Annotated in this window: 61 protein-coding genes and 4 pseudogenes (2 of these 65 cut by a window edge); 38 read left to right on the top strand and 27 right to left on the bottom strand. The window is 65.0% G+C overall.

Going from position 1 to position 54,134, the window contains the following annotated elements; translation table 11 throughout:
* The 6 genes from LGN19_RS24110 to LGN19_RS24085 form a co-directional block, all read left to right on the top strand.
* Window positions 1–144, top strand: partial view of a hypothetical protein gene (locus tag LGN19_RS24110; RefSeq protein WP_262390476.1) — the 3' portion only. It extends 54 nt beyond the left edge of the window; 144 of the gene's 198 nt are visible here — the last part of the coding sequence; its start codon lies beyond the left edge, outside the window; it ends in the stop codon at window positions 142–144.
* 1,057 nt (window positions 145–1,201) lie between these two features.
* The gene (locus LGN19_RS24105; protein WP_034175064.1) at window positions 1,202–1,387 is read left to right on the top strand and encodes a hypothetical protein; all 186 of its coding nucleotides are present in this window, start codon (window positions 1,202–1,204) and stop codon (window positions 1,385–1,387) included.
* Window positions 1,388–1,654, top strand: a complete 267-nt coding sequence (locus LGN19_RS24100; protein WP_009907020.1) for a DUF1488 domain-containing protein — start codon at window positions 1,388–1,390, stop codon at window positions 1,652–1,654.
* A gap of 91 nt (window positions 1,655–1,745) precedes the next feature.
* Window positions 1,746–3,344: a SagB/ThcOx family dehydrogenase gene (locus LGN19_RS24095; RefSeq protein ID WP_029227483.1), complete on the top strand. Its 1,599-nt coding sequence runs from the start codon at window positions 1,746–1,748 to the stop codon at window positions 3,342–3,344.
* A gap of 367 nt (window positions 3,345–3,711) precedes the next feature.
* Window positions 3,712–4,443: a Crp/Fnr family transcriptional regulator gene (locus tag LGN19_RS24090; RefSeq protein WP_006480091.1), complete on the top strand. Its 732-nt coding sequence runs from the start codon at window positions 3,712–3,714 to the stop codon at window positions 4,441–4,443.
* A 230-nt stretch (window positions 4,444–4,673) separates the two neighbouring features.
* Window positions 4,674–4,883, top strand: a complete 210-nt coding sequence (locus LGN19_RS24085; protein ID WP_226217510.1) for a hypothetical protein — start codon at window positions 4,674–4,676, stop codon at window positions 4,881–4,883.
* A gap of 195 nt (window positions 4,884–5,078) precedes the next feature.
* Here LGN19_RS24085 and LGN19_RS24080 read toward each other — a convergent pair whose 3' ends face one another.
* Complete coding sequence (locus LGN19_RS24080) at window positions 5,079–5,501, bottom strand: type II toxin-antitoxin system HicB family antitoxin (protein ID WP_029227484.1); 423 nt, start codon at window positions 5,499–5,501, stop codon at window positions 5,079–5,081.
* Here LGN19_RS24080 and LGN19_RS24075 point away from each other — a divergent pair.
* Entirely contained in the window at window positions 5,479–6,447 is a 969-nt protein-coding gene (locus LGN19_RS24075; protein ID WP_306427275.1) for a fatty acid desaturase, read from the top strand. The two genes, LGN19_RS24080 and LGN19_RS24075, sit on opposite strands and share 23 nt — an antisense overlap.
* A 96-nt stretch (window positions 6,448–6,543) precedes the next feature.
* Here the strand turns inward: LGN19_RS24075 and LGN19_RS24070 are convergent, their stop codons facing one another.
* The 7 genes and pseudogenes from LGN19_RS24070 to LGN19_RS24045 all read right to left on the bottom strand — a co-directional run.
* Entirely contained in the window at window positions 6,544–6,723 is a 180-nt protein-coding gene (locus tag LGN19_RS24070; RefSeq protein WP_029227485.1) for a hypothetical protein, read from the bottom strand.
* Between the two features lie 222 nt (window positions 6,724–6,945).
* A pseudogene (locus LGN19_RS24065) lies at window positions 6,946–7,168 on the bottom strand (IS5/IS1182 family transposase); the annotation flags it as partial.
* A 179-nt stretch (window positions 7,169–7,347) separates the two neighbouring features.
* The gene (locus LGN19_RS39825; RefSeq protein WP_009907029.1) at window positions 7,348–7,632 is read right to left on the bottom strand and encodes a hypothetical protein; all 285 of its coding nucleotides are present in this window, start codon (window positions 7,630–7,632) and stop codon (window positions 7,348–7,350) included.
* Between the two features lie 77 nt (window positions 7,633–7,709).
* Window positions 7,710–7,997 carry a hypothetical protein gene (locus tag LGN19_RS24060; RefSeq protein WP_009907030.1) on the bottom strand — a complete coding sequence of 96 codons (288 nt, stop codon included), beginning with the start codon at window positions 7,995–7,997 and terminating at the stop codon, window positions 7,710–7,712.
* 48 nt (window positions 7,998–8,045) lie between these two features.
* Complete coding sequence (locus LGN19_RS24055; RefSeq protein ID WP_122948222.1) at window positions 8,046–8,318, bottom strand: hypothetical protein; 273 nt, start codon at window positions 8,316–8,318, stop codon at window positions 8,046–8,048.
* 63 nt (window positions 8,319–8,381) lie between these two features.
* Window positions 8,382–8,579, bottom strand: coding sequence for a hypothetical protein (locus tag LGN19_RS24050; RefSeq protein ID WP_012339007.1), 198 nt, complete (start codon window positions 8,577–8,579; stop codon window positions 8,382–8,384).
* Window positions 8,580–8,631: 52 nt separating this feature from the next.
* Window positions 8,632–8,694, bottom strand: a pseudogene (locus LGN19_RS24045) (DUF159 family protein); the annotation flags it as partial.
* A gap of 421 nt (window positions 8,695–9,115) precedes the next feature.
* Here LGN19_RS24045 and LGN19_RS24040 point away from each other — a divergent pair.
* A complete protein-coding gene (locus tag LGN19_RS24040) occupies window positions 9,116–9,433 on the top strand; it encodes a hypothetical protein (protein WP_009907033.1) in 318 nt (105 codons plus the stop codon).
* Between the two features lie 162 nt (window positions 9,434–9,595).
* Window positions 9,596–9,856 carry a hypothetical protein gene (locus tag LGN19_RS24035; RefSeq protein WP_009907034.1) on the top strand — a complete coding sequence of 87 codons (261 nt, stop codon included), beginning with the start codon at window positions 9,596–9,598 and terminating at the stop codon, window positions 9,854–9,856.
* A gap of 271 nt (window positions 9,857–10,127) precedes the next feature.
* On the opposite strand, the gene LGN19_RS24030 is transcribed toward LGN19_RS24035, so the two are convergent.
* Both LGN19_RS24030 and LGN19_RS24025 read right to left on the bottom strand, forming a co-directional pair.
* A complete protein-coding gene (locus LGN19_RS24030) occupies window positions 10,128–10,367 on the bottom strand; it encodes a hypothetical protein (RefSeq protein ID WP_012339006.1) in 240 nt (79 codons plus the stop codon).
* Window positions 10,368–10,435: 68 nt separating this feature from the next.
* Window positions 10,436–10,675, bottom strand: a complete 240-nt coding sequence (locus tag LGN19_RS24025; protein ID WP_012339005.1) for a hypothetical protein — start codon at window positions 10,673–10,675, stop codon at window positions 10,436–10,438.
* 723 nt (window positions 10,676–11,398) lie between these two features.
* Here LGN19_RS24025 and LGN19_RS24020 point away from each other — a divergent pair.
* From LGN19_RS24020 to LGN19_RS24010, 3 genes are all read left to right on the top strand, one after another.
* Window positions 11,399–11,602, top strand: coding sequence for a cold-shock protein (locus LGN19_RS24020; protein WP_012339004.1), 204 nt, complete (start codon window positions 11,399–11,401; stop codon window positions 11,600–11,602).
* 540 nt (window positions 11,603–12,142) lie between these two features.
* Window positions 12,143–12,388: a translation initiation factor IF-1 gene (gene infA / locus LGN19_RS24015; protein WP_122948221.1), complete on the top strand. Its 246-nt coding sequence runs from the start codon at window positions 12,143–12,145 to the stop codon at window positions 12,386–12,388.
* A gap of 94 nt (window positions 12,389–12,482) precedes the next feature.
* Window positions 12,483–12,767, top strand: a complete 285-nt coding sequence (locus LGN19_RS24010; RefSeq protein ID WP_122949643.1) for a hypothetical protein — start codon at window positions 12,483–12,485, stop codon at window positions 12,765–12,767.
* A 254-nt stretch (window positions 12,768–13,021) separates the two neighbouring features.
* Here the strand turns inward: LGN19_RS24010 and LGN19_RS24005 are convergent, their stop codons facing one another.
* Together LGN19_RS24005 and LGN19_RS24000 are read right to left on the bottom strand one after the other, a co-directional pair.
* Window positions 13,022–13,270: a hypothetical protein gene (locus tag LGN19_RS24005; protein ID WP_226217508.1), complete on the bottom strand. Its 249-nt coding sequence runs from the start codon at window positions 13,268–13,270 to the stop codon at window positions 13,022–13,024.
* Between the two features lie 127 nt (window positions 13,271–13,397).
* Window positions 13,398–13,553 carry a hypothetical protein gene (locus tag LGN19_RS24000; protein ID WP_164462745.1) on the bottom strand — a complete coding sequence of 52 codons (156 nt, stop codon included), beginning with the start codon at window positions 13,551–13,553 and terminating at the stop codon, window positions 13,398–13,400.
* 235 nt (window positions 13,554–13,788) lie between these two features.
* Between LGN19_RS24000 and tnpA the strand changes: the two genes are divergently transcribed.
* The 4 genes and pseudogenes from tnpA (at window position 13,789) to LGN19_RS23980 (ending at window position 16,720) form a co-directional block, all read left to right on the top strand.
* Window positions 13,789–14,241 carry an IS66-like element accessory protein TnpA gene (gene tnpA / locus LGN19_RS23995; RefSeq protein WP_122948219.1) on the top strand — a complete coding sequence of 151 codons (453 nt, stop codon included), beginning with the start codon at window positions 13,789–13,791 and terminating at the stop codon, window positions 14,239–14,241.
* Window positions 14,193–14,540, top strand: coding sequence for an IS66 family insertion sequence element accessory protein TnpB (gene tnpB, locus LGN19_RS23990; protein ID WP_122948218.1), 348 nt, complete (start codon window positions 14,193–14,195; stop codon window positions 14,538–14,540). The genes tnpA and tnpB overlap by 49 nt, the downstream gene beginning before the upstream one ends.
* Before the next feature lie 29 nt (window positions 14,541–14,569).
* Window positions 14,570–15,577, top strand: a pseudogene (gene tnpC, locus LGN19_RS23985) (IS66 family transposase); the annotation flags it as partial.
* A pseudogene (locus LGN19_RS23980) lies at window positions 15,538–16,720 on the top strand (MFS transporter). The pseudogenes tnpC and LGN19_RS23980, both read left to right, overlap by 40 nt.
* Here the strand turns inward: LGN19_RS23980 and LGN19_RS23975 are convergent.
* Both LGN19_RS23975 and LGN19_RS23970 read right to left on the bottom strand, forming a co-directional pair.
* On the bottom strand, window positions 16,699–16,848 hold the full coding sequence (locus LGN19_RS23975; protein WP_226217506.1) for a hypothetical protein: 150 nt from the start codon (window positions 16,846–16,848) through the stop codon (window positions 16,699–16,701). The pseudogene LGN19_RS23980 and the gene LGN19_RS23975 overlap by 22 nt on opposite strands.
* A gap of 82 nt (window positions 16,849–16,930) precedes the next feature.
* Complete coding sequence (locus LGN19_RS23970) at window positions 16,931–18,298, bottom strand: tyrosine-type recombinase/integrase (protein ID WP_226217504.1); 1,368 nt, start codon at window positions 18,296–18,298, stop codon at window positions 16,931–16,933.
* Here LGN19_RS23970 and LGN19_RS23965 point away from each other — a divergent pair.
* From LGN19_RS23965 to LGN19_RS23955, 3 genes are all read left to right on the top strand, one after another.
* Window positions 18,297–19,883, top strand: a complete 1,587-nt coding sequence (locus LGN19_RS23965) for a flagellar hook-length control protein FliK (RefSeq protein WP_226217502.1) — start codon at window positions 18,297–18,299, stop codon at window positions 19,881–19,883. The genes LGN19_RS23970 and LGN19_RS23965 overlap by 2 nt on opposite strands.
* Window positions 19,884–20,058: 175 nt before the next feature.
* On the top strand, window positions 20,059–20,214 hold the full coding sequence (locus LGN19_RS23960) for a hypothetical protein (RefSeq protein WP_006481665.1): 156 nt from the start codon (window positions 20,059–20,061) through the stop codon (window positions 20,212–20,214).
* Window positions 20,215–20,397: 183 nt separating this feature from the next.
* Complete coding sequence (locus LGN19_RS23955; RefSeq protein WP_175222454.1) at window positions 20,398–20,877, top strand: GNAT family N-acetyltransferase; 480 nt, start codon at window positions 20,398–20,400, stop codon at window positions 20,875–20,877.
* Window positions 20,878–21,191: 314 nt separating this feature from the next.
* Here the strand turns inward: LGN19_RS23955 and LGN19_RS23950 are convergent, their stop codons facing one another.
* From LGN19_RS23950 to LGN19_RS23940, 3 genes are all read right to left on the bottom strand, one after another.
* Window positions 21,192–24,272: a heavy metal translocating P-type ATPase gene (locus LGN19_RS23950; protein ID WP_226217501.1), complete on the bottom strand. Its 3,081-nt coding sequence runs from the start codon at window positions 24,270–24,272 to the stop codon at window positions 21,192–21,194.
* A gap of 215 nt (window positions 24,273–24,487) precedes the next feature.
* A complete protein-coding gene (locus LGN19_RS23945; RefSeq protein ID WP_174963222.1) occupies window positions 24,488–24,811 on the bottom strand; it encodes a type II toxin-antitoxin system HicB family antitoxin in 324 nt (107 codons plus the stop codon).
* Window positions 24,808–25,059 carry a toxin HicA gene (locus LGN19_RS23940; RefSeq protein WP_226217499.1) on the bottom strand — a complete coding sequence of 84 codons (252 nt, stop codon included), beginning with the start codon at window positions 25,057–25,059 and terminating at the stop codon, window positions 24,808–24,810. The genes LGN19_RS23945 and LGN19_RS23940 overlap by 4 nt, the downstream gene beginning before the upstream one ends.
* A gap of 340 nt (window positions 25,060–25,399) precedes the next feature.
* On the opposite strand from LGN19_RS23940, the gene LGN19_RS23935 reads away from it, so the two are divergent.
* Both LGN19_RS23935 and LGN19_RS23930 read left to right on the top strand, forming a co-directional pair.
* Window positions 25,400–26,836 carry a DUF1254 domain-containing protein gene (locus tag LGN19_RS23935; protein WP_226217497.1) on the top strand — a complete coding sequence of 479 codons (1,437 nt, stop codon included), beginning with the start codon at window positions 25,400–25,402 and terminating at the stop codon, window positions 26,834–26,836.
* 148 nt (window positions 26,837–26,984) lie between these two features.
* Window positions 26,985–30,785, top strand: coding sequence for a DUF748 domain-containing protein (locus LGN19_RS23930; protein ID WP_226217495.1), 3,801 nt, complete (start codon window positions 26,985–26,987; stop codon window positions 30,783–30,785).
* Window positions 30,786–30,844: 59 nt separating this feature from the next.
* Here LGN19_RS23930 and LGN19_RS23925 read toward each other — a convergent pair whose 3' ends face one another.
* The gene (locus LGN19_RS23925) at window positions 30,845–31,069 is read right to left on the bottom strand and encodes a hypothetical protein (protein WP_164462743.1); all 225 of its coding nucleotides are present in this window, start codon (window positions 31,067–31,069) and stop codon (window positions 30,845–30,847) included.
* A gap of 314 nt (window positions 31,070–31,383) precedes the next feature.
* Between LGN19_RS23925 and LGN19_RS23920 the strand changes: the two genes are divergently transcribed.
* Window positions 31,384–33,060 carry an alkaline phosphatase family protein gene (locus LGN19_RS23920; protein ID WP_226217493.1) on the top strand — a complete coding sequence of 559 codons (1,677 nt, stop codon included), beginning with the start codon at window positions 31,384–31,386 and terminating at the stop codon, window positions 33,058–33,060.
* 88 nt (window positions 33,061–33,148) lie between these two features.
* On the opposite strand, the gene LGN19_RS23915 is transcribed toward LGN19_RS23920, so the two are convergent.
* Complete coding sequence (locus tag LGN19_RS23915; protein WP_174963213.1) at window positions 33,149–34,045, bottom strand: LysR substrate-binding domain-containing protein; 897 nt, start codon at window positions 34,043–34,045, stop codon at window positions 33,149–33,151.
* 268 nt (window positions 34,046–34,313) lie between these two features.
* Here LGN19_RS23915 and LGN19_RS23910 point away from each other — a divergent pair, with 268 nt between their 5' ends.
* From LGN19_RS23910 to LGN19_RS23875, 8 genes are all read left to right on the top strand, one after another.
* Entirely contained in the window at window positions 34,314–35,060 is a 747-nt protein-coding gene (locus LGN19_RS23910) for an ABC transporter permease (protein WP_374102117.1), read from the top strand.
* 7 nt (window positions 35,061–35,067) lie between these two features.
* Window positions 35,068–36,111, top strand: coding sequence for an ABC transporter ATP-binding protein (locus LGN19_RS23905; protein WP_175222461.1), 1,044 nt, complete (start codon window positions 35,068–35,070; stop codon window positions 36,109–36,111).
* Window positions 36,112–36,137: 26 nt separating this feature from the next.
* Window positions 36,138–37,226 carry an extracellular solute-binding protein gene (locus LGN19_RS23900; protein WP_122948207.1) on the top strand — a complete coding sequence of 363 codons (1,089 nt, stop codon included), beginning with the start codon at window positions 36,138–36,140 and terminating at the stop codon, window positions 37,224–37,226.
* 10 nt (window positions 37,227–37,236) lie between these two features.
* Window positions 37,237–38,067, top strand: a complete 831-nt coding sequence (locus tag LGN19_RS23895) for an ABC transporter permease (protein WP_226217492.1) — start codon at window positions 37,237–37,239, stop codon at window positions 38,065–38,067.
* 70 nt (window positions 38,068–38,137) lie between these two features.
* Window positions 38,138–38,593, top strand: coding sequence for a TIGR00725 family protein (locus LGN19_RS23890; RefSeq protein ID WP_122949640.1), 456 nt, complete (start codon window positions 38,138–38,140; stop codon window positions 38,591–38,593).
* Window positions 38,594–38,648: 55 nt separating this feature from the next.
* Entirely contained in the window at window positions 38,649–39,848 is a 1,200-nt protein-coding gene (locus LGN19_RS23885) for a porin (RefSeq protein ID WP_175222463.1), read from the top strand.
* Window positions 39,849–40,033: 185 nt separating this feature from the next.
* Window positions 40,034–40,228, top strand: coding sequence for a YqaE/Pmp3 family membrane protein (locus LGN19_RS23880; RefSeq protein WP_128842595.1), 195 nt, complete (start codon window positions 40,034–40,036; stop codon window positions 40,226–40,228).
* Window positions 40,229–40,377: 149 nt separating this feature from the next.
* Window positions 40,378–40,608, top strand: a complete 231-nt coding sequence (locus tag LGN19_RS23875) for a transcriptional regulator (protein ID WP_226217490.1) — start codon at window positions 40,378–40,380, stop codon at window positions 40,606–40,608.
* Between the two features lie 64 nt (window positions 40,609–40,672).
* Here LGN19_RS23875 and LGN19_RS23870 read toward each other — a convergent pair whose 3' ends face one another.
* Complete coding sequence (locus tag LGN19_RS23870; protein ID WP_226217488.1) at window positions 40,673–41,578, bottom strand: LysR substrate-binding domain-containing protein; 906 nt, start codon at window positions 41,576–41,578, stop codon at window positions 40,673–40,675.
* 100 nt (window positions 41,579–41,678) lie between these two features.
* Here LGN19_RS23870 and LGN19_RS23865 point away from each other — a divergent pair, with 100 nt between their 5' ends.
* Entirely contained in the window at window positions 41,679–42,404 is a 726-nt protein-coding gene (locus LGN19_RS23865; RefSeq protein ID WP_226217486.1) for a hypothetical protein, read from the top strand.
* Between the two features lie 135 nt (window positions 42,405–42,539).
* Here the strand turns inward: LGN19_RS23865 and LGN19_RS23860 are convergent, their stop codons facing one another.
* Genes LGN19_RS23860 through LGN19_RS23850 form a run of 3 tightly spaced genes read right to left on the bottom strand, consistent with a single transcriptional unit; the run spans window position 42,540 to window position 45,141 of the window.
* The gene (locus LGN19_RS23860) at window positions 42,540–42,719 is read right to left on the bottom strand and encodes a hypothetical protein (protein ID WP_122948200.1); all 180 of its coding nucleotides are present in this window, start codon (window positions 42,717–42,719) and stop codon (window positions 42,540–42,542) included.
* Window positions 42,691–43,698 (bottom strand): cytochrome d ubiquinol oxidase subunit II, encoded by a 1,008-nt coding sequence (cydB, locus tag LGN19_RS23855; RefSeq protein ID WP_089451661.1) that lies wholly within the window; start codon window positions 43,696–43,698, stop codon window positions 42,691–42,693. Before cydB ends, LGN19_RS23860 begins: the two co-directional genes overlap by 29 nt.
* Before the next feature lie 30 nt (window positions 43,699–43,728).
* Window positions 43,729–45,141, bottom strand: coding sequence for a cytochrome ubiquinol oxidase subunit I (locus LGN19_RS23850; RefSeq protein ID WP_122948199.1), 1,413 nt, complete (start codon window positions 45,139–45,141; stop codon window positions 43,729–43,731).
* Between the two features lie 491 nt (window positions 45,142–45,632).
* Here LGN19_RS23850 and LGN19_RS23845 point away from each other — a divergent pair, with 491 nt between their 5' ends.
* The 3 genes from LGN19_RS23845 (at window position 45,633) to ltaE (ending at window position 47,703) form a co-directional block, all read left to right on the top strand.
* Entirely contained in the window at window positions 45,633–45,959 is a 327-nt protein-coding gene (locus tag LGN19_RS23845) for a hypothetical protein (protein WP_122948198.1), read from the top strand.
* 13 nt (window positions 45,960–45,972) lie between these two features.
* On the top strand, window positions 45,973–46,524 hold the full coding sequence (locus LGN19_RS23840) for a YMGG-like glycine zipper-containing protein (RefSeq protein WP_174963201.1): 552 nt from the start codon (window positions 45,973–45,975) through the stop codon (window positions 46,522–46,524).
* 165 nt (window positions 46,525–46,689) lie between these two features.
* Window positions 46,690–47,703, top strand: coding sequence for a low-specificity L-threonine aldolase (gene ltaE, locus LGN19_RS23835; RefSeq protein WP_122948196.1), 1,014 nt, complete (start codon window positions 46,690–46,692; stop codon window positions 47,701–47,703).
* Between the two features lie 114 nt (window positions 47,704–47,817).
* On the opposite strand, the gene LGN19_RS23830 is transcribed toward ltaE, so the two are convergent.
* The 3 genes from LGN19_RS23830 to LGN19_RS23820 form a co-directional block, all read right to left on the bottom strand.
* Window positions 47,818–48,030, bottom strand: coding sequence for a DUF1059 domain-containing protein (locus LGN19_RS23830; protein ID WP_122948195.1), 213 nt, complete (start codon window positions 48,028–48,030; stop codon window positions 47,818–47,820).
* Between the two features lie 198 nt (window positions 48,031–48,228).
* On the bottom strand, window positions 48,229–49,134 hold the full coding sequence (locus LGN19_RS23825; protein ID WP_122948193.1) for an HTH-type transcriptional regulator ArgP: 906 nt from the start codon (window positions 49,132–49,134) through the stop codon (window positions 48,229–48,231).
* A gap of 59 nt (window positions 49,135–49,193) precedes the next feature.
* The gene (locus LGN19_RS23820; RefSeq protein ID WP_319000660.1) at window positions 49,194–49,670 is read right to left on the bottom strand and encodes a transposase; all 477 of its coding nucleotides are present in this window, start codon (window positions 49,668–49,670) and stop codon (window positions 49,194–49,196) included.
* An 89-nt stretch (window positions 49,671–49,759) separates the two neighbouring features.
* On the opposite strand from LGN19_RS23820, the gene LGN19_RS23815 reads away from it, so the two are divergent.
* The 4 genes from LGN19_RS23815 (at window position 49,760) to LGN19_RS23800 (ending at window position 53,789) form a co-directional block, all read left to right on the top strand.
* Window positions 49,760–50,986, top strand: coding sequence for an RNA-guided endonuclease InsQ/TnpB family protein (locus LGN19_RS23815; protein ID WP_226217481.1), 1,227 nt, complete (start codon window positions 49,760–49,762; stop codon window positions 50,984–50,986).
* 154 nt (window positions 50,987–51,140) lie between these two features.
* Window positions 51,141–51,794 carry a peroxiredoxin gene (locus LGN19_RS23810; RefSeq protein ID WP_226217479.1) on the top strand — a complete coding sequence of 218 codons (654 nt, stop codon included), beginning with the start codon at window positions 51,141–51,143 and terminating at the stop codon, window positions 51,792–51,794.
* A gap of 140 nt (window positions 51,795–51,934) precedes the next feature.
* Window positions 51,935–53,005: a rhodanese-like domain-containing protein gene (locus LGN19_RS23805; protein WP_122948191.1), complete on the top strand. Its 1,071-nt coding sequence runs from the start codon at window positions 51,935–51,937 to the stop codon at window positions 53,003–53,005.
* Between the two features lie 124 nt (window positions 53,006–53,129).
* On the top strand, window positions 53,130–53,789 hold the full coding sequence (locus LGN19_RS23800; RefSeq protein WP_226217477.1) for a glutathione S-transferase family protein: 660 nt from the start codon (window positions 53,130–53,132) through the stop codon (window positions 53,787–53,789).
* 103 nt (window positions 53,790–53,892) lie between these two features.
* On the opposite strand, the gene LGN19_RS23795 is transcribed toward LGN19_RS23800, so the two are convergent.
* On the bottom strand, window positions 53,893–54,134 hold the end of the coding sequence (locus LGN19_RS23795) for a phosphatase PAP2 family protein (protein ID WP_226217475.1). Its footprint extends 451 nt past the window's final position; 242 of the gene's 693 nt are visible here — the last part of the coding sequence; the start codon falls outside the window, past its right edge; its stop codon occupies window positions 53,893–53,895.

Below are 54,134 nucleotides of genomic sequence, written 5' to 3'. Positions count from 1 at the left end.
AATCAGCAGAAAGACATGGTGACTCTGTTGCCGAGCTTCTATGCATTCGGGTGCGAGTATACCAGCCGGGGTTTTCTGATCGGCCGGGATGACGCATTCAAATTGATTGCCGCATTAGAGAAGGCGCTCAGTATCCAAGGATGAGCACACACCGACGCGTTCACAAACATTGAAAGCCAGAAGACCAACCATGCGCGTCGCGACCAGGTATGTTGATTTGCTCTGTTTTCTTGTTGGGCTGCAACTCGTCACCCAAAGGAAAACTCGTCAGTGGCTGTCACCCCCTCAGCTCGTTGAATCACTTCAGGCATGGCTAGTCGTCCATCGAGCGAAATGCGAGTGGCGCGATCGTGTCTGGATAGGTCACGCTGCTCTTCAAATAGCGAAGTCTGTCCACGGCGTAGATAGCACCGCGCCCTCCGAACAACGTCCCAGTGTGGCAGATGATGCGGCAACCCACTCGCGAGGTGCGCTCACGAATCGGTTGGGTCTACGACTGAAGTGCATCCAGTACCTTCGGGAGCGGGTCTGATAGTAACCGTCCTCTTATGGGGTGAGCACTCGGGCAACAGCAGCATGCTAACGAGAAGAAATCGTCAGCTGTTGACTCGATCTCTTGGCTATCTCAGCCCCATCGAGTACCGTGAAAGCTTCGGGTTAACGACCTAAATCAGTCCAAGAAAACGACCGCATCCCCGGTGGGTTAAGACTCGGTGGAAATTAACAGCCCGCCCCGCTGAACAGGCCGCCGCGCGCACTGCGCGTCGCCTGTTCGTGGGATGGAACTGAGAAAAAGCGCTGGCTGGCGGCCGTCACGCGCAAGTTGATGACGGTAGTGTTGCTTGGGGGCGATCATGGCCTCGACGCGAGATAGCGCTTGCGTGGCCGTGGTATAGGGCGCATTCTCGTGAGGTTCGATGTGCGTGACCGATGGTTTTGCTCCGACTCCTTACGCTTCCCCCTGTCCGCACAGCCAAGCAGAAAGCTCACCACGACGATCCTGCGCGCGAACGTCGAAGCTGCGAACTTCGCGCGTCAACCGAGCCTCCCTCTGAGGTTCGGTCCGGCAGTTCCGTGCGCGAGAGATGCCGTCGGCGGCAAGCCCGCGGGTCGTCGTCCGGTCCTCGTATAGGGCGGGCGACGACGAAATTCAGTCACCGCGACGGTCCTGAAATTTGAAATTCTCTTTTTGGGAACCGGCATGCCTAAGCAAACCGAACTGAAGCCAGCCACGCCCGCCAGGCACAGCGATTACGCTGACGTGAAAAAGGCGCGCGCGTCGGCACTGAAGCGCGCGGACAGCGAGCGTGCCGAGAAGCGGCGCGAAAATGACGCTCGCATCAATGTCAACGCGAGCAAGTGGCGTTATATCTGTCAGGAGGGTTAGATGGGGAATAGCGCCGTGACACTCAACTTTCCCAATCCCAGTCGCACCTACGACGCTTCCAGACACTGTGTATGCTTTTGGGGCTACGACAATTCTCGCGAGATTACCTTTCTGGTCGACGATGCGATGCTGGCGAAACTGAACTCCCACATGGGTTCTGGCGAGCTCGCCTTGCTTGCGGCCTTCGACCGTAATCGCGACCGGATTCTGGGACTTGCCAGAGACCTTTACAAGGGTGGTTCCCAGAACTGGTACACGATCTCGTGAGAGTGGCCCTCGTTTGCGCCCGCACTCCACGTGCGCCTTCATTCTGACCTGCGCTAGCCGCGTGTGCGGGTATTCTGGGGTGAGAGGGGGCATGGATCGGTCAAAGCATGCGCTGCTTGATTATCACGAACGCAGCAAGCACCGTCTCAACTTCTACGCTCCTGGCCCTGGGGGGCTCGACTGGACAACCCAGCCGGATCCGTTTCGGGTATTTCACGGCGCACCGCGCGTTGCTCTGCCGTTAGCCGCGGACACCCTGGCCACGCGCTACAACGCGTTACGCTGCGGCACCTTGCCGCCCGCACAGGGATTCGATCTGTCCCATCTGGCAATCCTGTTCGAACTCTCACTCGGCCTGTCGGCGTGGAAATCCTATGGCGCCCAGCGGTGGGCACTGCGCTGCAACCCTTCGAGTGGAAATCTGCATCCGACCGAGGGCTATCTTCTATGTCCGGCTCTGCCCGGCTTGTCCGCAGGCGTCTACCACTACCTGAGCCGGGATCATGCGCTTGAACATCGCGCTGCGGTGGACGAGCCACAATGGACCGAGGCGTTTTCGGAAAGTGGTGTCCTGGTCGGCATAAGCTCGATCCATTGGCGCGAGGTGTGGAAATACGGCATGCGCGCCTGGCGCTACTGCCAGCAGGATTGCGGTCATGTCATCGCTGCGATGAGTTACGCAGCCGCGGCGCTCGGCTGGCAGACGCGGTTGATGGAGTCGGCTGCGGATGATGCAGTGGCCGGCTTACTTGGAGTGGATCGCCGCGAAGATTTCAAGGATGCCGAAACGGAGGCGCCGGATCTTTTGCTCTGGATCGGCAACCCTGACACGCGGCCCGATCTCGAGCGCATGCTGATCGCTCTGGACAGGGCACAGTGGCACGGACGCGCCAATCAACTGAGTTCGGGACATGTGACGTGGCTGGACATCGATTCGATTCATCGCGCCACACACAAGACCCATACTCGCGAATCACCCTCGCCGAACCCGGAGCAGTGTGCAGCGCCGGCGACGCCAGCCCTCGATCTCAGCTTCGCCCGAATCGCCAGACAGCGTCGCAGCGCCGTGAATTTCGATGGCACGACGCGCATCAGCGACGCGGCTCTTTTCAGCATGCTGGCGTGCCTGCTGACACATCCCGACACGCCGCCGTGGAATGCGCTGATGTCTCCGGCCGCAGTGCATGCGGCGCTATTGGTGCACCGCGTCGACGGCCTGGAGCCGGGCCTCTATATGCTCGTGAGAACGCCGGGCGCACTGCCGGATCTCAAGCGGTCTCTGCGTCCGGAATGGCTGTGGCAAAAGATCGGGCCGGACCATCTGCCGCTCTATTTTCTGCTGCCTTACGATTTGCGCGCGGCGGCAAAGTTGATTTGCTGCCACCAGGATATCGGTGCTGATTCCTGCTTTGCGCTTGGGATGATCGCGAGATTCGAAATCGCGTTGAAGCAACCATGGCGTTATCGCCATCTGTTCTGGGAATGCGGCATGCTTGGCCAGGCGCTCTATCTCGAAGCAGAAGCCGCCGGAGTACGCGCGACGGGGATCGGCTGTTTTTTCGATGATGAAATGCACACATTGCTCGGCGCGAAGGATCATGCCTGGCAATCCCTGTATCACTTCACCGTCGGTGGCGCGGTGGACGATCCACGCCTGTCGGCATTTCCGCCGTACGAGAATCAGCCTTGACGCGAAAGCCCAGTCATCGATCCTGGCGGGGGAATATCCGCAAGGATCGCACGCTGCCCGAACATCGCGTGTAGTAATAATCGACGGGGCATATTGGTCCGATGTCGCCGGATCGTCCTTGCCAGCTTCCCGTCGACCTGTCCGGAGTCGACCGCATCCGTTCGATTTCACCCGGAGTGCTAGGATGATCGAATACACGCAGAAAGTCATTCTGGACGATATCACATCGAGAGCAGTACGGTCTCGCGCTCGAAGACGCCAGGATTCTCGCTCAAGGTCTGCTTCGCGAGTTCGAGTCTCAAGCCGATGACGCTTCGTGTCGTTGGGGCGTCTTGGGTAGAGGCTGCAGCCACTGGAGGAGTGACATATGTCGGGTCAGCCATCCATGATCGAAAATCATCTGCTGGCAGCATTACCGGTAGAAGATCTGGCGCATATTTCGCCGCAGCTCGTGCTGGTCGACATGCCGTTGGGAAAGGTGCTGTACGAGTCGGGTGGTGCGCTCAGTCACGTCTATTTTCCGACGACGTCCATCGTGTCGCTGTTGTACGTGATGGAAGACGGTTCCTCAGCCGAAATTGCCATCGTCGGCAACGATGGGTTGATCGGCATCGCGCTATTCATGGGGGGCGAAACAACCCCGAGCCGCGCGATCGTCCAAAGCGCGGGACACGCTTACCGACTCGATGCGCGCATCCTGAAAGACGAGTTCCGTCGAGGCGGTTCGATGCAGCGGCTGTTGCTACGCTACACCCAGGCGCTCATCACACAGATGGCGCAAACAGCCGTATGCAATCGACATCACTCGATCGATCAGCAGCTCTGTCGGTGGCTCCTGCTCAGCCTCGATCGCCTGCCATCGAGCGAACTGAAAATGACGCAGGAACTGATCGCCAACATGCTCGGTGTCCGCCGGTCGGGCGTGACGGAAGCTGCGCTGAAACTTCAGGATGCCGGGTTGATCCGGTACAACTATGGGCACATCGAGGTATTGGATCGCTCCGGGCTTGAGAAGCGCGTGTGCGAATGCTACGGCGTGGTCAGGCGAGAATTCGACCGCCTGCTCCCTGATTTGAAGCGCCTTGAGAAACGGCGCTGATGCCAGACCCGCATCCATGCCATCCCGCCCGTACGGCAGCGTACCGACTTCAGACGCTCGCACGAGCAGGCTGACACATGACGCACAGACTGCAGATCGGCCGCAGACTTCATCGAGATGTAAACGCCGTGATCGAAGTGGGCCGTCGCGATCCGTATCGCTTGCGCAGTTTTATCTCGACTCGGACGGCGCGAGCCAATCAATGACGAAACTGGGGTTGTGGAGGGAGCATGTTGATGAACGATTACCCGAAATGGGAAAAAAATGTGAAGGACGAGCAACAAGAACAGGCGGAGGCACGCGCGACCGACGATGGAATGCCCGTGGTTCACCCGGAGCGGCAGAGAAGCCATGCCCATTCGTGGAAAGCCGTTACACCCAAGCAACGTATTTCCGATGCAAGGAAACGTCTGGGCATGGGTTTTCTGCCGAACCTATAGCGCATGTGTAGCAAAACTCCTCGCTCTCAAACAGAACGTGGAGCCGCCCCAGCAAGGCGGAACTCGAAGCCGGCCAAGCGCCGGCTTTTTACTTTGGCGCGTCGCTTGTGACGACAAACGGCGCATGCATCACTTTCCCGCATCGGTGAAGCGACGCAACCCGGGCAGATGAATTCGCTGAGTCGCGTTCGGCAGCTACGCCAAGACAAGTTCGTGGCAGGAGGACCGCAACGCTGGGTGGCCAATTCCTTCCGTACACTCGGCCACCACCGCTTCGCGGCTCATATGGCGCGATTTCGCCACTGCATCGATCTTTTCGACGAGCTGCTTGGGGAGGCATAGCAAGACCAGCACCGAACACGACGTCGGCCGGGCGATATCAATGAACCTCCAGATTCCCTCGCCGTCGTCGATGCACGACGCATGCAATGCCGCCATGTCCGTTGTCGGGGACGGAATTAGGCGCGCACATTGGTCATACAGTTCATTGACCCGGTCGTTTGCGGTGTTTGCCAACTCGCTGTATGTGTGGCCCTCCACGTGCGCGCCGGGAAAATCCGGCAGCCATCCGCGATAGCCTGAGCCTTCCTGTCGGGTGATAAAGATGGGGTATTCCACGATCAACTCCGGATTCCTATGTGACGTCGATCATTGTCGTTCCCAGGGGTGGGTGTGTCGGTACGCTAGAGAACGATCTCCAGGGATCCGATCTCATGCAGGTAGGTTCGGATCCGGGTATGGGGTGGGCACGCCGGACGACTGGCTCGAACCCCACGTCTATGCTCGCTATCCGAGTCTCGGCGTCGGGCTGCTGGCCGTGATCGACGTCGGGCTGTCCGGGCTGCCCGGCGTGTCGGCGTGGGCGATCCAGATGATGTGGATTCCGTTCTGGGCCGGCGGCGTGGTCAATGGTGGCGGCCACTTCGGCGGTTATCGGAATATCGCCACGTCCGATGCGAGCACCAACCTCTTCCCGCTGGGCATCCTGATCGGCGGAGAAGAGTTGCATAACAATCACCACGCGTACGTGACGTCCGCCAGGCTGTCGAACCGATGGTTCGAGTTCGACATCGGCTGGCTGTACATTCGCCTGCTGGCAGCATTGAGATTGGCGACCATTCGGCGGGTAGCAACGAAGCCGCGCCTGCTCTCGAACAAGGCCGTGGTCGACGACGCGACGCTGCAAGCGATCATCCGCAACCGACATGAAGTCATGGCCGCCTATGCGCGCATGTTCGAGCGCGCCTGCCGGTGGGAGCTGCGCCGCATCAAGGACATGAGCCGCGACGACAAGCGCGCGTTCGTGCTTGGTATGAAACGGTGGCTGCGCCAGGCCTGGGGCTATCGGGACAAGCCCGACCAGCAGGCGCTGACGAGCCGCAATGCCAGCCGGCGAATACGCGTGTACGTGGAGAGGTATGAGGCTTTGCTTGAGCTATGGGCGTGGTCACATGCATCGCGCGAACAATTGCTGGTCCAGTTGCAAAATTGGTGCCGCTACGCGGAGCAAAGCGATGTCACCGCGATCGCCGATTTTTCGATACGCCTGCGGCGGTATACCTGATCCCGGAACGTCCGCGACGCGTCATGCGGGATCGGCGCGCAACAACGCGAGGGGCGAGCGCCATCCTCTGGCGGTATCGGGAGCAACGCTGCACCATTACTTCACCTGACGGTCGGAATCGGAATAGCGCCACTTGCTCGCATTGGAATCGATGCCGGCATAGTCGCGGGTACGCTTTTCGGCCCGTTCGATATCGGCTCGGGCCAGATCGTCGCGGTCCTTTTGTCGGGTCACCTGGTCGTGTCGATCGGGTAATGTGCTTGGATAATATTTCATAGATCCTCCGAAGTGAGGTGTGCTCGCGTAGCGAGGGGCCGCATCGAGTCGGATCGCTCGAACAGGATCGCGGTCAGATATCGCGGTCAGATGCACGGGTGTTGAGTACAGGATGGGCGAGTGGGAAGGGGAAGTCGGTACGTTGCCGTGCAGTGGTTGCTAGAGCCGTTTCGGTCAATCAAGTGGTGATGCGCCTAAAGGCTGCTTCCAAATGTCGAGCGGCCACCCAAAAGCCTGCTGCGCTACGACGCATGGACGACGCTCGGACCGGATCCCGAAGCAGTAGCCCACAACGCAACCTGCGGGTCATGAGATCCAGATCAGCCGATGGCCAACCCATCGGGCTGTAGAACGGCGCGAGATTGTGGCGCAGATCACGCAGATCCAGGAAGTGATCGATACTTCTCGACAGGTGTTCACGAGGGGCGTGACTATAGCGGTTGATTTACCGCTCGGCATGAGGCTGCCATAACCATGCCCACCCGGGTTGATCGATCGAAGATGTGCGTACCTCCAGTCACGCCGCCATCGACGATTTTTCGGACTGAATGCCTTCGCAAACAGACCTCGTTTCGAATAGGCCGCTGAGCTCGCCGTCCGCAAGGAATGCGCAGGGTGGTGCAGTCAGAGAGCAGCAAGTAACCGGAGTTGATGTTCGCTTTCGGCCCCGCGAACCAGTGCATAGGCCCGCATCTCCGTGCGCTCAAGGAGCGAAATGGATTCCGAGCCGGAAAAGTCGCTCCATGCGTCGTCCGCGATCGAGGTCGGCGCGCCGCGGGCTCTCGCGAACGCTCGCAGGAGAGGGCTTGCCTCGCGGCGCAGCACGTGGCGGTCAGCGTTCAGAACATACGGTGGACAGTCAGTCCGTAAGACAAGGTAGTACGGAATCGCATTGCGATCACTTTGCATGGTGGCGATACCGGTGAGGAAGAATGCGTGCGTTCAGCTTCTCGCGTCGTCGTGGCCGACCGCTGCGTTTGACCGAACTACATGTCGATGACCGAAGCTCCACTCACCTTTCCGTCGATGATGTCCTTTCCCTGCTGCCGGGCGGCACGCCTTGCTATACCAAAGTCGGAGTATGCATGCGATTGGTCCAGCCTGAAAATACGGCTCGCGGCGGAGGTTGCTATCGCGCCCGGGCGGCATATCCGTACCGCGATGTCATACCCTTCGGCGTAACGGGAATGTCCGTCAAAGCGACTGAATGTACGGGCGAAGACGAGGGGATGAAGTTCGTACCCCTTGTAGAGAAGAAGCAGGTGTGTCGACATGTTGGCCACTCCACAGGGGGCGACTCGCTATACGCTCGAACGCGCTTTTCATTTCCGCTGCCGCAGCCGGCTTAGCAGCTCAAGCGCCACCGTGTCAGCGTCGTTGTTGATCATTTCCGCTTGCAACAACAGGCCGCCAACACGGACGGCTGCATCCCAACCATCTTCTGTCATTGCCCGATGGTTGCGTGCAAGCTGCTCGGCAAGAGCCAGGAGCGCCGCCATCCTTGCTGACTCGCCGGAAGTCCGGCGCTCCTCCCTCCCGGCAATGAGCCGGAACAGGCCCAGGACCGACTCGGCGGTAACGGAGGGGATAATCATTCGGACTTTATACGCCCTTTCGGTCCGCCCCGCCCATATCTTCACGCTGGCCCCCGAGCCTGCCTAGTACCGCCTCGCATACCCCTCGCGATACAGCGAGGCGCCGATCGACGTCAGAACTGCGATCTCATCCTCATTCAATCGACTCCATGCCTCCGCTAACCAGCCAGCGAATCCGGCACAAGCATGGTCCAGATCGGCGGCCGCCTTTCCCTCTGCGTTCATCCGCTCGAAGATCATCATCACGTCATGTGGCGTCATAGTCGGCTCCTCGTGAGCTTCCAGCATAGGCGATCGGTGGCGTCCGCCCCTACTCCTTCGCACGCTCGATGTTCGCTCTCTGGCGTGCCCGCAGCCACAAGCCGAAGCCGGCCAGTAGCGGGTCGACCTGGTGTCCTGTTCCGTTGACGTCAACATACTACGCACATATGGATCGGTTAAGGCCTACGCGAGCCATGTCATTGCCCGCATCGCCGATGCATCCCGTGAACCGCGTCGGTCAGTTACAGCCATGGGCCGTCGCTGGTCAGCTTCGCTCCAATATCGTCTGAGTGTATGGTCATATCAATTCGTATTCCTACGTGATCGGTCGGTCATGAACGGACGGAATGTCCTTTGACTGACGGAATCGGCCGATCGAATGTCATGGTGACGTAGGCAGCCAACGACTGCTGATGGCCAGCTGTTGCCTGCCGCAGCGACGCACGGCATTTGATTCGACGAATGAGCGCTTCGATCACGACTCTCATGGTCGCAAGGGGACTACACTGAAGACGCTATAGCAGGAGGAGACAGCGATGACAAACTCTGACCCCCAAAGTACCTTCCAGGGGCTGCCGTTAACCGCGGAGCAGGACGCGGAAGTGAAACACTACATAAAGGTCCGAACCAGGCGTGGCCTGCCATGGGACACGCCGGAGCTGAGCGCGATGCTCAAGGACATGCTGCTACCCCCGGGTGACGGCAACAGCGATGTCGACTCCCCGGAGGACGAAACTAAAGCGGCCGCCGAGCGCGCAACGGCGTCGGTTGACGAAGCGATGGACCCTGTCGAGGCGAGCGAGGAGCGGAATGCAGCCATGGAGTCGGAAAGCATGAAAGGACCCAGACGATAAAACCGCAGGCGATGACGCTTGCTTCCCGGTGGCGCCGTATGTGGGGGATCGTAAGGTATTCCGCATGAGTTGGGTGTGTATGATTTCAACGCTCGAACGCGTGCCGTCGGCCCCGTGACATCGAGCCGCGCGACATCTCCGCTGAACACGAGGGGGCCGGATATGCGGCTGATCGAACCGGATGAACACAGAGACTTTCTGGCGACCTTGGAGTGCCGTGGCTTGGCAGAGGGCGATTTCGATCTTCAGGAAACGGATACGACCGACCCGAAGGGTGATGAGAACCTCGGTCTACAGGGCTATGTCACCATCACCAGGCTCTCGACGCAGATTACGAAGGAATACGTGATCGGCGACGAAAGCGACTGGCTACAGCATTTCAGGAAAGATCTCGAAGCGGGTGCCTTCGACCGACTGGAATGAGATCCCGACGCGACGCGCCGCACTTGGGAGGAAGTTCGGCTCACGAGAGTCGCGGACTTCGAGGATGCGGAACGCATGCGGCCCGATCTGGCGGTGATGAGCCCGTTGGAGGGCGTGCTTGCTGCCTTGGTCTGTGGCCCTCCAAGGATGGCCATTCTCTCGATCGTCCTTCGACACCGCGTCAGCCTGCTTTGGCAGCAGCATGTATTGCCGTCGGCCTCGATCCCGGCGACGCCCTGATTGCTCGGGCGGCTGGCGTGCCACCCGAATTTCAATTCATCGACGTGGGGAGATCGTCGACCAAATTCGCGTCGAGCCATTCGAGCGCCCAGTTTTTCGCAAAGGCAATCGCATCCTCGCGCACGTCGAAGCCAGCCAGATCTCCGCTCAGTTGAACGTCGCACTCACTGCCGTCTGCACGATCGATGCTGATCCGCGCGTGTGCCATGTATTCCCCGTCGGCCCTGCGCGGTGTCGGGTCGATATGGAATCGGGTTGAGTCGAGTTGCATTTTCCTTCCTCCTTCAGTTGCTGCGGGGCCCATGGCCACCGCGAAGCGTATCGTCGCGACCAGAACAGTCAAAGCTTGAGGAGTGCCATGATCTGGCCTGCTTCCTGGTCCGATTCGTAGCTCGCCATTCCGCCTTTGCGCAACAGCGCGCGGATCGAGAAAAACATCAGGAAGGCATCCTCATCGATTTCATGACGACGATCGAGAATGACGCCGTCCATCTCGGCACGAGCGTCATACGGCAGGAACTGTTCGATGACACCAGAACCATCGCGTCGAATCCATTTCAACAGGTCTTTCCTGTTCATATCCAGCCTCCCGACGTTGCCGGCGCGCCATGCGCCAGGCGTGTTTGAGTCCGTGGCGGCGCCGCGGACGCAGAAACAGGATGGACCGAGGAAGAGATCAGGACGCGTTATCCAACACGCTCGTGTCCTGTAGACATGCATCGATCAGGCGCTTCGCATACGCAGCCGATACGCGGCGCGCTCGTCCGCATTGCGCGGTTTCGATGAGAGGCCCGATCACGTTCGGAGGGGGGCGCCTTGAGTGGCGCGGGAATCGGTAGCGAGTCAGTCAACAAATCCATCCTACGCCCATTGGCGAACTTGTACAGCGAAAGTTCTGCGCGAACCGCCGCATGGCATGCCGCCCCGATTGGGCGCGGCACGGACCGGCTCAGCCGCGTGTGAACAATCGCCGATACGCGGGGAGATGGTGCCCTGACGGTATCGTCGAAATTTCAATTAGACATTCGAAGCAAATCAAAACCGAGGAGCCAAGGGTATACAACCGGGGCGAGCCTCGCCGATCGCGGCGTGTTCTTGCGATGCCACCCGAAATGCTCCGACCGAAACAGCTTGACAGGGTGTTTGGTCCCCCGTAGGGTGGGTGTCTGAAGCCTTCAAGAAGCGCGATTGCTGCTCATCACTGACCGCGGAACGCGGTATTCGTTGTCCTCTCCCTCCTTGATCCTTTTTCGTGCCCCCCTATCGGGGCGCATACATTTGTCCAATATCAGGAGAATTTCCGTGGATACCGGTACCGTCAAGTGGTTCAACGACAACAAGGGTTTTGGCTTCATCACGCCTGACAGCGGCGGCGACGATCTGTTCGCGCACTTCTCGGAGATTCGCGGCGATGGCTTCAAGACGCTGGCCGAAGGTCAAAAGGTCAGCTACGAGACGAAGCACGGGCCCAAGGGCCTGCAGGCGTCGAACATCGTTCCTCAGTAATCCACATCATTCGTCGGTCCTGCGTGCAGGATCGGCCACGCAGTCATCGTCGGGGATCTTTCGCATCTGCCGCAGGCGCCCACAGTCCTGCTGCGGCTACCGTTTCGCCTCAAGACGTACACCCCAAGGAAGAAAGTGGGGGATGCCGCGCATCCGGCGGCGAACAATCGGGCGCTCATTCATCGTGAGTTCGCGATCGACGCATATGGAGGTGACTTCGACCATGAGTCAGTTGCGCAACAAGAAATCACTCGCGAGACCACGGCGCTCCAAGGATTTGCCGGTGCTCGGCGCGGCGCTGAACTGGGTGCCACCGAAGGCACCCTCTGCGCCCGCCAAATCGAGCGGGAAGAAGCGCTCCACCGAGACGCGATAACGAGCACGTTAACGCCGGACGAGGTGCGGCCCGCATGTCGCGTTGGTACGCGCCCCCCACGCATGGGCGTTTTCGATATTTGCACTGAAACCGCTCCCTGTCGGGGACCGGATATCCGCACGCCGCTGTGATTGCGGCGCGTCACATTGATTGGAGAAATTGATTTGGCAAAGGAAGAATTGCCGGAATTGGACGGCGTCGTGGATGAGGTGCTCCCGGACAGCAGGTTTCGCGTTACCCTGGAAAACGGCGCGGTCGTTGCGGCGTACGCATCGGGCCGCATGCGCAAACACCGCATCCGTATTCTCGCCGGCGACCGGGTTAGGCTGGAATTGTCGGTCTATGACCTTACCAAAGGGCGTATCAATTTCCGGCACAAAGACGAACGGGCTTCGCCCGGTGTGCCTTGAAACCGATTTGTTCGACGCTAACCATGTAGCGCCGATACAGGATTGATTGCACTCGTCTACGCAATTCGTAGCCATCAATCACCAGGAGTTCATCATGAGTATGCGTACCTATCGCGGATTCGAAATATATCCGCTGATTTATCCTCACTTTCACACAGGCGCTGGCCGTACTCACAACCACGAAGCCGGTTTCGACGCGGCGGTCAAGGTTTGCCTGCGCGGTACTGACACCACGCTGACCCGGAGCCAGACCTTCAAGCTTGTAGGCGGTTCGCCGTTTGCCAGTGCCGGTGACGCACGCCGGGCTTCGCAACGTTACGCAGAAGAAATCATCGACCAGAATCGAGGCGAAAATTGGATGCACGACACAGTTTTTTGATACGGCTCTTTGTTGAACAGCAATGCATGGGCGCTCGCGTCAATCGGAGACTCGCGCCCCGATCTAAAATTGAGCGAGCCGATGCCATGCTGCCGGTCAACGGGAAGCTCGCGTCGTAACACGGACATTTTTTTTTCGTGCTCTCAAAGCAGATCAACGGACAAGCGGCCGCATTGTGCGACTGGCGCGCTACGCGCTGATGGACGTCGCGTTGCCGAGCGACGCTAAGTAGAGACTAATCCGCCGACGCAGATTCAATCGATTCCTTGCACTTTTTTGTGCGCCTCGATTTGCTCGTCGAGCAAACTGCGCGCGAGCGTTCGGGCGGCGTCACGCGCGTCTACGTCCGTTGCAAAATCCCCTTCGGTATCGTGTTCCTCAGAGGAGTTCGGATCCTCTCCAATGCGGTGCACGTGGACGATTCCGCGATAGCGCCCAGACACGGTCTTCATCACGCGAAGGCGTGCCACGTGCGTATGTGTTGTACACACTTCATCATCCATATGGCCTCCTTGCCAAGACCCTTGGTGAGATAACGACATAGTCGACTTCACGCGCCCGCCTGCATCGGTGCGTTTGGTCCCCGGTAAACTTCGGCAAGGCGGGGTTATTACCGCCAGCGCGGAAACGTCAATGTTTGCGATGCATCCAACTCAAGTGATGGGAATCCAACCACTGAACGACTTCCATACTTGGATGTTCGCTCTGGTAACGGCGCACCAACGCGACGGCAACCACCGCGACCACCGCAAGACCAACCACCCAACCAACCATCGACTGAGTCATGACAGCCTCCTTGTGGAATGCAGTCGTGACTGAATTCTAGGCGTCTTGTGGAAGGGATTCCAAAGTTCTGCGCTACACCGTGAGGACGAGCCGCCTCCACATACACGATCCTTGGGGAACGTACGCTCGACCTCTCCCTGACCGGTAGCGCCCCATAGGCATAAGGTGAGCGTGTCTCCCGCACCGTCTCGACGATGTGATAGGAAGTTGCCAGAGGAATCCACACCAAAAAGTAGTGGGGACCACAGTGGCAACGGGGGCATCGAAGAGAACTTCACGTAAAGGCATCCCAAATCACCCCATCGAATTTCGACGACATCTGGCCAAACTGGCCTGCGAGCCGGGCGTATCGGTGGCGCGTCTGGCGATGGAACACGGGGTGAATCCGAACCTGGTATTCAAATGGCGCCGAGCGCTGCGTACCGGCGAATACGATCCGGGAGATTTGCTGCCCGTGACGGTGGAAGCGCCGGTGCAAGAGATCGGGCAGCCGGCCCCGGCACCAGTTGCCAGCGCTGCTCCGGCCGGCGCCATCGAGATCAGCGTGGGCAACACCCGCGTTCGCATCGAAGGCTCACCTAACGAGGGCACGTTACTGCTGGTGCTCCGCATGTTGCGCGGCACGTCGAGATCCACAACATGTTCGGTCTACCCAGCCGCACAAAGATCTGGCTGGCCGCAGGTGTGACCGATATGCACTCGGGTTTCAACAGCCTGGCCGCCAAGGTCCAGACGATACTGGAGCAAGATCCGTTCAGCTGCAACGTGTTCGTGTTCCGCGGCAAGCGTGGCGATCTGGGCAAAGTGTTGTGGTGGAGCGGTGACGGCATGTGTCTGCTGATGAAACGCCTGGAACGCGGTCGGTTTGTGTGGCCACTTGCCGATGGTGGCGTGGTGTGCCTGCGCCAAGCGCAACTGTCGATGCTGCTCGAAGGCATCGATTGGCGGCAGCCAATACGTACGACGGGGCCGCCCTGGGCGTTGTAAACCTGCTGACCGACGAGTAGACTGCCGGCATGACTACGGTAAGTGCCGATCCGGACGACATCGAAGCGCTCAAGGCTATGCTGCTTGAGCGTGATGCGCACATCGGACATCTGGAGGGCGTGGTCGAGTCGCACGAGGCAGCAAACGCTACCGCCAAGGCCGAGATCGAGCATCTGAAGCTACTGATCGCGAAGCTACGCCGTATGCAGTTCGGCCGCAGTTCCGAGAAACTGGACCGCCAGATAGAGCAGCTTGAGTTGCGACTGGAGGAACTCGAGGCCGATGAGGGGGCTGTCCCCATCGAGATTCCAAAGACGCCGCGTACCGCACCAGAACAAGCGCCGCGCAAGCCGCTCCCCGGGCATCCGCCACGCGAGATCCTGACGTACTGGCCGGAGTCGGGCGAGACATGCGCGGCGTGTGGCGGCCCCATGAAGCAACTCGGTGAAGACGTCTCCGAGCAGCTTGAATATGTACCGGCCAGCTTCCGAGTGATTCGCCAAGTGCGCCCGAAACTGGCGTGCACGTGCTGCGACGACATCGTGCAAGCGGCTGCGCCGAGCCGCCCCATCGAGCGTGGCCTAGCTGGTCCGGGCTTGCTGGCCCGTGTGCTGGTCTCGAAGTTCGCGGATCACCTGCCGCTGTATCGCCAGTCAGTAATCTATGCACGCGAGGGTGTCGATCTGGATCGCTCGCTGCTGGCGAAATGGGTGGGCCACGGCGCGAACCTTCTGCGACCGCTGGTGGACGCATTACGCCGGCACGTTATGGCCGCAACGAAACTGCATGCCGACGATACGCCAGTACCGGTGCTCGCGCCGGGGAATGGCAAGACCAAAACCGGACGGCTATGGGTCTATACGTGCGGCGATCGCAACTCAGCCGACTCAACGCCGCCGGCCGTCTGGTTCGCCTATACACCCGACCTCAAGGGCGTCCATCCGCAGCAGCATCTCGAATCGTTCAACGGCGCGTCGCAGGCCGATGCGTACGGCGGATACCCGGCGATTTACGAAACCGGGCGGGTACGCTCGGCAACGGCCTGAAGTTCTTAGATTTCACGACGTACGCGTTTTTCGCGCCGGTCATCGGCAAGCTGTTCTTTCCTTCTGGCGACCCGCTGACGTAGTGGCTGCTGGCTGCCGCGTCGTTTGGCATCGGATTCGTTACACGACCGCTCGGCGGCCTCGTGCTCGGCGCCTATGCGGACCGCGTGGGGCGCAAGGCCACGATTAACTTGACTCTGATGGCGCTCGGCTCGGCGCTGATCGCATGCGCGCCGACCTACGCATCGGCCGGCATTGCGGCGCCGTTGCTGATCCTTGCTGCGCGGCTGCTCCAGGGCTTCGCGCTCGGCGGCGAAGTGGGCGCGTCGACGACACTTTTGATGGAATTTGGCGGTGATCGGCGGCACCGCGGTCAACTATATCGCGTTGTATTACCTCGCGTCGTATGCGGTCCAGGTGCTGCATTTCCCGATGGCGCTGTCGCTGTGGGCGCCCGTCGCGGGCTCTGCGCTGATAGTCGTCTGTGCGCCGCTCGCGGGGATGCTGTCCGATCGCGTCGGCCGCAAGCTGGTGCTGGTGATTTCGCGCCTCCTGCTGATCGTTTCCATCTATCCGGCATTCATGCTGATCCACGCGGTGGCGACGCTCACCGTGCTCGTCAGCGTGTGCACGGTGCTGGCGATCCTGTCGACGTTCACTATCGTACCGGGGCTTGTGCTGCAGCCGGAGCTGTTTCCGAGCCACGTGCGCGTGACGGGGATGTCGATCGTCTATTGTGCGGGCGCGTCGATCTTCGGTGGATACGCGCAGTTTTCCGCGACGCTGCTGATCAAGCTGAGCGGCAACGTGTTTTCGCCAGCGTGGTATTTGATCGCATGCGGGCTGATTTCGCTGACGCCGCTGCCGTTTATGCGCGAAACGGCCGGACTCGATCGACTGATCCCGGCGTCGGTGTTCCGCCCATGCGATCGTGCATGGCCGGCGCCGTGCCATCCGGGGTGGCTCAGCCGCGCCGAATGTCGACAGGCTGCCCGCGCGGCCGGCCCGCTTCAGCGCAGCGCGAACAATGTCCTCAGCTTCGCCAGGTCGCCGCTCAGCCACGCGATCATGTCGATCTGCCGGCTCCTCACGCTCCACAGCAAATCGACCGTCTACAGGAGCGCCGAGCGCTGATGCTCGTGTGGCAGCACGTAGAGCGCTCGATTGCCGTCGTCCGCGAGTAGGTGCTCGGGAATGAACGCCCAGCCGAGCCCCTTCTTCACGAGATCGACAAGCTGGGCCTGATTTTCGACGCGCCACATGATCTCGGTATACCGCCCGAACACCGAGCCGCTCTCCGCGTCGCAAAACGAGCCATCCTTTTTGCGGCGTCGACGATCGCGGTCATGGAGCATGGCGCTGGCAACGGGTGACCGATGAGACATGCTTTGCCCAAGCTTCCATCAGTGGCCTTCGTTGCTCCAATAGGTCGGTACGATGATATGCGGCCTCGACCTGATTCTTGACTGCGTGAGCTAGTGCGCGTTCGGCGAGGTCGCGCGCGTACCCGTGTTCGCTGGCCCAATCCCGGAAACTGGAACGGAAGCCGTGAGCGGTAGCAACTCGGCCGGGCGTATCGCTCTCGGCTTTGGTGCGACGGAGAAATCCTGTCAATGTCATGTCGTTCAGCACTTTTTCGCGTGCCGAAGGGAATACTAGAGTTTCGTGCGGTTGATGCTGTTTTAGCACTTTGACAAGTGTTAGCGCCTTCTCGGACAACGGGATGCGATGCGGTTCCTTCGCTTTCATGCGACCCGCCGGGATATTCCAAACACGTCCAACCAGATCGAGTTCGTCCCACGTCGCGCCCCGCACTTCGCCACTGCGGGCTGCTGTAAGTATCAGGAAAAGCAAGGCGGCACGCGTACTGTCGGTAGGCGTGTGCTTTGCGAGGTGAGTGGTTACGAATTGCGGCACTTGGCGCCACGGCATCGCCGGCTGATGTGTTGTCTTGGTCGACTGTTTGGGAAGGATGTCGTCGACGGCCATGACGGGATTCGCTGCGATATGGCCGTGTGCCCAGGCCCACTGCATGACGGCATGCATGCGTTGACGAGTGCGGCTGGCTGTAGCAGTCTTCGTCAGCCAGATCGGGCGCAGGATGTCTGCACAGTCACCGGGGCTAATCGCGTCGAGCTTGCGGTTGCCGAGCTTAGGAAAGACATAGGCTTCTAGGCTGCTGATCCATTGAGTTGCATGCTTTTCGCTCTTCCAACTGGGCTTAAGTTCGTCATGGACCTGGCGGGCAGCTTTCTCGAACGTTAGCGCGGCGGCGGCAACACTGGCCGCTTCGCGATCCCGATTACGCTGGTCGATCGGATCTTCGCCGCTATCGATGAGTTTCCGCATGGTGAGCGCCTTCTCACGCGCCTCAGCGATGGAAATTTCGGGGTAGGTGCCGAGACCTGCGTCGCGTCGCTTACCGGTCACGGGGCTGGTGAAGCGCAGGGTCCATTTGCAGCCCGACTTCGTCGGGGTCAGCAGCAGTCCGGTCACCTTTCCGTCGAAGACTGGTTTGTCGGTTGGTTTGAGCGCTTTGGCTTGTTTGTCGGTTAGCATCGCTTTTCGGCCCATCATGTAGCCCATCGAGAGTCGCTGGATTGGGCTGGATAGTGTTAGAGTAAATTGGACAAGTTGATGATGCAAGTCATTGATTCGTTTGAAGATGATTGGATTTTGATGGATGTTCTCGGACAATAATTTGGCAGACATGACCGAATCCGTTTCCTCGCCTCGCTCCCCCTCCCACTCCCGTTCCAATCGTTCGTCGGCCCGTTCCCGCCCGCGCTCGGCTGCTGCCGCGGGCAGTACGTCCGCGAGGGCGACGGCGCGGTCCGGCAGTGCGCCGGCCGGCGAGGGCGCGCGGGACGAACGGACGCTCGACCTGTTCGGCGATCCGGTGCTCGAGCCGGGTGAGCGCGCGCCGGTTGCGGCGCGCGACGAAGCGGGCGCGCAAGCCGATGCGGCGGTCGATATCGCGGACGATGTGGCCTCCGGGCGGCAGGCCGCGCTGGACGGGTTCGATGCGACCGGGAGGGCGACCGCGGCAGGGCATGCTGAAGCGGCTGACGGTGCGGTGACGCAGGAAGTCGCGACGGTGGTACACGGTGTTTCGGCGCCTGAAGGCGGGGATGCCGCGAACGTTGATGTTGCGCCGGCTACTGGCGGTGTTGCGGTGAAGGCAGTCGATGTTCCTCTGGCCGATGGCGTTGCAGCGAAGGCCGCGGATGTGCCTGCGGTCGACGGCGTCGCGACAGTGACGACCGAACTGCAAGCGGCAGATGGTGCTGCGGCGAAGGCGACCGAATCGCAAGCGATTGGTGGTGAAGTCGAGACGGCTGCTGTCGATGCCGCCACGGTCAAATCCCGCGAAGGGCGATCTTCCGGTGATGCGGTGAAGGGGCGTCGTGCGTCGTCTGGCGGCAAACGCCGGGCGGCTGCCGGTGCAAGCGACGTGACAGCGGCGCAATCCGCGCCGGTCGTGACGAGCGTCGATACGGCGCTGGAAGCTGCTGGGTCGAACCCGACGCCGGACGCGGTGTCGACGGTCGAGCCGCAGACGCTGGTGCAGCCGGCCAAGCCGGTGGTGGCGGCGAACACGGCGAACACGGCGAACACGGCGAACACGGCGAACACGGCGAACACGGCGAACACGGCGAACACGGCGAACACGGCGAACACGGCGAACTCCGCGAACTCCGCGAACCCCGCGAACCCCGCGAACCCCGCGAACCCCGCGAACCCCGCGAACCCCGCGAACCCCGCGAACCCCGCGAACCCCGCGAACCCCGCGAACCCCGCGAACGCCCATGACGCCGCACCGTCGGCCGACGCCACCGTTTCCCCGGTCACGCAGCCGATGGCTTCCGCTGCATCCTTCGTCACGAAGCCGTCTGCGGAACGCGCGCAGCCGACCGCGCCGGCCTTTGATCCGGATACGCACCTGCGCCCGCTGACCGACCGGCTCGCCGCCCTGCAGGCCGACGTGGACGGGCTGACGCGCGTGGCCGATCGCGAGATGCGCCGCGTCAACCGTCTGCTGCTGGCGCTGGCTGTCGTCGTGCTGGCCGGGCTCGTCGCGCTGGTGATGCAAACGCGGCAGATCGCGCACCTGAAACAGGACGTGGCCACGAAGCAGCAGCGGATCGATCGCTTCGCGGCCGATCTGTCGACGCAGCAGGCGACGCTGATGACGCTCGAGGAGCATCACGAAGCGCTGCTGTCGCAAGTCGACCGGCTGCAGCGCAATGCGAATCGCGAGGCGGCCGTCGCGAAGCGTGCTCGTCGCGTGCGTTAATCGTTTCGACCCTATCCTAGAGGCTAGACGGAGCAAGGATCGCCGTTCTGCATCGGCGATCGGCCGTCGCGCGCATGCGGCAAACTGATGCGGTGTGCTGGCAGAATTCAGGGAAAACCCTTAGAATGGAGTCAATCTAAGGGAAAACCCTAGCCATATCTGTCAGGAGTCTCACATGAGCTTCATCCTCGCCCTGCTGCAAAAGATCGACGACCTGTTCGTATCCCCGCACCTGCCGCTCGACGCCGAATACTCGTACGCTGCGCGTCGTGCCGAAGCCGAGCGCGTGCGCCGTGCGCACCTCGTGCCGATCGTCCTGTATCGTCGCTGATTCGCTGATTCGCTGATTCGCTGATTCGCTGATTCGCTGATTCGCTGATTCGCTGATTCGCTGATTCGCTGATTCAGCGCGGCGCCCGCCGCACCTGCCCGTCCGCTTTCCGCCGCTGCATCGCGCGCCGGCGCGACCGTCCCGCTACACTGGAAGTCCGATTCCGTTCACGGTGACCGGGCCATGCTGCAGATGCGGCCGATGACGGCCAGCGAATTCCACGCGTACCGGACGCGAGCCATCGACGGCTACGCGCACGATCTCGTTTCATCCGGACAGAATGCTGTCGAAGACGCGGCCAGTCGGGCGCGCGCCTGTTTCGACACGCTGCTGCCGGACGGCCTTCGAACCTCCGGCCAGACCCTCGTCATGCTCATCGACGCCGCCAGCGGCGACACGGTGGGCGACCTCTGGTACGCGATCGTGCCCGAAGGGCCGAACCGCACGCTGTTCATCTACGACCTCGACATCGCCCCGTCCCGGCGCCGCCAGGGCTGGGCCACGCGCACGCTTGATGCGCTCGACGCGGAGGCGCGCCGGTATGGCGTCACCGAGATCGGGCTGTCGGTGTTCAACCACAACGCGGCGGCCCGTGCGCTGTATCGCGCGTGCGGCTTCGTGCCGATCACGACGACCTTGATCAAGCCGGTCGTTTCGGACTGAATCCACCGGCCGGCGCCGCGCCGTCAAGCGCTGGCGATTCGACTCGCCGCGACTGGCCAACGCTGGCCGACCTCACGATCTTTCCTGTTTGCCAAGCGCCAAGCGCCAAGCGCCAAGCGCCAAGCGCCAAGCGCCGAATGCCGAACGCCGAACGCCGAACGCCGAACGCCGAACGCCAAACGCCAAACGCCAAACGCCAAACGCCAAACGCCAAACGCCAAACGCCAAACGCCAAACGCCAAACGCCGAACGGCCATCCGACCGTTCGGCAATCGCCAACGACACACGTCACCGGCTCGCGCCACCGCCACGCATTACCGCGCGCGGCCCTTCCATCTCCGCAACAGCAGCGCGTTGGTTACGACGCTGACGCTCGAAAACGCCATCGCCGCGCCTGCGATCACCGGGTTCAGCCAGCCGAGCGCCGCGAGCGGCACGCCGACGAGGTTGTAGACGAACGCCCAGAACAGGTTCTGCTGGATCTTCCGGTACGTGCGTCTGGAGATGTCGATCGCGTCGGCGACGAGCGCCGGATCGCCGCGCATCAGCGTGATGCCGGCCGTGTGCATCGCGACGTCCGTGCCGGTCGCCATCGCGATGCCGACATCGGCCGCGGCGAGCGCGGGCGCATCGTTGATCCCGTCACCCACCATCGCGACGATTCCGCCGTGCGTGCGCTTCAGTTCGGCGACGACGCGCGCCTTGTCGTCGGGCAGCACCTGCGCATGCACCTCGCCGATGCCGAGCGCCGCCGCGACGGCTGCCGCGCTGCCGCGGTTGTCGCCCGTCACGAGCACGCTCGCGATGCCGCGCGCCGACAGTGCCGCGACTGCGTCGCGAGCACTGGGCTTCACGGTGTCGCCGAAGGCGATCAGCGCGAGCAACGCGCGCGGCGCATCGGCGCGCATCAGCCACGAGATCGTGTTGCCCGCGCGTTCGAGTTCCGCCGCGCGGGCGTCGAGCGCGGGCGGTACCGCGATGCCGAGTTCGTCGCGCCAGCGCGTGCTGCCGAGCGCGAGCAACTGCCCGCCGACGCGCGCTTCCACGCCGCGTCCGGCCACCGCGCGCGCATCGGCCGCGACGGCCGACGGCACCGCACTGCCGCGCGCGGCAACGTCGGCGTCGTGCACGGCGACCACGGCGCGCGCGAGCGGGTGGTCGCTCTGGCGTTGCACCGCCGCCGCGAGCGCGAGCGCTTCGTCACGCGGCACGCCGACGGTTTCGAACGCCGTCACGGACGGCTTGCCTTCGGTCAGCGTGCCGGTCTTGTCGAACGCGATGACGGTCGCGCGCTGCGCGAGTTCGAGCGCTTGCGCATCCTTGATCAGCACGCCGTGCCGGGCCGCGACACCCGTACCGGCCATGATCGCGGCGGGCGTGGCGAGGCCAAGCGCGCACGGGCACGCGATGACGAGCACTGCGACCGCGTTGAGGATTGCGGTTTCCGTCCCGGCGCCGGCGATCAGCCAGCCGGCCAGCGTCAGCACCGCGATGCCGAGGATCGCCGGCACGAACACCTCGCTCACGCGATCGACGAGCCGCTGGATCGGCGCCTTCTCGGCTTGCGCGGATTCGACGAGGCGGATGATGCGCGCGAGCGTCGTCTCCGCGCCGATCGCGGTGGTTTCGACGACGAGCGCGCCTTCGCCGTTGATCGAGCCGGCCGTGACGGGGTCGCCGTCGTCTTTCGGTACCGGCAGGCTTTCGCCGGTGATCAGCGATTCGTCGATGTGCGAGCGGCCCGACACGATCCGGCCGTCGACGGGCACGCGTTCGCCGGGGCGGATGCTGACGCGGGTGCCGACGCGCACCTGCGCCAGCGGCACGTCGCGTTCGACACCGTGCTCGACGACGCGCGCCCGGTCGGGCCGCAGCGCGTTCAGCGCACGGATCGCGTCGGTGGTCTGGCGCTTCGCGCGCGATTCGAGCCATTTGCCGAAGCGCACCAGCGTGACGATGACGGCCGACGCCTCGAAATACAGGTGGCCGGGATGCGCGGGATCGCGCAGCAGCATCCACAGGCTCAGCCCGTACGCGGCCGACGTGCCGAGCGCGACGAGCAGGTCCATGTTGCCGGCGCGCGCCTTCACCGCATGCCAGGCGGCACGATAGAAGCGCGCGCCGAAGCCGAACTGGACGATCGATGCGAGCACGAGCTGGAGCCAGCCGTTCAGCATCAGGTCGACGCCGAACGGCGCGACGAGCATCGGCGCGACGAGCGGCGCGCTCAGCACGGCGGCCCCGAGCACGAGGTTGCGTTCGCGAACCGCTTCGCGGCGCTTGCGCGCATCGGGATCCTGCGCGGAGCGGGCCGGTTGTGCGTCCGCGCCGGCCGTGGCACCGGCCGATGGCGCGGCCGTGAGCGACGCGCGGTAGCCCGCGGTGGTGACGGCCGCGATCAGCGTGGCCGCGTCGAGCGCGCCGGCGCCATGCACCGATGCGCGCTCGGTCGCGAGGTTGACGGAAGCGCGCGCGACGCCCGGCACGGCGGCCAGCGCCTTCTCGACGCGGCCGGCGCAGGACGCGCAGGTCATCCCGCCGATGTCGAGTTCGAGATCGGCGGAGGCAGTCGGAGCTGCCGGCAGGATGGCCGCGCCGGCAACCGGCGTCGCGCCATAGCCGGCTTGTTTCACGGCTTCGGCGAGCCGTGCGGCGGTCACGTCGGGTGCCGCGTCGACGGTGGCCCGTTCGGTGGCCAGATTGACCGATGCGCGCGTGACACCCGGCACCTTCGCCAGTGCCTTTTCGACGCGCGACACGCAGGACGCACAGGTCATCCCGTCGATGTCGAGTTCGATGCTGGCGGGTGCGGCAGGCGACGAAGGGACGAACGCGGCGACGCCTGCATCCGTTATGGTCGGCGTTGCGCCGTAGCCGGCCTGTTTCACGGTTTCCACCAGTTTCAGAGCGGAAACCTCCGCCGTGGCATCGACGGTGGCGCGTTCGGTGGCCAGATTGACCGACGCACGCGTGACACCCGGCACCTTCGCCAGCGCCTTTTCGACGCGCGACACGCACGACGCACAGGTCATGCCGTCGATATCGAGTTCGATCGTGGTTTCAGCCTGAAGCGGCTGGCGGGTGGTCGAAGCGGCTGCGGGCGTGGCCACGGGCGACGTATCGGCACGAGGCACGGGCACGGTGGCTTCGAGCGCCGGCTCGCGCACGGCCGCACGGTAGCCGGCAGCGCCGACCGCATCGACGAGCTGCGCGGCGTCGATCGTTTCCTGCGCGGTCACGGTCGCCGAGTGGCCATCGAGATCGACCGTCGCGTCGACGACGCCCGGCACGGCGGCCAGCGCGCGCTGCACGCGGCCCGTGCAGCCGCCGCAATGCATGCCGTCGACGCTCAGTTCGATCGTTTGCAGTGCGGCGGAGGCGAGTGGTTCAGTCATGTCGGATTCCCCAAATGCGCGGTTCATGCCGCGAATGGTTCCAGTATCAACATTCCCATGATGGTAAGGTCAAGCGGCAAAGACGATGTGACGCAGGTCGGGCGGTTCGGTTCGAGGTTGTCGATGCACACAGGGTGCCACGGTCCCGAAAAAGCGGATGCCCGGCCTCCACGCGGAACGCCGGGCAAGTCATATTGGCGAGCGTGGTGGCGCGGTCAGGCGCAGAGCTTGGCGCTTGCGAGACGATTCAGGCTGACGCCTTGTTCGGCGGCCTGGATCACCAGCGCGCGGTGCGCCTGCGGCGGGATGCGGACCTTGAATTCACCGCTGTAGGTTCGGTCGGCGATCGGCTCGGGCACTTTCTCGCCGTTCGCGGTCATGTCGCGCACGACCTCGGCGACGAGTTGGCGAATGCCGGCCAGTGCGCCTTCCGGCGTTCCGTCGAGCCACGAAAGAGAGGGGAATTCCGCGCACAGGCCGACGTGCTCCCCGTCCTCCGGGGACCACGTTACGCGGTACGTAAAGTGGTCTTGGTTCATGATTTCTGTTCCTTCAGTCGATCGATCGCGTCGAGAACCTGCCACACCTGATAAGCCTTTGCTTTCTCTCGATCGTCCTGGATATTCACTCGGGGGTCGCCTTGCCACGGTGTCTTGAAAATCGCATGGCTTGAACCGGATTGGCGGGCCGGTCCGAAGTGCACCTCGCAGACCTCGAACAGATCGTTGAATCGCACGTTCGCGGGCTCGCACCTCATTTGCTCGAGGATCTTCCATTCGCGTGCCATACCGAATGGTGTCAATAGTGACACCATCCGTCAATCCGGACGGCGGTTCGCTTCGCGTTCGGATCGGTCCGGCGCTGGCTGAAATCGATTCAATCTCGCCCCGATTTATCGGGCCGCTCGGACGAAATATCGGGGACGCCCCCATGCCGCAGCTAAGCCCCGCCTGTTATTCGGCATATTGGGGGATGCCCTTAGGCGCTATGATACCGGCGCTGACATCAGCGCCCACCGTAGCGAAACGTGACGAAACGGCCATCCGGGCGGGCTGAGGTGCCCGGGTTCGCCGTTTTCGAGCCGAACCGGGCGTTGACTGAAAAGAAAGAATATTCGGCCAGAATCAATGATTGAAAACCTACGAGAATCCGTCGCTTTGCGGCGCGCGTGCGCGCCGCTGGCCATGGCGCTGCTGCTGGCGGGGTGCGCGTCGCAACCGGATGCGATCCAGCGCAAAACCGGCTGGATGCGCGCGGAAGTCGCCGACTCCTATGTTTATGCGTATCCGCTCGTGCTGATGGACGTCGCGAAGGAAGCGGCGACGGGCGGCGACGGCGCGCAACCGGGGCAGGCGCCCCTCAACACGCTGCGCCACGCGCAGGCGCTGCCGCCCGTCGGCGCGGTCAATCCGCCGCTGCCGGGCGTCGACACGCTCGACTCGACCGGCTGGCTCGACGTTGCCACCGAACCCGTGATCGTCACGTTGCCCGATACGCGCGGCCGCTACTGGGACGCGCGTGCGCTCGACATGTGGACGAACGTGCTGTGGTCGGGGTCGAGCGTGGCGGCACGCGGTGCCCGCGGCGGCGCGCGATCGCAAACGATTGCCTTCGCCGCAAAGGACTGGCAGGGCACGCTGCCGAAGGGCGCGGTCCGGATCGACGTCCCGTCGGCCAACGCGTGGCTCGAAGTCCGGCTGCAGACGAGCGGCGGGCGCGACCTGACGAACGTGAAGAAACTGCAGCGCGCGATCCGCGTGGTGCCGCTGTCGGTCTACACGGGCGCCGCGCGCGGCGCGTCGGTTGCGGTCCATGCGGGCAGTGCGCCGTCCGAAGCGGTGGGCGGCGGCACGCCGGCCGAGCAGGTGGCAGCACTCGACCCGAAGGCGTTCTTCACGCGCTTCGCGCAGGCGCTCCAGGACAACCCGGCACCGGCCGATGACGCGCACGCGCAGGCGTTGCTCGGCGACATCGGCGTGTCGGCCGGCTATCCGGTGCTGTGGACGGGTGACCGCCTCACGGCCGCGACGGCCGGCGTCGCCGAGGCGCGCGCGCGGCTTGCGACGCCGCCGTCGAACCTGCTGAACGCGAACGGCTGGAGCTGGATCGGCGATACGGCCGGCAAGTACGGTCAGGATTACACGCTGCGCGCGTACGCGGCCTACACACAATTCGGCACCGCGACGCGCGACGACGAAACGCTCGCAATCGTCCGCGTCGACAGCGACGGCCATCCGCTGAACGGTGCGAACCGCTACATGCTGCATTTCGCGCCGGGCGCGCTGCCGCCGGTGCGCGCGTTCTGGACGCTCACGCCCTATTCGACGAACGGTGCGCTGCCCGACGTCGGGTCGGCGCGCCGCTCGCTCGGCGATCGCGACCGGCTGCGCCGCAACCACGACGGCTCGATCGACATCGTCGTGTCGGCGTCGCCGGGCGGCGCGCATGCGGCCAACTGGCTGCCGGCGCCGCGCGCCGATTTCGCACTCGCATTGCGCCTGTACGCACCGAAGCCGCAGGCGAGCGACGGTTCGTGGATGCCGCCCGTCATCGTCCGGAAATGAACGGATGACCGGCGGCGTTGTCCGACCGGCGGGCGCGGCGGCGCCCGAACCCCGTACCGTCACCTCCTGAGCCTATACTTTCGGGATAGCGTGCGTGGCCGCCCGGTTGTCCGGTGCGGCCCGGCATTCCATCCCGAGGCATTCAAGCATGGCAAGCGCAGACAAAGAAACCGTATCCTCGACCCTCCATGCCCTCGGTGGCGTTGCCCGCTCGCGCCGCACCCGGCGCATCGGCATCGGCCTGCTGATCTTCCTCGTATTATTCGGACTGCTCGGGTTCTTCGCGGCGCCGCCGCTGATCCGCCATATCGCCGAACAGCAGCTGAGCCAGCAGCTCGACCGGCCCGCCACGATCCAGCGCATCGCGCTGAACCCGTACACGCTGAACCTCGAAGCCGACGGCATCCATCTTGGCGACAAAGGCGGGCAGGGCGACTTCATCGACATCGCGAAGCTCGTCGTGCGGCCGTCGTGGTCGTCGCTGTTCCGCGGCGCGCCGATCGTCAATGAAGTCCGCCTCGATTCGCCGCGCTTTCATATCGTCCGCTACGACGCGCAGCGCTTCAACTTCACCGACCTGATCGAGAAGTTCTCGACGCCGTCGCCCAAACCCGAAAGCAAGCCGACGCAGTTCTCGGTGTCGAACATCCAGGTCAACAACGGCCGGATCGATTTCGACGACCGTCTGCTGAACGAAAAGCACGTCGTCGACAACTGGACCGTCGGCATTCCGTATATCGCGACGCTGGCATCGAAGACCGACATCTTCGTCGAACCGAAGCTGCGCGCGCGTTTCGACGGCAGCCCGATCGCGATCGACGGCAAGACCAAGCCGTTCGCGCAGTCGCGCGAATCGGAGATCGCGCTGAAATTCGACGGCCTCGACGTGCCGAAGCTGATCTCGTACGTGCCGGCGAAGCTGCCGGTGGCCGTGACGAGCGGCCTGCTGAGCAGCGACCTCAAGGTCAATTTCGTGATGAGCGGCGAGACGCCCGCGCTGCGCGTATCGGGCACCGTCGACCTGAACGACGCGAAGGTGACGGACCATGCGTCCGCGCCGCTGTTCGCCGCGCGCGGCGTGCACGTCGCGGCGGCCAGCCTCGAGCCGCTGCGCAACGCGATGCACTTCGACGAGATCCGGATCGACCAGCCGGTGGTCGACCTGTCGCGCGACAAGCAGGGCGTGCTGAACGTCGAGAAGCTCGCCGCGCCGCCGGCCGCCGCATCGCAGGCCGCCGAGGGCAAGCCGGCGGCGTCGGGCGCCGCTGCCGCTTCCGCTGCCGCTTCTGCTTCCGCCGCCAGCGGCGCAAAGGTCGAAGCCGACGCGAAGGAGGCGCCGCCGCTCGACCTGACGATCCGTCATTTCGCGATCGACGGCGGCACGGTCAACGTCGACGACCGCGTGCCGGCGACGCCGACCGCGCTGTCGCTCACGAAGCTCGCCGCGACGCTCGACGGTTTCACGATGCAGGGCAAGACGCCTGCGAAATACACGCTGTCGACGTCGCTGTCGCGCGGCGGCGACGTGACGGCCGAAGGCACTTTCAATCTCGCGGAGAAGCAGGCCGAGAGCAAGCTGACGGTCGCCGCGCTCGCGCTGCCGGCGTTGCAGCCGTACCTCGGCGAAGCGACGCGTGCGCGCGTGCTCGACGGCACGCTCGGCGCGACCGTCAACGCGAAGGCCGACTGGGGCAAGACGCCGCTCGCCGCGCAGGTGGCCGACAGCACGATCAGCCTGAAGTCGCTGAAGATCGCGACGCCCGACGCGAAGGCGCCCGCGATCGTGTTGTCCGACGCGAGCGCGAAGATCGCGAAGGTCGACGTGGCCACGCGCACCGCGGAGATCGCGAGCGTCGACGCCAGCGGGATCGCGCTCGACGTGCAGCGCCTGAAGGACGGCAAGATCGACCTCGCGGCGCTGGCCGAACCCGCGCAGGCGTCGGTGCCGAAGCGCACGGTCGCGCGCAAGGCCGAGGCTGCTGCACCGTCGTGGCATTACCGGATCGACGCGCTGAACGTGAAGGATTCGTCCGCGAACTTCACCGACCTGTCGACGCCGCGCCCGGTGAAGCTGGCGATCAAGCCGCTGGACCTGTCGGTGCAGAAGATCAGCGACGACATGACCAAGCCGCTGCCCGTGCAGCTGAAGGCGACGCTGAACCGCAAGGGCTCGCTGAACGTGACGGGCGACGTGACCGCGCAGCCGCTGAAACTCGGCCTGAAGATCAACGGCAACCGCCTCGACGCGGCCGCGTTCGAGCCGTACTTCGGCAGCGCGCTGAACGCGACGATCGCCAGCGCGCTGCTCAACGCGCAGGGCAACCTGACGTTCGCGCAGGTGAAGGACACGCCGCGCGCGACCTACCGCGGCGACGTCGCGCTGGTCGACGTGCGGATGCTCGACAAGGCGACCTCCGACCCGTTCGCCGGCTGGCGCTCGCTCGCGCTGACGAACCTGAAGGCGAACTACGACGAGAAGGGCACCGATGTCGACGCATCGCGCGTGACGTTCTCCAACTTCTACGGCCGCGTGCTGCTCGATGCGCAGGGGCGGCTGAACCTGAAGGACGTCGTCGCGAAGGAATCGGGCCCCGCGCAGTCGCTCACGCGCGATGCGAGCAAGAGCGAACCGGTGCCGCTGTCGCCGGGCATGACGCCGCCGGCCGCCGCCCAGGCTGCGTCCGCCGCGCAGCAGGCGTCCGCACCGGCCGCCGCGTCCGCGACGGTGGTCGTGAAGGCGGCGACGCCGCCGCAGAACCCGGTGCGGATGCATTTCGGCGAGTTGCTGCTGCAGAACGGCCGCGTCACGTACACCGACAACTTCATCAAGCCGAACTACACGGCGAACCTCGTCGCGATCAAGGGCACGGTCGACGCGTTCGGCACGGATTCGACGACGTCCGCGCCGGTCGACGTGGCCGCGAACCTCGCGGGCAACGGGCCGATCTCGATCAAGGGTTCGGTGAACCCGCTGATCGAGAAGCCGGCGCTCGACCTCACGGCGACCGCGCACGACATCGAGCTGACCAACCTGACGCCGTACTCGGCGAAGTACGCCGGCTACCCGATCACGAAGGGCAAGCTCAACGTCGACCTGCATTACGCGCTCGAGAACGACCAGCTGAAGGCGAACAACCACATCTTCATCGACCAGCTCACGTTCGGCGACCATGTGGAGAACGACACGGCGACGAAGCTGCCGGTGAAGCTCGCGATCTCGCTGCTGAAGAACACGCGCGGCCAGATCGACGTGAACCTGCCGGTGTCCGGTTCGCTGTCGAATCCGGAGTTCAGCGTCGGCGGGCTGATCTGGCGCGCGGTGCTGAACCTGATCGCGAAGGCCGTCACGTCACCGTTCTCGCTGCTCGCGCATGCATTCGGCAGCGGCGGCGAGGATCTCGGCTACGTCGAATTCGCACCGGGCTCGTACCAGCTCGACGACGCGCAGCAGAAGAAGCTCGACACCGTCGTGAAGATGCTGACCGAGAAGCCGTCGATCCGCCTCGACCTGATCGGCCGTGTCGATCCGACGAAGGACACGTCGGGGCTCGGCGACGCGTACGTCGAGCGGCTGGTGCGTCAGCAGAAGCTGAAGGACGTGGTCGGGCAGGGCGAGAGCATCGACCCGATGTCGGTGAAGGTCGAGCCGGCCGAGTACAGCAAGTACCTGACGCGTGCGTACAAGGCCGCCGACTTCAAGAAGCCGCGCAACCTGGTCGGCCTGCAGAAGACGCTGCCCGACGCCGACATGAAGAAGGCGCTCGCCGACCATGCGCCGGCCGATGACAACGCGCTGCGTGCGCTCGCGCAGCAGCGCGCACAGGCCGTGCGCCAGTACCTCGACGGGAAGATCGATTCGAGCCGCGTGTTCGTCGTCGCGCCGAAGCTCGACGCGAAGGGCATCGAGGACAAGGGCGCGACGACCCGCGTCGACTTCGGCCTGCAGTAAGCAGGCCATCCGCCGCCGCTGCGTCCGTTCATCCGTTCGGGCGCGGCGGCGTGCTTCCTTCAGCGCACGGCGATCGCCGGTTCTTCGCGCTTGTCCAATTCCTTCTTCGCGGCCAGCGGCAGACGCGCATCGTCCCACTGCGCCAGCCATTCGACTTCCTTCGCGGTGAACACCTGTCCGTAGTTGCGTAACGCGTACTGCAACGCGTCGACGACGTGGTGGCGAATGATTTCGGGGGTGCGTGCATCGTCCAGCACGAACCGGAGAGCTTCCAGGGTCGACATACTCGTGCTCCGGGTCAGGGAAAACCCTTTATCACACGCCAATAAGTCGTGCGCCACGCGGAAAAAAATCGCGTGGCCGCCGGCGCCATACGTACCTTTTGACCGATGCACCGGAGCAGTGCCAGCGGGCAAGCGCGCACGTCGCAATGTGCGCCAGGTCACCTTGCATTGCGACGGCTTCGTGTCGCTTGCGATTGGTTACGTTTGATAGAAAACAGTAAGCCGCGGTTCATGCGAGCGCCCCACGATCCGGCGATATTTTGCGCGCTTGATGGCAAGTCACGCAGTTCAACGTCAATCGATGAGGTGGGGTGATGATGTCTTTCCTTGGTAAGCAGCGGAAGTTGGTGGTGATGGTGGCAGGCGCGCTGGCGCTCGCAAGCGCGGGTGCCTATGCGGCGCAGCAGGACGGCGACAGTCAGGGCGAGGACGGCGGCCATGGCCACCGTGTCGTGAAGCACGTGCTGCTGATCAGCGTCGACGGCCTGCACGAGCAGGATCTCGCGCGCTGCATCGGCGCGAACACGTGTCCGAACATCGCGGTGCTCGCGCAGCACGGCGTGACGTACACGAACGCGTACACGCCGGGCCTGTCGGATTCGTTCCCGGGTCTCGCGGCGCTCGTGACGGGCGGCTCGCCGAAGACGGCCGGCCTGTTCTACGACGTGTCGTACGACCGCAACCTGTACGCACCGGGCGACACGACGTGCTCGGGCAAGCAGGGCTGGAACGTCGTGTTCGACGAGACGACCGGCATCGATGCGTTCAACGGCGGCAAGCTCGTGCACCTCGACGGCGGTGGCGGGTTCAACCCGCAGGCGATCCCGCATGCGAAGGTCAACGGCCAGTGCGTGCCGGTCTATCCGCACAATTACGTGAAGACCAACACGGTGTTCGAAGCCGTGAAGGCCGGCGTGCCGAATGCGCACACCGCGTGGGCCGACAAGCATGCGTGGGGCTACGACTGGCTGAACGGCCCGTCGGGCACCGGCGTCGACGACATGATGCGCACCGAGATCAACTCGATCGACGCGACGACGCAAACGGACTACACGGACGTCTATTCGCACACCGCACAATTCGACAACCTGCACGTGCAGGCGCTGATCAACCAGATCAACGGCCGCGACTCGACGGGCACGAAGAGCGCGCCGGTGCCGACGCTGTTCGGCGCCGACTTCCAGACGCTGAGCGTCGCGCAGAAGGCGGTGGTGACGAAGGGCGGCGGCTACATGGACGCGAACTTCACGCCGAACGGGCAGGTCGCGAACGCGATCACGTATGTCGACAACTCGATCGGCCATGTCGTTGCGGCGCTGAAGCAGGCGAACCTGTATTCGTCGACGGCCGTGATCGTCACGTCGAAGCATGGCCAGTCGCCGACCGACCGCACCAAGCTCGTGAAGAACGGCGACACGCTGACGAAGCTGCTCGAAACGAACAACTACCTCGACCCGAACGGCAACTTCGGCCAGGCCAACACGACGACGGGCAACCTGAACGACGGTTCGGGCCTCGTCGACACGGGCTTCGTGCAGACCGACGACGTCGGCCTGATCTGGCTGCGCGACCGCAACCAGCGCACGGCCGTCGTGCAGACGCTGAAGGCGAACCTCGGCTGCAACGCACCGGGGATCTGCGCGGACGGTTCGCAGGCGTACATCCTGTACGGCGCGGCGCTGGCCGAGCGCTTCGGCGATCCGGCCAACGGTCGTACGCCGGACATCATCGTCCAGCCGAATCCGGGTGTGATCTATACGTCGAGCACGAAGAAGGACGAGGAGCACGGCGGCAACGCGCCGGACGACAGCCACCTCGGCCTGCTCGTGTCGTATCCGGGCATCCATCGTGCACGCACCGTGACCGACGTCGTCGGCACGAAGCAGGTCGCGCCGACGATCCTCGGGCTGCTCGGCGCGAACCCGCGCCTGCTGCATGCGGTGGTGGCCGAGAACACGCGCGTGCTGCCGGCCCTCGGTATCGACCACTGACGACGCCTGCCGGACGCCGCCGCCGGGCGGTGTCCGGCGCGGGACGCGCGGCGGCGCGCGTCCTGCTACATGACGATGCGGGTCCGGCTCATGCGGTCCCGCATTCGTCCAGCATCCATGCCCTGAAGTGCCGCAACGCCTCGCTCGTCTCGAGGCGCTCCGGCGCGTAGCACAGGTAGTGCCCCTGCGCGTCGACGTCGACGGGCGCGTCGAACGGCTCGACGAGCGTGCCGGCCGCGAGATTGTCGACGATAAGGAAGTGCGGCACGAGCGCGAGCCCGAGCCCCGCCTGCGCGGCCTGGATCAGCACCGAATACTGTTCGAAGCGCGGCCCGGCGAGCGCATTCATCTGCGTGGCGCGATGGCGTTCCGCCCACGCGGACCACGCGATTTCCGCCTGCTCGTGCACGAGTCGCGGCGCCGCCACGGCGTCGGCGGGCGTGCGCAACGCGTGCCGCTCCGCGAACTCGCGCGAACAGACCGGCACGAAGGTCCGCCCGTCCAGGTAATCGCTTCGCACCCCTTCCCATGCGCCGTCGCCATAGCGGATCGCCGCGTCGAGCCCGAACGGAAAGATGTCGCCGTGCGCGAGATGGCGGCGAAAGCTCAGCGTGACGCTCGGCGCGACAGCGAGAAAACGCGTGAGCCGCGGCACGAGCCACTTGGTCGTAAACGTCGGCACGCTCGCGATCGTCAGCAGGTCGCTGTTCTCGCGTGCGCTCAGCAGTTCGATCGACGCGTTGCCGATCTCGCGCAGCGGGCCGACGACGCGTGCGTGGTACACCTGCCCGGCGCGCGTGAGCACGAGGCTGCGCCCTTCGCGCACGAACAGCTTCACGCCGAACAGCGCCTCGAGATTCGCGATCTGCCGGCTGACCGCGCTGGGCGTCAGGCCCAGTTCGCGGGCCGCGTAGGAGAAGTTCAGGTACTTCGCAGAACTCGCGAACGCGTGCAGTTCCGCGACGTTCGGATACAGGTGCTTCATCGCGACTATTCCTTCGGCGCACAGATCAATGCGGGCTTTGTACGTTTTTTTCATGACGATGCCATGTCGAAACCGCACACTGCAGCCATCCCGAAAACGCGTGACAGCCCCGCCCGGCGGGCGTTGCGCGGCGTCTTTGTCTCTCTTGCCCGCGAGTGTTTCCATGCCTGCGTCTACCGCCCCGGCACTGGCCGATGGTGTTCCGATTCCGCGTAACAGGCCCGTGCGTCCGAGCGCCGGACGCCTGCTGCTGAACGCGCTCGTCGCGATGTTCGGGCTCTACCTGTTGCTGCCGATCGCGCTGCTGCTGGTCGGCTCGGTGGGCCAGTCGTGGACGAACACGCTGCTGCCGACCGGTTTCACCGGGCACTGGTTCGCCGACCTCGCCGCGAACCGCAGCTTCACTCGCGCATTCGGCGTGAGCCTGACGGTCGCGCTGGCGTGCTGCGCGCTCAACGCGGTGATCGGGCTGCCGCTCGCCTATGCGCTGCATCACCGCGCGCAGGCCGGGCGCGGCATGGCGACGCGCATCGTGATGCTGATGCCGGTGGCCGTGCCCGCGCTGACGCTCGGCTTCGGCTACATCGCGATCTTCAGCGGCGACACGCTGCCGTGGCTCGGCACGCTGCCGCTGATGATCGGGGCCCACGCGGTGCTGACGCTGCCGTACCTGCTGCAGACGCTACTCAGCGATCTGCGCCACCTCGGGCTCGCGCGCCTCGAAGCCTGCGCGGCGACCCTCGGCGCGACGCCGCTGCGCCAGTTCTTCACGATCGTGCTGCCGAACCTGCGGCACAGCCTGTTTTCCGGGCTCGTGATGGTGGCCGCGCTGTCGATCGGCGAATTCCAGATCTCGAACCTGATCGCCGGCTTTCGCTACCGCAACTATCCGATCGTGCTGCTGCAGGCGTTCTACGGCGCGTCGGGGATGGCGTGCGCGGCTACCGTCGTGCTGCTCGTCCTCGCCGTGCTCGCGACACTCGTGTCGGTCGGCACCGTACAACGCATGAAGTGAGCCAGTCATGAGTCTCGAATTCGAACACGTCAGTTTCCAGTATCCCGGCGCGCGTCACGGCGTCGACGACGTCACGCTGTCCGCCGCGCAAGGCGAGCTGCTCGCGGTGATGGGGCGCAGCGGGTCCGGCAAGTCCACGCTGCTGCGGCTCGCAGCCGGCCTGCTCGACGGCGGCAGCGGCCGCATCGCGATCGGCGGCGACGACATGGCGGGCGTGCCCGTGTGGCGACGCGAGGTGGGCATGGTGTTCCAGCACTACGCGCTGTTTCCGAACCTGTCGGTAGCCGACAACGTCGCGTACGGGCTGCGGATGCGCGGCGTCGCGGCCGACGCCAGGCGGCGGCGTGCGACGGAGATGCTCGACCGCGTCGGCTTGTCGGCGCATGCCGAGCGCGGCATCGCGATGCTGTCCGGCGGGCAGCAGCAGCGCGTCGCGCTGGCGCGTGCGCTCGTGATCGAACCGAAGCTGCTGCTGCTCGACGAGCCGCTGGCGGCACTCGACGCCGGCATCCGCCATCAGCTGCGCGATGAAATCCGCGCGCTGCAGCGCGCATGCGGTGCGACGACGCTGCTCGTCACGCACGACCAGGACGAGGCGCTGAGCATGGCCGATCGCGTCGCGATCGTCGACGGCGGGCGCGTGCTGCAGGTCGGTACGCCGCGCGACCTGTACGAGCGGCCGGCTTCCGCGCAGGTCGCGCGCTTCGTCGGGCATTCGACGCTGCTGCGCGGCCGCGTGATCGCGCACGACACGGTCGACGTGCGTTTCGCGACGCTGCGCGTCGAGACGGGCGCGCACCGGCCGGGCGCCGAGATCGAGGTGCTGGTGCGGCCCGAGCACGTCGAAGCCGATCCGCCGGGGCCCGGCGTGAACCGTATCGACGGCCGTCCGGGCGACGTGCGCTACTTCGGCGCGACGCAGCGCTACGACTTCATTCCCACCGGTTCGGCCGACCCGCTGCTGTGCGAAGGCCGCGTGACGGCCACGCGCTGCATCGCGATCGAACCGCGCCATCTGCTCGTGCTACCGGCGTCGCCGGCCGCGCAATGACCCCTTTCATTCAACGGAGATCCCCGATGCTTGCAGGCCAACCCCTTGTGAAAACCCTGCGCGCCGGCATGCTGGCGCTGTGCGCACTCGCCGCGCTGGCTGCCGCACCGGCGCACGCCGCGCCGCTGTATCCGGGCGAGGACGCGCTGTATGCGAAGGCCGCCGACGAAGGGCTCGTCGTGTCGTTCGACACGGGCCCCGAATGGGCGAACTGGAAGGCGCTGTTCGCCGAATTCCGCAAGCGCTATCCGAAGGTCGAGATCACCTACAACGACATCGGCTCGGCCGCGACCGTGGTCGCGCTCGACAAGTCGCGCCGCCGTCCGCAGGCCGATACCGCGTACTACTTCGCCGCGTCGGCGCTCGATGCCGAGAGCAAGGACGTCGTCGCGCCGTTCAAGCCGGTCAACTTCGACAAGCTGCCGAACGTGTTCCGCTCGGCGGACGGCCGCTGGTTCGCGGTGCATTCGCTGAACATCGCGTTCCTCGTCAACCGCAAGCTCGTGAAGAACGTGCCGCAGCGCTGGTCCGACCTGCTGAAGCCGGAATATCGCAACGCGGTCGTCTACCTCGACCCGCGTTCGACCGGGCAGGGGCAGGTTGCCGTGTTCGCGGCCGCGTACGCGAACGGCGGGAGCGTCGAGAATCCGAAGCCGGGCGCGGAATTCTTCGGCAAGCTGAAGAATGCGGGCAACGTGCTGCGCGTCGAGGGCACGACGCCGTATGCGAAGTTCGTGAAGGGCGAGATTCCGATCCTGATCGGCTATGAGAACGACGGCCTGAAGGCGAAATATGTCGACGGCATGGGCGATGCGGCCGACGTCGTGATTCCGCAGGACGGCAGCGTGTCGGCGCCGTATGCGATGAGCCTCGTGAAGAACGGCCCGAACCCTTCCGCCGCGCAGCTCTGGCTCAACCTCGTGATGAGCGACGTCGGGCAGGCGCTGTTCGCGCAGGGCTTCGTGCGGCCGGCCGTGCCCGGCACGCCGGTCGCGCCGGACGTCGCGGCGAAGCTGCCGAAGGCGCCGCAGGTGCGCCCGCTCGACGTGGCGAAGGCGGCGACGCGCAAGGCCGAGGTCGACCAGCTCTGGTCGCAGGCGACGCTCGGCAACTAAGGAGCGCGCGATGCAGACCTCCCTCGCGGAACGCGGCGTGCTGCGCCGCTTCGGCGCGGCCCCGGCTGCGGTATTGCTGGCGGTGTGCTTCGTGCTGCCGCTCGCCGCGCTCGTCGGCTCGGCCTTCACGGACGGCGGCCGCGCGTTCGCCGCGGTGCTGCGCGATCCGCTCGTCGCCGATGCGATCGTGCGCTCGCTGGCGCTGGCGGTTGGCGCCGGCACGCTGTCGGTCGGCGTGGGTGTGCCGGTTGCGTTCGCGCTGGCCGGGCAGTCGCCGGCCCGCCGCCACTGGACGCTCGCGCTGCTCGGCGTGCCGCTCGCGTTCTCCGGGCTGGTGATCGCGTACGGCTTCATCCTCGCGTTCGGGCGCGCCGGCTTCGTCACCACGCTGGCGGCATCGCTGGGCGCGGACCCGAACGTGCTCGGCGGCGCGATCTACACGATGCCGGGGCTGGCGGTCGCGTACGCGTACTACCTGATCCCGCGGGTCGCGCTGATGATCTATCCGGCGCTCGCGAATCTCGACCGGCGGCCGCTCGAAGCGGCGCTGACACTCGGCGCGCGGCCGTGGCGCGCGTGGCTCGACGTCGCGTGGCGCGAACTGTGGCCGTCGGTCGCGTCCGCGTGGTGCCTCGTCACGGCGATTGCGCTCGGCACCTACGGCACGGCGCTCGCGCTGGCCGGCACGCAGATCAACATCCTGCCGCTGCTGATGTATCTGAAGCTGTCGGACGGGCAAACCGATTTCTCGCAGGCGGCCGTGCTGTCGATCGTGCTGACGGCCATCTGCACCTGTGTTCTTGCATTGGGGGAAGGCCTTGTTCGGCAACGACGTCATTGAGTGGTCGGAAGCGGCGCGTGCCGCGCTCGCGCAACTCGCGCAGCGGCAGCGCGGCGAGCGGCGGCATCGCATGCCGGTCGGCGTGATCGGCCCGCGCGACGCGACCGGCGAGCAGATGCGGGTCGCGGAGCGGGTTGCGCATGCGCTCGCGGCGTCGGGCATTGCGATCGTCGGCGGCGGCAAGCAAGGCGTGATGGAGGCGGCCGCGCGTGGTGCGCATGCGGCCGGCGGGTGCGCGATCGGGCTGCTGCCCGAAGAAGATGCGCGCGATGCGAACCCGTATCTGACGGTCGCGCTGCCGACCGGGCTCGGCATCACGCGCAACGCGCTGATCGCGCGCGCGTCGCTGTGCCTGATCGCGGTGGGCGGCGGGCTCGGCACGCTGTCCGAGATCGCGCTCGGGCTGCAGTGGGGCAAACCGGTGTTCACGATTTGCGACGCGCCGCCGGTGGCGGGCGTCGAGTGCTTCGACGAAACGGATCCGCTCGTCGCGCGTGTCGCGCGGTGGCTCACTGATTCGGCGTAGGTCTGGAGATGTGCGGTATCGCCTGATGTCATCTGTATAAATAGGAATCCTATACATGAAGAAGTTAACCATGATCCTGTGCGCGGCGGGGTGCGTGTCCGCGACCGCCCATGCACAGGGCACCGTCACGCTATACGGGATCGTCGATGCGGGGCTGGGCTATACGAGCAACCAGCGCGTCGCGACGAACAAGGGCTCGCTCGGCACGCCGGTCGCGTATCGCGGCGCGTCGAGCTACAGCTTCGCGAGCGGCACGTGGTCCGGCAGCCGTTGGGGCCTGAAGGGCAAGGAAGACCTCGGCGACGGGCTTGCCGCGATCTTCCAGCTCGAGAACGGCTTCAACATCGGCAACGGGCAGCTCGGCCAGGGTGGCCGGATGTTCGGCCGGCAGGCGTGGATGGGGCTGTCGAGCACGCGCTTCGGCACGCTGACGATGGGCCGCCAGTACGATCCGATCGTCGATTTCGTCGGCACGATCGGACCCGGCTCGTTCCTGACCGGCATGGGCGCGCATCCGGGCGACCTCGACAACATCGACAACCAGGCGCGCGAGAACAACTCGGTCAAGTACGTCAGCCCGAAATTCGGCGGCTTCACGTTCGGCGCGTTGTACGGCTTCGGCAACCAGGCCGGCAGCGTGAAGAACCAGAACACGTGGAGCGTCGGCGGCCAGTACGTGAACGGCCCATTCGCGCTCGGCGCGGCCTATCTGTATGCGACCAACGCGTTCGGCGCGAACGCCGGCGCATGGACGGGTTCGTATGACGGCACGTTCGCGTCGTCGATCAACGAAGGCTTCGCATCGTCGAAGAGCATGCAGATCGTCGCGGCGGCCTCGACCTATCAGATCGGCGCGGTCACGCTCGGCGTGTCGTACAGCAATACGCAGTACCGCGCGGGCGCGTTCTCGACGTTTCGCGGCACGGCGAACTACAACTCGGCGGGCGGCACGGTGTCGTGGCAGGCGTCGCCGGCGCTGCGCGTCGCGGCCGGCTACGACTTCACGCGCGGCAGCTCGATCGGCGGCCAGTCCGCGCCGAAGTACCACCAGCTGAACCTCGCGTCGTACTACAACCTGTCGAAGCGGACCGCGCTGTACGGTCTCGTCGGCTACCAGAAGGCGAGCGGCAAGACGCTCGACGCATTCGGCAACGTGGTCGACGCGACGGCGTCGGTCGGCGACGTCGGCAACGGCATCTCGTCGGCCGGCGACACGCAGACGCTCGTGCGCATCGGGATGCGGCATACGTTCTGATCGGACAACCGTGCTCCGGCGAATTCGGCCCGGCGCCCGTGTGAAGCGGGCGCCGGGCTTTTTTGTCGACGCGGGAAAGCGGCGAGCCCGGCATTGCGATGTGGGCGCACAGGCTTGAATTCCGCGGCGCAACACGCCATATTGGTCGGGCATCATCATTCAACGACGCACGAAGAGGAATTCCCATGCGCCTGATTCTCGCCCTGCTGCTGCCGTGGCTGCAGTTCTTCACGATCGGCCGCCCGTTCGCCGGGCTGATCTGCCTGATCCTGCAAATCACGTTGATCGGCTGGATCCCGGCCGCGATCTGGTCGGTCTATGCACTGAGCCAGTACAAGACGGATCGCAAGATCGAGGCGGCGCTTGGCGGGCAGAAGTAGCGCTCTGCAGCAATTCGGCGTTTCTCCCACCGGGAACGATGGCGAAGATCCTGTTTCGGCAGATTTCTACATAAGTTAGCCGGCGTTCCGGGCACAATTTATGTGGATTTGTGCCGAAATGATCATGCTCGGGGTAAATAGGCGACGCGATGGACAAACGCTATGACGCGCTGCCGCTTCCCGAACAGCTTTCGCTCCGACGACAAGCGATCGAAGACGTGCTCGCGCATCCCGAGTGGTCGTCGCGCGAATCGGTACGTCATCTGAAGAAGACGATTCAGGATATCGAACAAGGTCGCCGCGACGGGACGGTGCAGACGATGAACCGCATCTTCGGCATGCCGGGATTGAAGCTCGGTGTGGTGCGACAGAATACATAGCCGGCCGTGACGGCGCATCCGCCTTGGGCTGCTTGATCGGTTTCTGCCTTCTACCCCTCGCCGGCTATCCCGCCACCGCCCCCTCCAGTGCCTCCGCCCGCGCGAACAGCCAGTCGACGAACGTACGCAGCGACGGATCGTCGTCGTCGCGATACAGGCAATGAAACGGCGGCCCTTCCAGGTGGACTTCCGGAAACAGCGCGACGAGCCGCCCGTGCTCGAGGTCGTCGCGCACCACCGCGCGCGGCGCGAGGCACACGCCGAGCCCGCTCGCGGCGGCCTTGGTCATCAGGAAGAACTCGCGATAGAACGGCCCGCGCAGCGTCTCGGTGACGACCGAGCCCGCCTGGTGGAACCAGTATTGCCACGCCTGCGGCAAGCCCGCGTAGTGCAGCAGCGGTGCGTTGCGCAGGTCGGCCGGCGTACGCACCTGGTCGAGCACCGGGTGGCCGGGCGCACACACCGGCACCGCGACGGCTGCGAGCAGCGGCCGCGACACGAATCCCTTGCGGCGCAGTTCCGGCGTATAGCGGCGAACCACGATGTCGCAGGTTTCGTCGAACTGGTCGTGCTCGGTGTCGGGCGTCGTGACGAGTTGCACGTCGATATCGGGATGCTCGGCCTGGAACGCGGCCAGTTGCGTGAGCAACCATCCATGTGAGAAAGACACCGATGCGTTGATCCGCACCGGATGGCCGCCGACGGGCTCGAACATCTGCCCGGTTGCCTGCGCGAGCCGGCCGAGGCAGCTCGCGACGTCGACGAGGTAATGCCGCGCGCGCGGCGTGAGCCGCAACGAGCGTCCGTCGCGCTCGAACAGCTTCTGGCCGAAGAACGATTCGAGCACGCGGATCTGCTGGGCGACCGCGCTTTGGGTCACGTTCAGCTCGTCGGCGGCGAGGGTGAGGCTCTGCAGGCGGCCGGCAGCTTCGAAGCTGCGCAGTGCGTTCAGGGGTGGCAATCGGCGCATCGTGAGATCGCGAAGAAAAGCTACACAGTGGGTCAAAAAATGTCGTTTGTGGCGGCCGGGGCGCCTCCCTATCATGGCGCCGACAGGAGAGAACGCCCCGATGACGATCATATCGCCACCCGACGCCCGGACAACCGGAATTCGCCACCGTCTGCGCCTTCGGCGTGCGGCGCGGCGCGCGACGAACCGCCCGGCCGCCGTGCCGCCCGGGCGCGGCCGCGGCGCGCTGGCGCTCGCCTGTGCCGGACTGTTCGCGGCGCTGACCGGATGCGCGACGAAACCCGAGAACGAGCGGCAGATCGGCGATGGCGGATCGCTGGTGCGCTACAGCTCGAGCCAGACCGAAGTCGACCTGACCGATACCGAGCAGCAGGCGCTGCGCATGCTCAGCGACCGCCGCTATGCGGATGCGACGCAGGCGCGCGCGCTCGACGCGGTGGCCGGCGTGCTGCGCGCGCAGGGTTATGCGCCGGTGACGGTCGATCGAGAGTCGGGGCTGGTGGAAGCGGGGCGCAGCGATACGCTGATCCCGAAGTGGCGTCAGCTGTTGCGCGGCGCGCTGAAGGCCCGCATCGGGATGCTGCCGGTCAAGCCCGATCATGAGCGCGTGGCCGCGATCGTGACGGTTCGGGCGGGGCGGGACGTGCGCGTCGCCGACGCGCATGTCGCAGACGCGCATGTCGCAATCGTGCGTGCACGATTCGATCGCACGGTGTGGGACAGCGCCGGCGATTCGCGGACCAAGACCGTGATGGAGCCCGAGTATTACCAGGCGTTCTTCACGGAAGTGGACAAGGCGATGTGCGCGACGAAGTGCGAGCGGTGAGCGGGGAGCGCGCCGGGACCTGAGAGGCGGGAAGTGCGATCGCCGCGGCAGCGCGCCGGCGGCGATCGCGGTGCGCCGGCGGCGGGATGCGCGGAATGGATCCGGCATTCGCCCCGGCGTGCAACGCAGGGGGCGCTACTTCACCGCAAACAGCGTCAGGTTCATGAAGATCTTGAACGCATAGCCGAGCGTGACGGCGCCGATCACGCCGCCCGCCCACAGGACGATGAACCACATCCAGCCGCGCATGCGCGGCTTCGGCGCAGCGCTCTGGCGTTCGGCGGAATCAGTGGTGGTAGTAATGCTGGTCTTCATGGCGCACCTTGCCTCGGAATACCCAGTAACCCATCGTCGTGTAGGCGATGATGATCGGGAGGATAACCGCTGCGCCGACCAGCGTGAAGGTCTGGCTGGAACGCGGCGCTGCGGCTTCCCAGATCGTCATCGTCTGAGGAATCGCATACGGGAACAGCGTGACGAGCAGGCCGACGTAGCCGAGCAGCACGAGCGCAAGCGCGAGCACGAACGGCGTCATGTCGTGCCGGTCGCGCACCGCGCGGCGCATCCACACCGCGCACCCGGCGACCAGGAACGGCACCGGCAGCAGGCGCCAGAACAGCCCCGAATCGAACCAGCGCTGCGCGATGGCCGGATCCTGCAGCGGCGTCCACAGGCTGATTACCGCGATGAAGCCGAGCAGCACGACCGTCAGCGGCCACACGACGCGATGCAGGCGGCGTTGCAGGTCGCCTTCCGTCTTCGCGACGAGCCAGCAGCAGCCGAGCAGCGCATAGGTCACGATCAGGCCGAGGCCCGTCAGCAGGCTGAACGGCGTGAGCCAGTCGAAGGCGTCGCCCGCGAACACGCCGTCCTTCACGTTGATGCCCTGCAGGAACGCGCCGAGCGCGATCCCCTGGAACAGCGTCGCGCCGGCCGAGCCGCCGATGAACGCGAGATCCCACAGCTGCTTGGTGCGCCGCGCCTTCGCGCGGATCTCGAACGACACGCCGCGGAAGATCAGGCACACCAGCATGAAGATCAGCGGCAGGTACAGCGCGGACAGCACGGTCGAGTAGACGATCGGGAACACCGCGAACAGCCCGGCGCCGCCGAGCACGAGCCACGTCTCGTTGCCGTCCCAGACGGGTGCGACGGTGTTCATCATCAGGTCGCGTTCCTTCTCGTCCGGGAAGAACGGGAAGACGATGCCGATGCCGAGGTCGAAGCCGTCGAGCACGACGTACATGAAGAGCCCCAATGCGATGATCGCGGCCCAGATTACGGTGACGTCCATAGGTTTTCTCGTATGCGGAAAGGGTGGGGCTCAGACGGTCTCGAGCGGCTCGTCGACGGCCGACATCGGGCGGCGCGCGGTGTGGTCGGGGCGCGTGTCGGGGGTGTCGTCGTGCTTCACGTCGGGCAGCGCGGGGCCGGCCTTCATCAGCTTCAGCATGTAGTACACGCCGGTGCCGAACACGAGGAAGTACACGATCACGAACGTCATCATCGACAGGCTGACCTGCTGCACCGACAGCGGCGATACCGCATGCGCGGTGCGCATCACGCCATACACGACCCACGGCTGGCGGCCTGCCTCGGTCGTCACCCAGCCCGCGAGCAGCGACACGAAGCCGGTCGGGCCCATCACGAGCGCGAAGCGCTGGAACCACTTCGATTCATACAGGCGGCCGCGGCGGCGCAGCAGCCACGCGAGCGCGGCGAGGCCGATCATCGCGAAGCCGAGGCCGACCATGATCCGGAAGCTCCAGAACACGACGGTCGAATTCGGTCGGTCTTCCGGCGCGAATTCCTTCAGGCCGCGGATCTCGCCGTCCCAGCTGTGCGTGAGGATCAGGCTGCCGAGGTGCGGCACCTTCACCGCGTAGCGGGTCGTTTCCGCCTTCATGTCCGGAATGCCGAACAGGTTCAGCGGCGTGCCGCCCTTCTCGGTTTCCCACAGCCCTTCGATCGCGGCGATCTTCGCGGGCTGGTGCTTCAGCGTGTTGATGCCGTGCTGGTCGCCGATCACGGCCTGCAGCGGCGCGAGCACGAGCAGCAGCCACAGCGCCATCGAGAACATCTTCTTCACGCCCTTGTCGCGGCGGCCCTTCAGCAGGTGCCAGGCGCCCGTGGCAGCCACCACCAGCGCGGCGACGATGAACGCGGCGATCGCCATGTGGAACAGGCGGTACGGGAACGACGGGTTGAAGATGATCGCGAACCAGTCGGTCGGCACGACGCGGCCGTCGACGATCTCGAAGCCCTGCGGCGTCTGCATCCAGCTGTTCGACGCGAGAATCCAGAACGTCGAGATCAGCGTGCCGATCGCGACCATCAGCGTCGCACCGAAGTGCGCGCGCGGGCTCACGCGGTTCCAGCCGAACAGCATGATGCCGAGGAAGCCGGCTTCGAGGAAGAACGCGGTCATGACCTCGTACATCAGCAGCGGCCCGGTGACGGCGCCGGCGAAGCTCGAGAAGCCCGACCAGTTCGTGCCGAACTGGTAGCTCATCACGACGCCGGAGACGACGCCCATCCCGAACGCGACCGCGAAGATCTTCGACCAGAACAGGCAGAGGGTTTTGTAGTACTGCTTGCCGGTCTTCAGCCAGCGATATTCGAGCACGGCGATGAAGCTGGCGAGGCCGATGCTCAGCGCCGGGAAGACAATGTGAAAGGAGACGGTGAACGCGAATTGCAGGCGGGCCAGATCGAGGGCCGAAAGAGCGGTGTCCATACCAGTTGACCGAGGCTGACGATACCCGCCGGCGGGTGCCGGCGGACCCCGGCGGACGGGCGTCGGGGTTGGCTGGAGTATGTGCCGCGATGTTGCACCGCGAAATGTGCCAACTCGTCGCAGATGTCCAGCCCGTCGCGCGCATTTCCGGGGTAAATCGTTGATTCGTATCAAGAAGGCTGCTTGCCGCGCGCGCGGCCGTGGCGTGGCGGTCTGACGCACGTGCGTCAATATGGCGCGTCGCGTCATCGGAACGGTTCGGTGCGGACGCAAATGTCGCGTGATACCGCGCGGCACGGCGCCCGAACCGTTGCGGCGCGTTATCGCGTAACGGACACGGACGTACCGGCGGGCCGTGCCGATGGGGTCTGTCACATTGGTAACGTCGCGCAACATTGGCGCGTGCGCCCGTAATGGATGACGGATCGTGCGCGGCGTAGCGTTCGGTATGTCGGGTTCGCATCGACGAACCGCCAGCCGGAGAACGTGACGTGAATGGATTGAAGCTCGCGCTGGGCGCGGCGGCCGCAGTGGCGATCGCGACGGGCGGCGTGGCGCATGCCGCCCGGGTCGGGGTCTATATCGGCCCCGGCTACCCGTATTACTACCCCGTCGTCCCGGCGCCTTACTACTACCCGCCGCCCGTCGTCGCGGTGCCCGTCGATCCGGGGCCGCCGCCCGAGTACGTCGAGAAGGGACAGCCGCAGGACGACGGCGACGCGAACCTCTGGTACTACTGCGACGCGTCGAAGCATTACTACCCGTATGTGAAGACCTGCAAGTCGGGCTGGCGATCGGTGCCGGCCCGGCCGCAGTGACGGAGGCGCGACGATGAAATCCGTATTTCAATCTCTGCGCGTGCCGGCCGCGCTGGCGCTGGCCGGCCTGCTCGGCGCGTGCGCATACATGCCGACCGGGCCGAGCGTGATGGCGCTGCCCGGCACCGGCAAGTCGTTCGACCAGTTCCGCGCCGACGATGCGAACTGCCGTCAATACGCGTTCGAGCAATCGGGCGGCGTGAGCGCGGGCCAGGCGTCGACCGCGAGCGCGGTCGGCAGCGCGGCCGTCGGCACCGCGCTGGGTGCGGCGGCCGGCGCGGCGTTCAACGGCGGCACGGGGGCGGCTGTCGGCGCGGGCGCCGGGCTGCTCGCGGGCAGCGTGGTCGGTGCCGGCGCGGCGCAAGGTTCGGCCTACGACATCCAGCGCCGCTACGACTACGGCTACCTGCAATGCATGTACGCAACCGGCAACCGCGTGCCGGTACCGGGCGGGATGAGCGGCGGCGGGGGCGGTGGGTATGGCGGTGGCGGATATGGCGGCGCACCGCGCGCGGCGCCGCCGATGCCGCCGGCGGGCGTTCAGCCGCCGCCGCCGCGCTACTGACGGCAGCCTCGTCGTCGCCGTGCGGCGTGGCGTGCAAGTGCGCCGTGCCTGGTGTGCGCATCGATCGTCGGTACACACGCGCGATGTGAATTGCGTACACTCTGAGTCTCGTTTCGGCAGGGCCGGGCGCATCGGATCCGGTCCGCGTTTACCCAGGACTCAGCGATGATCGATTTACGCAGCGATACCGTGACACGACCGAGCCAGGCAATGCTGGCCGCGATGACTGCCGCCGAAACCGGCGACGATGTATGGGGTGACGACCCGACCGTGCTGCGCCTGCAGGCGGTGATGGCCGAGCGGGCCGGCAAGGAAGCCGGCCTGTTCTTCCCGAGCGGCACGCAAAGCAACCTGGCCGCACTGATGGCGCATTGCGAGCGCGGCGACGAGTACATCGTCGGCCAGCTCGCGCACACCTACAAGTACGAAGGCGGCGGCGCGGCCGTGCTGGGCAGCATCCAGCCGCAGCCGATCGAGAACGCGCCGGACGGCACGTTGCCGCTCGCGAAGATCGCCGCGGCGATCAAGCCGATCGACAATCACTTTGCCCGCACGCGCCTGCTCGCGCTCGAAAACACGATCGGCGGCCAGGTCCTGCCGGAAGGCTATGTGCAGGAAGCCACCGCGTTCGCGCGCAGCCGCGGGTTGTCGCTGCACCTCGACGGCGCGCGGGTATGCAACGCGGCCGTCGCGTCGGGCCGGTCGATCGCCGAGCTGGGCGCGCCGTTCGACACCGTGTCGATCTGCTTCTCGAAAGGGCTCGGCGCACCGGTCGGCTCGGTGCTGGTCGGCAACCGTGCGCTGATCGAGCGCGCGCAGCGCTGGCGCAAGGTGCTCGGCGGCGCGATGCGGCAGTCGGGCATTCTCGCGGCGGCCTGCCTGTATGCGCTCGATCACAATGTCGAGCGGCTCGCGGACGATCACGCGAATGCCGCGTATCTCGCCGAAGGTCTCGCACGCATCGACGCCGTGAAGGTGCTGTCGCACGCGACGAACATGGTGTTCGCGCAATTCCCCGAAGCCGATTGCGCGCCGCTCGAGGTGTGGCTCAAGGCGCGCGGGATCCTCACGCAGATGTTGTATGCGTCGCGCTTCGTCACGCACTGCGACGTGTCGCGCGCGGACATCGATACGTTTATCGACGCGGTCGGCGCGTATTTCGCGCAGCGCCGCGCGTAAGGGGGAATGCGCCGGCCGGCGGGGGCGCCGGCCCGATGTGGCGCGAAGCAGGAGGCGGAGAGGCGACGGGGGCGACGTGGCAACCCGTCTGTCGATATCGGGCGAGCCGGCGGATTACGCTTGCCGGGGTGCGTCGGCGGGCGGTGTGCCGTCGCGGAACAGCGCTTTCAGCTGCGTGCGCAGTTCGGCGCTGTCGGTGTGCTGGTGCACCAGGACCGCATGTTGCACGGCGGCCTCCAGCAGTTCGTTATCGGAGTCGGCAGAAATCGCGACCGAGCAATTCATCGCGCTGGGAAACTCGCGGCAATCGATGTAGCGGCGAGACATGATGTTCTCCTTGCGGGAAAGGGCGCGGCCGGATTTGCGTGATCGGCCGCACGGCGCGTTCGCGAGGCCGATGGAAAAAGTATAGGCGGCGCGGCGGGGATTCTCGTCGCGAGGTGTACCGCGCCGCACACCGCACACCGCACACCGCACACCGCACACCGCACGCTGTACGGCGCGGCGGTGCCGCTCAAACGCGCGTCACGGCAGCGGCGCGAGCAACCGGCGCGCCGCTTCGACCACCCGCTCGGACAACGACGCCATCGTCGGCGACTGCACGGTCCACGCGTGCCAGTACAGCGTGACGTCGGTCGGATGTGCGGGCGCGAGATCGACGAGCCCCTGCGTATCGAGCGGCGCACTGCCGATCAGCGGCTCCGGCACCATGGCATAGCCGAGCCCGTGCCGCACCGCCGCGAAGTGCGAATGGGTACCCGGCACGTAGTGGCACGGGTACGCGCCCTCGAGCAACCCGAACTTCTCCTTCAGGAACGACGACTGCAGCGTATCGCGCCGCGAATACGCGACGACGGGCGCGCGGCGCGCGCTCGTGCGGTTCAGCCCGCGCGGGAACCAGCGCACCGCGAACGCGGCGGCCGCGAGCAGCCGGTAGCGCATCGTGCCGAGTGGCGTCGCGAGGCAGCCGCGCATCGGCTTCGGCTCGGTCGTCACGCAGCCGACCGCCATCCCGCTTTCGAGCAGCGCGAACGTATGGTCCTGATCCTCGACGATCAGCTCGAACAGGATGCGCTCGCCCGCGAGCACCGACGTCAGCGCTGGCAGAAACCACGTACCGAGACTGTCGGAATTGAGCGCGATCGTGACCGAGATCGGCGATTCGCGCTCGGTCGCGAGCGTGCTTTGCAGGTCGGCCTGCAGCAGCGCGACGCGGCGCAGATGCTGCAATACGCGCTGCCCGGCCACCGTCGGGCGGCACGGCCGCGTGCGCAGCACGAGCGGCGTGCCGAGGCTTGCCTCCAGCGCGCGGACCCGCTGCGTGACGGCGGACGCGGTCACGTGCAGGCGCACGGCCGCCTGCTCGAAGCTGCCCGTGTCGGCGACGGCCAGCAGCGCGGCGGCCTGCTTCGGATCGATCGTCATCGACATGTCGTTGGAATTCCTGTGAACGTAAGACGAGAACAGCCGGTAGTGTAAGTCAGTGCGCACTAGCGGCCGGGTGCGGCGCAACGTTCTGCTGCACTGCATTCGTCGTCGGAATTGGTCACGGCACGTACGCGAGCCGGATGTACGGCACCCTTGGCCATCAGGCCGGGAAAGGAGAGCGTGGACACCGTAGGTGTCCTTTCGGTGGTCATTGCGGTGTCTGCTGCCGTTCGATGTGCTGGCGAATGATCTCCAGGGGCGCACCGCAGCGGCTTCCAGCGAAGCAGGACGACGACCACACTCTTGCGGATACCCCGATAGATCTTCTCCCGGATCTTGCTGTTGGAGACATTGTTCAGGCGGCCCACGAGCGGCGACACGGTGACCTTTGGCGGATGGTTCGCCTGCACGCGAATGTGATTGCCCTCCTCATCTAACTCGACCCGTTCCGCCTCGAAGTCGGTACTGACGCGGATAAGGATGCTACGCAGGTCGTCTAGGATTGCCTGGGTGAACACCTCTCGGCGGTATTGGGTCACGAACACACGACGAACATGTATCAGAATGGTGAAGTGTCTTCCGTGCCCATGTCGTTGTCGTTGCTCATGGGCCAAAGTACATTGAGTCGATGCAACGTTTCCAGGCCTTCAAGTACGAATTGATGCCGACCGGCGATCAGCAGGGCGACATGCGCCGCTTCGCCGGTTCGTGCCGTTTCGTCTTCAACAAGGCACTGGCGTTGCAGAAGACATGTTACGAGCAGCGCAAGAAGAAACTCGGCTTCGCCGAACTGTGTAAGCTGCTCACCGAGTGGCGAAACGGTACGGAAACCCCGTGGCTCAAGGATGCACCGACGCATCCGTTGCAGCAGGCGCTCAAGGACCTCGAACGGGCTTACGCCAATTTCTTCGCCAAGCGGGCCGACTTTCCACGCTTCAAGAAGAAGGGCCAACGCGACAGCTTCCGCTATCCGGACCCGAAGCAAATCAAGTTCGACCAGGCCAACAGCCGCATCTTCCTGCCCAAGCTGGGCTGGCTCCGCTATCGCAACAGCCGTGAGGCGCTGGGCGAGCTGAGGAACGTCACCGTCAGCCAATCGTGCGGCAAATGGTACGTGAGCATTCAGACAGAGCGGGAAGTCGATCGGCCGCTCCCGAATGGCGGTGCGGTCGGCATCGACATGGGTATTGCCCGCTTCGCCACACTCTCGGACGGCACGTTCTTCGCGCCGCTCAACAGCTTCAAACGGCATCAAACCGTGCTGCGCAAGGCGCAACAGGCAATGGGCCGCAAAACGAAATTCAGCAACAACTGGAAGAAGGCGAAATCCCGTATCCAGCGTATCCACTCCCGTATCGGAAACGTTCGCCGCGACTACCTGCACAAGTACTCAACCACGATCAGCCAAAACCACGCGATGGTGTGTATCGAAGACTTGCAGGTACGGAATATGTCCAGGTCGGCGGCAGGCAGCTCCGATGCGCCGGGAAGAAACGTTCGGGCCAAGTCTGGTCTGAATAGAAGCATTCTCGATCAGGGATGGTTCGAGTTCCGCCGTCAATTGGACTACAAGCTGGCGTGGAACGGTGGCTACCTGATCGCGGTGCCGCCGCAGAACACGAGCCGCACCTGCCGGCGCTGCGGGCATGTGTCGTCAGAGAACCGGCGCACGCAGGAGCGATTCGCGTGCGTCGAATGCGGCTTTGAGGAAAACGCCGATCTGGTCGGCGCAATCAGCATTCTCAGGGCGGGACACGCCCGTTGCGCCTGCGAAGTGAGCGGTGCAGTCATGCCGCCAGCAGCAGGAACCCACCGAAGTGACTCATCCTGGATCGATGCCGGGGGAGCACCGTAGGAATCCCCCTTTAGGTGAGGGAGGATGTCAACTACGCTATATGAACGCGCGGAACCGGCATGTGCCATGCCGGCACTTCGCGCGCGGACGATCGCGCGTCGCGCGCAAGCCGCGGCGCGGGCGTCGTGACGATTCCCCTTTCACGGAGACGAACATGTCGATTCGACTAGGCGAGGACGCGCCCGATTTCACTGCGGAGACCACCGAGGGAACGATCCACTTTCATGAATGGATCGGCGACCACTGGGCGATCCTGTTTTCCCATCCGAAGGATTTCACGCCGGTGTGCACGACCGAACTCGGCTACATGGCCGGACTCAAACCGGAATTCGACAAGCGCAACACGAAGATCATCGGGCTGTCGATCGATCCGGTCAGCGATCACCGGAAGTGGGTCGCGGATATCGCTGAAACGCAGGGTCATGCGGTCAACTATCCGCTGATCGGCGACGACGAGCTGAAGGTCGCGAAACTGTACGACATGATTCATCCGAACGCGAGTGGCGGCCCGCGCACGGCGGTCGACAACGCGACCGTGCGCTCGGTGTTCGTCATCGGGCCGGACAAGAAGGTCAAGGCGATGCTCGTCTATCCGATGAGCGCCGGGCGCAATTTCGACGAGGTGCTGCGCCTGCTCGATGCGCTGCAGCTCAACGCGAAGCATACGGTGGCGACGCCGGTCAACTGGAAGCCGGGCGACGATGTCATCATTCCGACGTCGGTGTCGGACGATGCTGCGAAGCAGAAATATCCGGACGGCTTCCGGACGCTGAAACCGTACCTGCGCTACGTGACGCAGCCCAGCTGACACACCGTGCCGGCCGGATGCCGGCCATGCAGGACCACGACGGGGCGGCCCGCGCGACAGCGACAATCGCGGCGCGGGCCGGACAACACGCATCAAGCAGGCATCAAGCAAGCATCAACCAGCGACGGAGCGACTTCGCGATGATCTTCCGGCAACTCTTCGACCCGCAATCGTCGACGTACACGTACCTGCTTGCCGACAGCGCATCGCGCGAAGCGGTGCTGATCGATCCCGTGTTCGAACAGGTTCGCCGCGACGCGGCGCTGCTCGACGAGCTCGGGCTGCGGCTCGTCGCGACCGTCGATACGCACGTGCATGCCGATCACGTGACGGGCGCGTGGCTGCTGAAGCAGCGCACGGGCAGCACGATCGCGATCTCGGCCGCGAGCGGCGCGCAGGGCGCCGATCGTTATCTGAACGACGGCGACCGCTGCGCCTTCGGCGCGCGCTACCTCACCGTGCGCGCGACGCCCGGCCACACGAACGGCTGCATCAGCCTCGTGCTCGACGACGAATCGATGGCGTTCACCGGCGATTGCCTGCTGATCCGCGGCACCGGCCGCACCGATTTCCAGCAGGGCGACCCGCGCGCGCTGTATCGCGCGGTGCACGGCCGGCTCTTCACGCTGCCGGCCGCGTGCCTGCTGTATCCGGCGCACGACTATCGCGGGCTCACGGTGACGAGCGTCGGCGAGGAGCGGCGTTTCAATCCGCGCCTCGGCGGCGATCTGAGCGAAGACGATTTCGCCGGCTACATGCGCAATCTCGGGCTCGCGCACCCGCGGCAGATCGACGTCGCCGTGCCGGCGAACCTGCAGTGCGGCGTCGCCGCGAATGCGCCCGATGTGCAGGTCGCGCCCGACTGGGCGCCGCTCGTCTATACGTTCGCCGGGTTCTGGGAAATCGATCCGCAATGGCTCGAGGATCATCTGCCGGCGGTGCAGGTCGTCGACGTGCGCGAGCCGGACGAATTCACGGGCCCGCTCGGCCACCTGCCCGGCGCGACGCCGATTCCGCTCGGCGAACTGGCCGCGCGCGCCGGCGAGATCGCACGCGACCGGCCGGTCGTGACCGTATGCCGGGCCGGCGGGCGATCTGCGCAGGCGACCGTCATTCTGCTGAAGGCCGGCTTCGACACGGTGGCGAATCTCGGCGGCGGGATGCTGCGCTGGCGTGCCGAAGGGCGCGTCGTGATGGACGGCCGGTCGTAACGGGCCGAGCCGCAGTAAAAAAAATTTCCGATCGCTGTCGAAACGGCCGCATGCCGTTCGTCGTCAAGGTATCCGATCACGTGGCGCCGCATCACGCGGCGCCGAAACCCTGAGAGACCGCACGATGATGCCGACGCTATACGCCCATCCCTTTTCGTCATACTGCCAGAAGGTGCTGACCGCGCTGTACGAGAACGGCACGCCGTTCGCGTATCGCGTGCTCGCGCACGACGATCCGAAGCCGATGCAGGAACTGACTGCGCTGTGGCCGCTGAAGCGCTTTCCGGTGCTCGTCGATGCCGGCCGCACCGTGGTCGAGGCGTCGATCATCATCGAGTATCTCGGCCTGAACCATCCGGGCCCCGTGCGGCTGCTGCCCGACGATCCGCACGCGGCGCTCGAGGTGCGGACGATGGATCGTTTCTTCGACAACTACGTGTCGACGCCGCAGCAGAAAGTCGTGCACGACGCGCTGCGGCCGGAAGCCGAGCGCGACGCGCGCGGTGTCGCCGATGCGCGCGCGATGCTCGACACGTCCTATGCGTGGCTGGACAGGAAGATGGCCGATCGCGAATGGGCGGCCGGCGAGCGCTTCAGCCTCGCCGACTGCGGCGCGGCGCCGTTCCTGTTCTATGCGGACTGGACGCACCGGATCGATCCGTCGTTCGCGAACGTGATCGCGTACCGCAAGCGTCTGCTGGCGCGGCCGTCGTTTGCGCGCGCGGTCGACGAGGCGCGGCCGTATCGCTCGTTCTTTCCGCTGGGTGCGCCCGATCGCGACTGATCGGCACGGCCGTCGCGCGACGCGCCGCCGCCGCACAGGGCCGGCAGCGCGTGCCGGGGCGACGGCGGAACGAAAGCAGCGGCAGCATCGCGGCGTCTCCCCGTCACATCGTGTGGGTGGCCGACTGCGCGAGCGTCAGCAGTTCGTCGAACTGCGTGATCAGCTCGAAGCACAGCAGGAACGCGAGCGTATAGGCGGGCGCGGGGAAGCGCCGGATCATCGCCAGCACCTGCGGCGCGAAGCGCGAGCGGATCGCATCGCGCGTCAGCAGCCACGCGATCGCGATGCCGATCGCGGCGCCCGCGATCAGGTCGGTCGGGTAGTGAAAGCCGAGATAGGCGCGCG

The sequence above is a fragment of the Burkholderia sp. AU30198 genome, from assembly GCF_020419825.1.
In the GTDB taxonomy this organism is placed as follows: domain Bacteria; phylum Pseudomonadota; class Gammaproteobacteria; order Burkholderiales; family Burkholderiaceae; genus Burkholderia.
Note: the sequence above shows the minus strand (reverse complement) of the source record. Positions and strands in the feature narration are given on the sequence as shown.

Coding starts and splice junctions, on each gene's coding strand:
- LGN19_RS24105 (WP_034175064.1), top strand. CDS start 1,202: ATGCCTAAGCAAACCGAACTGAAGCCAGCCACGCCCGCCAGGCACAGC.
- LGN19_RS24100 (WP_009907020.1), top strand. CDS start 1,388: ATGGGGAATAGCGCCGTGACACTCAACTTTCCCAATCCCAGTCGCACC.
- LGN19_RS24095 (WP_029227483.1), top strand. CDS start 1,746: ATGGATCGGTCAAAGCATGCGCTGCTTGATTATCACGAACGCAGCAAG.
- LGN19_RS24090 (WP_006480091.1), top strand. CDS start 3,712: ATGTCGGGTCAGCCATCCATGATCGAAAATCATCTGCTGGCAGCATTA.
- LGN19_RS24085 (WP_226217510.1), top strand. CDS start 4,674: ATGTTGATGAACGATTACCCGAAATGGGAAAAAAATGTGAAGGACGAG.
- LGN19_RS24070 (WP_029227485.1), bottom strand. CDS start 6,723: ATGAAATATTATCCAAGCACATTACCCGATCGACACGACCAGGTGACC.
- LGN19_RS39825 (WP_009907029.1), bottom strand. CDS start 7,632: ATGCAAAGTGATCGCAATGCGATTCCGTACTACCTTGTCTTACGGACT.
- LGN19_RS24060 (WP_009907030.1), bottom strand. CDS start 7,997: ATGTCGACACACCTGCTTCTTCTCTACAAGGGGTACGAACTTCATCCC.
- LGN19_RS24055 (WP_122948222.1), bottom strand. CDS start 8,318: ATGATTATCCCCTCCGTTACCGCCGAGTCGGTCCTGGGCCTGTTCCGG.
- LGN19_RS24050 (WP_012339007.1), bottom strand. CDS start 8,579: ATGACGCCACATGACGTGATGATGATCTTCGAGCGGATGAACGCAGAG.
- LGN19_RS24040 (WP_009907033.1), top strand. CDS start 9,116: ATGACAAACTCTGACCCCCAAAGTACCTTCCAGGGGCTGCCGTTAACC.
- LGN19_RS24035 (WP_009907034.1), top strand. CDS start 9,596: ATGCGGCTGATCGAACCGGATGAACACAGAGACTTTCTGGCGACCTTG.
- LGN19_RS24030 (WP_012339006.1), bottom strand. CDS start 10,367: ATGCAACTCGACTCAACCCGATTCCATATCGACCCGACACCGCGCAGG.
- LGN19_RS24025 (WP_012339005.1), bottom strand. CDS start 10,675: ATGAACAGGAAAGACCTGTTGAAATGGATTCGACGCGATGGTTCTGGT.
- LGN19_RS24010 (WP_122949643.1), top strand. CDS start 12,483: ATGAGTATGCGTACCTATCGCGGATTCGAAATATATCCGCTGATTTAT.
- LGN19_RS24005 (WP_226217508.1), bottom strand. CDS start 13,270: ATGGATGATGAAGTGTGTACAACACATACGCACGTGGCACGCCTTCGC.
- LGN19_RS24000 (WP_164462745.1), bottom strand. CDS start 13,553: ATGACTCAGTCGATGGTTGGTTGGGTGGTTGGTCTTGCGGTGGTCGCG.
- tnpB (WP_122948218.1), top strand. CDS start 14,193: ATGTTCGGTCTACCCAGCCGCACAAAGATCTGGCTGGCCGCAGGTGTG.
- LGN19_RS23975 (WP_226217506.1), bottom strand. CDS start 16,848: ATGTGGCGCGTCGAAAATCAGGCCCAGCTTGTCGATCTCGTGAAGAAG.
- LGN19_RS23965 (WP_226217502.1), top strand. CDS start 18,297: ATGACCGAATCCGTTTCCTCGCCTCGCTCCCCCTCCCACTCCCGTTCC.
- LGN19_RS23970 (WP_226217504.1), bottom strand. CDS start 18,298: ATGTCTGCCAAATTATTGTCCGAGAACATCCATCAAAATCCAATCATC.
- LGN19_RS23960 (WP_006481665.1), top strand. CDS start 20,059: ATGAGCTTCATCCTCGCCCTGCTGCAAAAGATCGACGACCTGTTCGTA.
- LGN19_RS23955 (WP_175222454.1), top strand. CDS start 20,398: ATGCTGCAGATGCGGCCGATGACGGCCAGCGAATTCCACGCGTACCGG.
- LGN19_RS23950 (WP_226217501.1), bottom strand. CDS start 24,272: ATGACTGAACCACTCGCCTCCGCCGCACTGCAAACGATCGAACTGAGC.
- LGN19_RS23945 (WP_174963222.1), bottom strand. CDS start 24,811: ATGAACCAAGACCACTTTACGTACCGCGTAACGTGGTCCCCGGAGGAC.
- LGN19_RS23940 (WP_226217499.1), bottom strand. CDS start 25,059: ATGGCACGCGAATGGAAGATCCTCGAGCAAATGAGGTGCGAGCCCGCG.
- LGN19_RS23935 (WP_226217497.1), top strand. CDS start 25,400: ATGATTGAAAACCTACGAGAATCCGTCGCTTTGCGGCGCGCGTGCGCG.
- LGN19_RS23930 (WP_226217495.1), top strand. CDS start 26,985: ATGGCAAGCGCAGACAAAGAAACCGTATCCTCGACCCTCCATGCCCTC.
- LGN19_RS23925 (WP_164462743.1), bottom strand. CDS start 31,069: ATGTCGACCCTGGAAGCTCTCCGGTTCGTGCTGGACGATGCACGCACC.
- LGN19_RS23920 (WP_226217493.1), top strand. CDS start 31,384: ATGATGTCTTTCCTTGGTAAGCAGCGGAAGTTGGTGGTGATGGTGGCA.
- LGN19_RS23915 (WP_174963213.1), bottom strand. CDS start 34,045: ATGAAGCACCTGTATCCGAACGTCGCGGAACTGCACGCGTTCGCGAGT.
- LGN19_RS23910 (WP_374102117.1), top strand. CDS start 34,314: ATGTTCGGGCTCTACCTGTTGCTGCCGATCGCGCTGCTGCTGGTCGGC.
- LGN19_RS23905 (WP_175222461.1), top strand. CDS start 35,068: ATGAGTCTCGAATTCGAACACGTCAGTTTCCAGTATCCCGGCGCGCGT.
- LGN19_RS23900 (WP_122948207.1), top strand. CDS start 36,138: ATGCTTGCAGGCCAACCCCTTGTGAAAACCCTGCGCGCCGGCATGCTG.
- LGN19_RS23895 (WP_226217492.1), top strand. CDS start 37,237: ATGCAGACCTCCCTCGCGGAACGCGGCGTGCTGCGCCGCTTCGGCGCG.
- LGN19_RS23890 (WP_122949640.1), top strand. CDS start 38,138: ATGCCGGTCGGCGTGATCGGCCCGCGCGACGCGACCGGCGAGCAGATG.
- LGN19_RS23885 (WP_175222463.1), top strand. CDS start 38,649: ATGAAGAAGTTAACCATGATCCTGTGCGCGGCGGGGTGCGTGTCCGCG.
- LGN19_RS23880 (WP_128842595.1), top strand. CDS start 40,034: ATGCGCCTGATTCTCGCCCTGCTGCTGCCGTGGCTGCAGTTCTTCACG.
- LGN19_RS23875 (WP_226217490.1), top strand. CDS start 40,378: ATGGACAAACGCTATGACGCGCTGCCGCTTCCCGAACAGCTTTCGCTC.
- LGN19_RS23870 (WP_226217488.1), bottom strand. CDS start 41,578: ATGCGCCGATTGCCACCCCTGAACGCACTGCGCAGCTTCGAAGCTGCC.
- LGN19_RS23865 (WP_226217486.1), top strand. CDS start 41,679: ATGACGATCATATCGCCACCCGACGCCCGGACAACCGGAATTCGCCAC.
- LGN19_RS23860 (WP_122948200.1), bottom strand. CDS start 42,719: ATGAAGACCAGCATTACTACCACCACTGATTCCGCCGAACGCCAGAGC.
- cydB (WP_089451661.1), bottom strand. CDS start 43,698: ATGGACGTCACCGTAATCTGGGCCGCGATCATCGCATTGGGGCTCTTC.
- LGN19_RS23850 (WP_122948199.1), bottom strand. CDS start 45,141: ATGGACACCGCTCTTTCGGCCCTCGATCTGGCCCGCCTGCAATTCGCG.
- LGN19_RS23840 (WP_174963201.1), top strand. CDS start 45,973: ATGAAATCCGTATTTCAATCTCTGCGCGTGCCGGCCGCGCTGGCGCTG.
- ltaE (WP_122948196.1), top strand. CDS start 46,690: ATGATCGATTTACGCAGCGATACCGTGACACGACCGAGCCAGGCAATG.
- LGN19_RS23830 (WP_122948195.1), bottom strand. CDS start 48,030: ATGTCTCGCCGCTACATCGATTGCCGCGAGTTTCCCAGCGCGATGAAT.
- LGN19_RS23825 (WP_122948193.1), bottom strand. CDS start 49,134: ATGTCGATGACGATCGATCCGAAGCAGGCCGCCGCGCTGCTGGCCGTC.
- LGN19_RS23815 (WP_226217481.1), top strand. CDS start 49,760: ATGCAACGTTTCCAGGCCTTCAAGTACGAATTGATGCCGACCGGCGAT.
- LGN19_RS23810 (WP_226217479.1), top strand. CDS start 51,141: ATGTCGATTCGACTAGGCGAGGACGCGCCCGATTTCACTGCGGAGACC.
- LGN19_RS23805 (WP_122948191.1), top strand. CDS start 51,935: ATGATCTTCCGGCAACTCTTCGACCCGCAATCGTCGACGTACACGTAC.
- LGN19_RS23800 (WP_226217477.1), top strand. CDS start 53,130: ATGATGCCGACGCTATACGCCCATCCCTTTTCGTCATACTGCCAGAAG.